General features: G+C 64.0%; 41 protein-coding genes and 1 tRNA gene (1 of these 42 only partly in view). 33 read left to right on the forward strand and 9 right to left on the reverse strand.

The genetic code is table 11. From position 1 onward, the window contains the following. From recJ to J1C49_RS09680, 22 genes are all read left to right on the forward strand, one after another. Positions 1-786 carry the final stretch of a single-stranded-DNA-specific exonuclease RecJ gene (recJ, locus tag J1C49_RS09575; RefSeq protein WP_227445597.1) on the forward strand. 960 nt of this gene lie to the left of the window's left edge, so only the last 786 of its 1,746 coding nucleotides appear in the window; its start codon lies off the left edge, out of view; it ends in the stop codon at positions 784-786. 163 nt (positions 787-949) lie between these two features. Continuing rightward, positions 950-1,024, forward strand: a tRNA-Glu gene (locus J1C49_RS09580). Positions 1,025-1,525: 501 nt separating this feature from the next. Beyond that, complete coding sequence (locus J1C49_RS09585; protein WP_227445598.1) at positions 1,526-4,555, forward strand: hypothetical protein; 3,030 nt, start codon at positions 1,526-1,528, stop codon at positions 4,553-4,555. Positions 4,556-5,085: 530 nt separating this feature from the next. Beyond that, positions 5,086-5,784, forward strand: coding sequence for a GntR family transcriptional regulator (locus J1C49_RS09590; RefSeq protein WP_227445599.1), 699 nt, complete (start codon positions 5,086-5,088; stop codon positions 5,782-5,784). Further along, positions 5,774-6,682, forward strand: coding sequence for a dihydrodipicolinate synthase family protein (locus tag J1C49_RS09595; RefSeq protein WP_227445600.1), 909 nt, complete (start codon positions 5,774-5,776; stop codon positions 6,680-6,682). The genes J1C49_RS09590 and J1C49_RS09595 overlap by 11 nt, the downstream gene beginning before the upstream one ends. Positions 6,683-6,822: 140 nt before the next feature. Next, a complete protein-coding gene (locus J1C49_RS09600) occupies positions 6,823-8,313 on the forward strand; it encodes an aldehyde dehydrogenase (protein ID WP_227445601.1) in 1,491 nt (496 codons plus the stop codon). Beyond that, positions 8,310-9,068, forward strand: coding sequence for an NAD(P)-binding domain-containing protein (locus tag J1C49_RS09605; protein ID WP_227445602.1), 759 nt, complete (start codon positions 8,310-8,312; stop codon positions 9,066-9,068). The genes J1C49_RS09600 and J1C49_RS09605 overlap by 4 nt, the downstream gene beginning before the upstream one ends. Then, positions 9,065-10,615, forward strand: coding sequence for a trimethylamine methyltransferase family protein (locus J1C49_RS09610; RefSeq protein ID WP_227445603.1), 1,551 nt, complete (start codon positions 9,065-9,067; stop codon positions 10,613-10,615). Before J1C49_RS09605 ends, J1C49_RS09610 begins: the two co-directional genes overlap by 4 nt. A 3-nt stretch (positions 10,616-10,618) precedes the next feature. Continuing rightward, a complete protein-coding gene (locus J1C49_RS09615) occupies positions 10,619-11,953 on the forward strand; it encodes an FAD-binding oxidoreductase (RefSeq protein WP_227445604.1) in 1,335 nt (444 codons plus the stop codon). 236 nt (positions 11,954-12,189) lie between these two features. Then, on the forward strand, positions 12,190-13,218 hold the full coding sequence (locus tag J1C49_RS09620; protein ID WP_227445605.1) for an ABC transporter ATP-binding protein: 1,029 nt from the start codon (positions 12,190-12,192) through the stop codon (positions 13,216-13,218). Further along, positions 13,215-14,324, forward strand: coding sequence for an ABC transporter ATP-binding protein (locus J1C49_RS09625; RefSeq protein ID WP_227445606.1), 1,110 nt, complete (start codon positions 13,215-13,217; stop codon positions 14,322-14,324). The genes J1C49_RS09620 and J1C49_RS09625 overlap by 4 nt, the downstream gene beginning before the upstream one ends. 32 nt (positions 14,325-14,356) lie before the next feature. After that, positions 14,357-15,880: an ABC transporter substrate-binding protein gene (locus J1C49_RS09630; RefSeq protein ID WP_227445607.1), complete on the forward strand. Its 1,524-nt coding sequence runs from the start codon at positions 14,357-14,359 to the stop codon at positions 15,878-15,880. Between the two features lie 106 nt (positions 15,881-15,986). Continuing rightward, entirely contained in the window at positions 15,987-16,931 is a 945-nt protein-coding gene (locus J1C49_RS09635; protein WP_227445608.1) for an ABC transporter permease, read from the forward strand. A gap of 1 nt (position 16,932) precedes the next feature. After that, positions 16,933-17,826 carry an ABC transporter permease gene (locus tag J1C49_RS09640; protein ID WP_227445609.1) on the forward strand — a complete coding sequence of 298 codons (894 nt, stop codon included), beginning with the start codon at positions 16,933-16,935 and terminating at the stop codon, positions 17,824-17,826. A 58-nt stretch (positions 17,827-17,884) separates the two neighbouring features. Continuing rightward, a complete protein-coding gene (locus tag J1C49_RS09645) occupies positions 17,885-19,666 on the forward strand; it encodes a gamma-glutamyltransferase family protein (RefSeq protein WP_227445610.1) in 1,782 nt (593 codons plus the stop codon). Between the two features lie 3 nt (positions 19,667-19,669). After that, positions 19,670-20,419 (forward strand): DUF1028 domain-containing protein, encoded by a 750-nt coding sequence (locus tag J1C49_RS09650; RefSeq protein ID WP_227445611.1) that lies wholly within the window; start codon positions 19,670-19,672, stop codon positions 20,417-20,419. A 22-nt stretch (positions 20,420-20,441) separates the two neighbouring features. Next, complete coding sequence (locus J1C49_RS09655) at positions 20,442-21,164, forward strand: FadR/GntR family transcriptional regulator (protein ID WP_227445612.1); 723 nt, start codon at positions 20,442-20,444, stop codon at positions 21,162-21,164. Next, a complete protein-coding gene (locus J1C49_RS09660) occupies positions 21,157-22,809 on the forward strand; it encodes an amidase (protein ID WP_227445613.1) in 1,653 nt (550 codons plus the stop codon). Before J1C49_RS09655 ends, J1C49_RS09660 begins: the two co-directional genes overlap by 8 nt. Before the next feature lie 43 nt (positions 22,810-22,852). Further along, the gene (locus J1C49_RS09665; RefSeq protein WP_227445614.1) at positions 22,853-24,019 is read left to right on the forward strand and encodes a M20 aminoacylase family protein; all 1,167 of its coding nucleotides are present in this window, start codon (positions 22,853-22,855) and stop codon (positions 24,017-24,019) included. Next, a complete protein-coding gene (locus tag J1C49_RS09670) occupies positions 24,016-24,942 on the forward strand; it encodes an acetamidase/formamidase family protein (protein ID WP_227445615.1) in 927 nt (308 codons plus the stop codon). Before J1C49_RS09665 ends, J1C49_RS09670 begins: the two co-directional genes overlap by 4 nt. Before the next feature lie 252 nt (positions 24,943-25,194). Next, positions 25,195-27,021, forward strand: coding sequence for an autotransporter assembly complex family protein (locus J1C49_RS09675; protein ID WP_227445616.1), 1,827 nt, complete (start codon positions 25,195-25,197; stop codon positions 27,019-27,021). Then, positions 27,021-31,277, forward strand: a complete 4,257-nt coding sequence (locus J1C49_RS09680) for a translocation/assembly module TamB domain-containing protein (RefSeq protein ID WP_227445617.1) — start codon at positions 27,021-27,023, stop codon at positions 31,275-31,277. The genes J1C49_RS09675 and J1C49_RS09680 overlap by 1 nt, the downstream gene beginning before the upstream one ends. 269 nt (positions 31,278-31,546) lie before the next feature. Here the strand turns inward: J1C49_RS09680 and J1C49_RS09685 are convergent, their stop codons facing one another. After that, the gene (locus J1C49_RS09685) at positions 31,547-31,942 is read right to left on the reverse strand and encodes a rhodanese-like domain-containing protein (protein ID WP_227445618.1); all 396 of its coding nucleotides are present in this window, start codon (positions 31,940-31,942) and stop codon (positions 31,547-31,549) included. A gap of 90 nt (positions 31,943-32,032) precedes the next feature. Here J1C49_RS09685 and J1C49_RS09690 point away from each other — a divergent pair, with 90 nt between their 5' ends. From J1C49_RS09690 to J1C49_RS09715, 6 genes are all read left to right on the forward strand, one after another. Further along, positions 32,033-33,304 (forward strand): FAD-binding oxidoreductase, encoded by a 1,272-nt coding sequence (locus J1C49_RS09690; RefSeq protein WP_227445619.1) that lies wholly within the window; start codon positions 32,033-32,035, stop codon positions 33,302-33,304. 270 nt (positions 33,305-33,574) lie between these two features. After that, positions 33,575-33,919 (forward strand): RidA family protein, encoded by a 345-nt coding sequence (locus J1C49_RS09695; RefSeq protein WP_227445620.1) that lies wholly within the window; start codon positions 33,575-33,577, stop codon positions 33,917-33,919. 141 nt (positions 33,920-34,060) lie between these two features. Next, positions 34,061-35,485, forward strand: coding sequence for a circularly permuted type 2 ATP-grasp protein (locus J1C49_RS09700; protein WP_227445621.1), 1,425 nt, complete (start codon positions 34,061-34,063; stop codon positions 35,483-35,485). 6 nt (positions 35,486-35,491) lie between these two features. Beyond that, positions 35,492-36,436: an alpha-E domain-containing protein gene (locus J1C49_RS09705; RefSeq protein WP_227445622.1), complete on the forward strand. Its 945-nt coding sequence runs from the start codon at positions 35,492-35,494 to the stop codon at positions 36,434-36,436. 16 nt (positions 36,437-36,452) lie between these two features. Continuing rightward, a complete protein-coding gene (locus tag J1C49_RS09710; protein ID WP_227445623.1) occupies positions 36,453-37,253 on the forward strand; it encodes a transglutaminase family protein in 801 nt (266 codons plus the stop codon). 572 nt (positions 37,254-37,825) lie between these two features. After that, entirely contained in the window at positions 37,826-38,803 is a 978-nt protein-coding gene (locus tag J1C49_RS09715) for a LysR family transcriptional regulator (protein WP_227445624.1), read from the forward strand. 189 nt (positions 38,804-38,992) lie between these two features. Here the strand turns inward: J1C49_RS09715 and J1C49_RS09720 are convergent, their stop codons facing one another. Together J1C49_RS09720 and J1C49_RS09725 are read right to left on the reverse strand one after the other, a co-directional pair. Further along, complete coding sequence (locus tag J1C49_RS09720; protein WP_227445625.1) at positions 38,993-39,955, reverse strand: acetyl-CoA carboxylase carboxyltransferase subunit alpha; 963 nt, start codon at positions 39,953-39,955, stop codon at positions 38,993-38,995. Between the two features lie 80 nt (positions 39,956-40,035). After that, positions 40,036-40,629: a LysE family translocator gene (locus tag J1C49_RS09725; protein ID WP_227445626.1), complete on the reverse strand. Its 594-nt coding sequence runs from the start codon at positions 40,627-40,629 to the stop codon at positions 40,036-40,038. Between the two features lie 73 nt (positions 40,630-40,702). Between J1C49_RS09725 and J1C49_RS09730 the strand changes: the two genes are divergently transcribed. Beyond that, positions 40,703-41,155 carry an Lrp/AsnC family transcriptional regulator gene (locus tag J1C49_RS09730; RefSeq protein WP_227445638.1) on the forward strand — a complete coding sequence of 151 codons (453 nt, stop codon included), beginning with the start codon at positions 40,703-40,705 and terminating at the stop codon, positions 41,153-41,155. 12 nt (positions 41,156-41,167) lie between these two features. Here J1C49_RS09730 and J1C49_RS09735 read toward each other — a convergent pair whose 3' ends face one another. The 6 genes from J1C49_RS09735 to J1C49_RS09760 all read right to left on the reverse strand — a co-directional run bounded on the left by J1C49_RS09735 (position 41,168) and on the right by J1C49_RS09760 (position 47,797). Continuing rightward, complete coding sequence (locus tag J1C49_RS09735; RefSeq protein ID WP_227445627.1) at positions 41,168-42,334, reverse strand: alpha-hydroxy acid oxidase; 1,167 nt, start codon at positions 42,332-42,334, stop codon at positions 41,168-41,170. Continuing rightward, positions 42,322-43,065 carry an SDR family oxidoreductase gene (locus tag J1C49_RS09740; protein ID WP_227445628.1) on the reverse strand — a complete coding sequence of 248 codons (744 nt, stop codon included), beginning with the start codon at positions 43,063-43,065 and terminating at the stop codon, positions 42,322-42,324. Before J1C49_RS09740 ends, J1C49_RS09735 begins: the two co-directional genes overlap by 13 nt. Before the next feature lie 13 nt (positions 43,066-43,078). After that, a complete protein-coding gene (locus J1C49_RS09745) occupies positions 43,079-43,843 on the reverse strand; it encodes an SDR family oxidoreductase (protein ID WP_227445629.1) in 765 nt (254 codons plus the stop codon). Positions 43,844-43,845: 2 nt separating this feature from the next. After that, positions 43,846-45,144 carry a Xaa-Pro peptidase family protein gene (locus J1C49_RS09750; protein ID WP_227445630.1) on the reverse strand — a complete coding sequence of 433 codons (1,299 nt, stop codon included), beginning with the start codon at positions 45,142-45,144 and terminating at the stop codon, positions 43,846-43,848. 75 nt (positions 45,145-45,219) lie between these two features. After that, a complete protein-coding gene (locus J1C49_RS09755) occupies positions 45,220-46,029 on the reverse strand; it encodes an SDR family NAD(P)-dependent oxidoreductase (RefSeq protein ID WP_227445631.1) in 810 nt (269 codons plus the stop codon). A 16-nt stretch (positions 46,030-46,045) separates the two neighbouring features. Further along, complete coding sequence (locus J1C49_RS09760) at positions 46,046-47,797, reverse strand: extracellular solute-binding protein (protein ID WP_227445632.1); 1,752 nt, start codon at positions 47,795-47,797, stop codon at positions 46,046-46,048. 320 nt (positions 47,798-48,117) lie between these two features. On the opposite strand from J1C49_RS09760, the gene J1C49_RS09765 reads away from it, so the two are divergent. The 4 genes from J1C49_RS09765 to J1C49_RS09780 all read left to right on the forward strand — a co-directional run bounded on the left by J1C49_RS09765 (position 48,118) and on the right by J1C49_RS09780 (position 52,049). After that, positions 48,118-49,080: a sugar ABC transporter substrate-binding protein gene (locus J1C49_RS09765; protein WP_227445633.1), complete on the forward strand. Its 963-nt coding sequence runs from the start codon at positions 48,118-48,120 to the stop codon at positions 49,078-49,080. A gap of 91 nt (positions 49,081-49,171) precedes the next feature. Next, positions 49,172-49,963: an SDR family NAD(P)-dependent oxidoreductase gene (locus J1C49_RS09770; RefSeq protein WP_227445634.1), complete on the forward strand. Its 792-nt coding sequence runs from the start codon at positions 49,172-49,174 to the stop codon at positions 49,961-49,963. 41 nt (positions 49,964-50,004) lie between these two features. Next, a complete protein-coding gene (locus J1C49_RS09775) occupies positions 50,005-50,979 on the forward strand; it encodes an ABC transporter permease (RefSeq protein WP_227445635.1) in 975 nt (324 codons plus the stop codon). 80 nt (positions 50,980-51,059) lie between these two features. Next, positions 51,060-52,049 carry an ABC transporter permease gene (locus tag J1C49_RS09780; RefSeq protein WP_227445639.1) on the forward strand — a complete coding sequence of 330 codons (990 nt, stop codon included), beginning with the start codon at positions 51,060-51,062 and terminating at the stop codon, positions 52,047-52,049. The last annotated feature ends 91 nt before the right edge of the window (positions 52,050-52,140 follow it).

Genomic DNA, 52,140 nt, shown 5'->3' on the forward strand with positions numbered 1-52,140 from the left:
GCACAGGCCATGGCGGAAAAGCTCGATCTTCTGAATACGGAACGCCGTGAGATCGAAGCATTGGTGCGGGCTGCCGCGCTCGCGCAGGCAGAAGAGCGCGGTCTCGATGCTCCGCTGGTCTGGGCCGCAGGCGAAGGATGGCATCCCGGTGTCGTCGGCATTGTTGCGGCAAGGCTGAAGGAACAGACCAACCGGCCCGCGGTGGTCATTGGCCTCGACGGTGGTGTCGGCAAGGGCTCCGGTCGCTCGGTTTCGGGCGTTGACCTTGGGGCTTGCATTCAACGGCTGGCCACGGAAGGGCTTCTGATCAAAGGGGGTGGGCACAAGATGGCGGCGGGGCTGACCGTGGCGGAGGATGCGCTTGAAGCGGCGATGGCGCGGCTCGCGGCGCTCCTCGAGAAGCAGGGCGCCGGGCTCGGCGGAGCGGCGGATCTGCGGCTGGATGCGGTGATGATGCCGGGGGCTGCAACACCGGAGCTTCTGGAGCAGATCAACCGTGCCGGGCCGTTTGGCCAGGGTGCGCCGGGGCCCCGCTTTGCCTTTCCAGATCAGCGGATTTCCTTTGCCAAACAGGTTGGCTCCGGTCATCTCAAGTTGAGCTTCGGCGATGGGCTGGGCTCCCGTCTCGATGCGATTGCGTTTGGAGCCTTTGACGGACCGCTTGGAAAAGCGCTCATGGAGCATGGTCAGGCGCGATTCCATCTTGCGGGGCGGTTGGACCTGAACGAGTGGCAGGGTCGCGTGAGCGTGCAACTCCGGCTTGACGACGCGGCGCGCGCTTCCTGAAAGCAACCGGCCATTCTGTAGTATCCTTGGGCCTTGATTTTTATAAGGAATATCGGGTTTCGCGCGTGTAGGATGGCTTTGCGTGGGAAAGCGCAAAAATACCAAAGTTTTTGCTTGCAAGCCTCGGACGGTTTCCATAAAACCCCGCTCACACCACGACAGTGGCCCGTTCGTCTATCGGTTAGGACGCCAGGTTTTCAACCTGGAAAGAGGGGTTCGATTCCCCTACGGGCTGCCACTCCTCCCCCAAACATCAAGAAGATCCGAACTCTACACGTGGGATTGCTCGCGTAGCGTCGGCACAGTTCGCACGTATTTGCGCGGCTGTTCAAACGCTCCTGCGTCGGTGTTGTGCGCGTCCCTCGCGATCAGCGCAGGCTCAAGGATCGACTGATCCTGTGAGGCAGACACAGGCCCCCGTCCTGATCGACCCGGCTTCGGATTTGGTGTTTTCATCCAAGGCTGCCTTCTCAAGCTGAAGAGGCTGTGCGACTCGCGGTTGGGTGACGGGGAAAATGTCTCCGCCTCACCCTCTTTTGGAACCCGGTGATCAGCAACGTGAATGCGAGAATCTCCGGGATATCGCAAAATAATTCACAAAAACAATGAGTTGAGAAACATCTCTCAATATTGATCTAGATCAAACATTCTCTAATTGTAATATGTAATTTATCAAATGTGTTTGGCCGGCTCGCGCCCCGCTCACAAGACAATTTCGATACTCAGGAGGGGAATATCCATGCCGTTTACATTGAATTTTTTGTCGGGTCCAAAGACCTTTACTCTCGACAGTTTGCTGGGAACTTTTGGGGGAGATACATTCCAGACCACGCCAGGGTTGCTGGATACGACGGCGAGCGTTGTTACACCGTTCATCGACAAGGATGGCAATGCGCTTTACGGCGTCGACAGCGAATTTGGCTTCAATGTGACGGATTTTGTCGGTGCGGAGCAAAAGACCCTCGACAGCGACTATGGCGAGGGCTTTGCGGGCAATATTGGCACGGATCTCGATGCGAGCGGCTTTGTGGAGTCCGATGAGGCCATCGGGCTCTCTGTGCGCAATGCCGTAACAGACCTGTTCCGAACACCGGCTCCCCTCGGCACATGGTTGCGTGGTCTGGGTGGCGAGACCGTGAAGGCGTCGACCGAGCATTACGTCACCATGCAGCAGGTCCTCTCCGATCAGGCGTTTCCAGGCGATACATCCGCCTTGTACATGCTGGATGACGATCTCAAGCTCCGCGATCTCGAAGAGACCGCGCCGGGCGTGTTCACTGAAGGGCTCACCCATGACTATTACGTAAAGGAACTGACCGAAGCACTCAACCGCGCCATTTCGGACACTGCGACAAACGCGGGAACACAGACCTACACGGATCTCGATTTTGACCGTGATGGCACCAATGACCCGTTCGATACGCTGACCGTGGTGCAGAACCTCGATCTTGACGGAGACGGTTCCGTGCTGCCGGTCAATGTTGCGGCGCTCGACCTCGATCAGGACGGCCATGCTGATGTCCATGACGTTTTGCTGAATGGTCTCGGAACAGCGGATATCACCGATTTGGTGGAGCCCAATGAATCCACCGTCCTGAGCGACATTGCCTATGGCAACGATTATTCGATCACGCTCAAGGATGACGGCAAGCTGCTCTACAGGTTTGGCACGACGGTCAAGCGTCCGAACGATATTCGTCTCGACATGAAGATCGACCTGCCGGAACTCTGGACAACCGATCTTGATGAAAACGGTATCCCGGACATCGTGGAGAATGGACCGTCCGGGATCACGATCACGCGCGCAGAGCTTATCGTGAACCACGACATCACGAATAACCCGAACGATCAGATCCGCCCCGAAGACTACGAGAATGAAGGTGCCATCGGTCGGCTGCCCTCGTATTACGTGGTCGAAGATCCCGATGATGCGCACAACACGCTCTGGGTGGCGCCGCTGGACAGCCATGACGGCACCGGCACAAAGCTTCCGAGCTACTTGCGGCTCGATCCGAACGGTGACGTGGATCTCGTGTTCCAGGCGGGCGACATCCCTGTTTATGATCCGGACGGCGCGCTTGTCGGGTTCCGCAACAAGGATTTCGAAGGCAATGTGATCGGCACGGTGCTGCGCGATTTCTCGCTTTCGGATCAGGGGACAACGCCACAGACGCAGGGGCTTGATTTCACTTCTTCCGACCTCTCGGGCGGGTTCACCGTCGCGTGGTATACCACGGTCAACCGTGAGCCGTTCCAGTGGTCCTACGACATGTTCGGCGATGATCCTTACAAGAACGTCTATGAGAGCTTTGCCACCCGTGAGGAGGCCGAGGCTGCTGGATACACCGATGATGACCTTGCTTCCGGTCCGCGGTGGCGCCTGACGCCGAACAAATTCGGCCAGGATCTGCCCGGGCTTGAAGTGCCGGTGATCGACAATTCCGCACCGCCTTACCAGCGGGACAACATCAAATACGAAACGGGTGAGTCCTACACCACCACGATCAACCTCCTCGATTGGGGTGAAGATACCAACGGCGACAACGTGGTCGATATCGACGACTCGCCGCTGCGCACGGCTGAGGGCTGGATGCTGGTCGATCCAACTCGTCTCGACGAAAACGCAGACGGTCTCATTGATGAGGGCTGGAGCCAGGTCAACAACAGCTTCGGGCACGGCGATCCCGTCCCGACCGGCCCGATCTACTTTGCGGTTTCGCCAAACGGTCAATCCCTGACGCCCGATTTCCTCGATACGGCCGTCTATGTGAAGGGCGACCGTCAGGACTCGGCCAAGCTCTATGACATTCAGTTGGTGCTGGAATATGAAACCGACCAGACCTTTGTCGAGGTCAATGAGGTGCCGCTGCCGGTGGTGACCTATGGCGGTGGTCAGGATCAGGGCACAGCGGTGAGCTACAACGGTCTCGCGGTTGAACTTCTCAACAACGCATGGAAGCAGGTGGTGGGCGACGATCCGTTCGAAATCACCGAAGAAACCGTCCTGAGCTTTGATTTCAGCAGCTCGCAAGAGGGTGAGATCCACGGCATCGGGTTCGATAACGACAATGCCCTGTCGCCGGAATGGTTGTTCCAACTGGACGGTGTCCAGAACTACGCCGCGGCCAATCAGGCGTTCAACGGAGACTACGTCACGGGCTCGGGTGCTCAGCACTACGATATCCCCGTGGGTCAGTTCTTTACCGGTGATTTCGGCAGCATCGTTCTTGCGATGGACGACGATGCCGGTCTTGGCGGGGACAGCGTGTTCAGCAACCTGCGGGTCGTGACACCGCGGCTGGAGGTGAATGGCACCTTGCTCGATGTGTCTTCGCATGGTCAGACGCAAGATGCAGGCTTTGCGCTCTCGATCGATGACACCACGTTGCAACTCAAGGAGAACGCCTGGAAGGAGCTTCTGGCGCAGGATACGTTCGAGATCACCGAGAACACCGTTCTGAGCTTTGACTTCAGCAGCGATGTCGAAGGGGAAATCCACGCCATTGGCTTTGACACCGACAGCGCCCTGTCCCCGGAATTGCTTTTCCAACTGGACGGTGTGCAGACGCATGACCAGTCCATTCAGGATTTCAACGGGGACTACACCACCGGGTCGGGCGTCCGCCATTACGACATCCCGGTGGGCGAGTTCTACACCGGGAGCTACAGCCGACTTGTTCTGACGATGGATGACGATGCGGGGCTCGGTGGCGACAGCGTGTTCAGCAATGTCACCCTGACGACCGTGGACGATGCCCTTCTCGTCTGAGGTCAGCCACACAAGCTAGGCCAAAGGTGCCGGCGTTGCAGCGATCCGTTCTGCTCCTTGACAGGGCAGCATTGGTTCGGGGCAACGCCGGCATCATCTTTGTCAGCTACCTGTCAAAGAGCGGCCGGTGCGGGGTCGGTCGCCTTGGCTCCGTGCCGCCGCGCTCCGGTCTGGAGAGCGCCGGGAGCCCGCGACGGTCTTTGCCCCTTGGGGCGATCCTTTTGGTCGGGCCGTCTGGCCGGTAACGGCTTCGGATCTGTCCCGCTTCCCTTGCGCGGCGCATCAGAGCGCGGGCGGGAATGGTTTCTGCGACGGGGCATGGCCTTCGCATTTCCGTGCGCGGTCAGAAGCACCGGTCTCACGGGCGGGTGCGGATTCCGGCTTGGCCTCATTGCTCGGGAGCGGCGGGCGACGCCGCAGCGTATCGAACGCTGATCCGTGAGGTCCATCCGAGACTGAGTGGCAAAATCAGAATTGAAATGACGTGATTTTTTGTATACAAAGAAAATACAAAATTCTGGTGAGGGTCCATGTCACGGAAAGATGCATGTTTCGACAGCCTTGTGACGCGGATCCTCGCCATGGATCTGCAGCCGGGGCTCGATTTGGACGAGGCATCGCTCGCCAGCCATTACGGGCTGTCTCGCACGCCGTTGCGCGAAGTGCTGCAACGGCTGTCCGGCGCAGGATATGTGACGATTTCCGAGAATCGGGGCGCCAAGGTTGCGTCCATGGATATCACGGTCATGCGCGTGTTCTTTCAGACCGCGCCAATGATCTATGCGAATGTGATGCAGCTTGCAGCGCGTTGCCGCACCACGGCCCAGCTCGACCGGCTCAAGGATGCGCAGCGCGCGTTCAAATCAGCCGGCCTCGAGGGGGAGGCGCAGGACATGGCGCTCGCGAACCACCGCTTTCACGCAATCACGCTGGAGATGGCCGACAATCCCTATCTGGGCGCCGCGATGAACCGCCTTCTGATCGACCATACCCGTCTGAGCCAGACGTTCTATCGCCCCTCGTCAGCGGATGATGCCGCGCTTGTCGCCACGGCCATCGAGCAGCATGATGCCATGATTGCCGCCATCGAGGCGCGCGAGGGCGCGCTTGCCATTGATCTGACCCTTCAGCACTGGGATCTGTCGCGCGACAGGATGGAGCGATTTGTTCGACCTGATCCATTGCCGGTGGACGTGCTGTCCATGAAGGGTCGTCGCCATGCGTTTTGAAGGGATCTACACGCCGCTTGTCACGCCCTATCACAGCGACTTCTCGCTCAACGAGGTGGCGCTTGCACAGACCATCGAGCTCCTGATCGGGGCTGGTGTGCATGGGCTCATCATCGCCGGCACAACCGGCGAATATTACGCCCAAACGCCGGAGGAGCGGATCGAGATAATGGCGCGCGCGGCGGCTCTCATCAAGGGGCGGGTGCCAATGATCGTCGGGACCGGTGCCATTCGGACCGAGGACAGCGTCATGTATGCCCGCGCGGCCAAAGAGGCCGGTGCAGATGCGTTGCTGGTGGCAACGCCGCCTTATGCCTGTCCGACGGGCCGCGAGATCGCGATGCATGCGCTGGCGGTGGAGCGGGCCGCGACCCTGCCGGTGATGCTCTACAATTACCCCGGCCGCATGGCCGTGAACATGGACGAGGATTGCCTGGACCGGCTTGGCCGCAACGCCAATTTCTGCGCGATCAAGGAAAGCTCCGGCGATCCCAACAGGCTGCATATGCTGGCGCGTGATTACCCACATATCGCTCTGAGTTGTGGCATGGACGATCAGGCGCTGGAGTTTTTCGCATGGGGCGCGCGCAGCTGGGTCTGCGCCGGGTCGAATTTTGCCCCCGAAGCGCATATCGCGCTTTATCAGGCCTGTGCCGTCGAGGGCGATTTCACGAAAGGGCGTGCGATCATGTCCGCGATGCTGCCGCTTATGCGGGTGCTCGAACAGGGCGGCGCGTTTGTCCAGTGCATCAAGCACGGGCTGAGCTTGCGCGGCATCGACGCGGGGCCGCCACGCAAGCCGTTGCAGCCGCTTGCCAAAGACGCGCGCCGTGAACTTGAGGCCGTGATCCGAACGATGAACAGCGCCATTTCCGCGATCGCGGGAGGGATGTCGTGACGACCCCAATCCTGAAGCCGGCCCGGTGGGGTGATGCGCTCTGGGCCCTTCGCGCCGTCTCCGCCGAGCGACTGAATGGGACACCGCAAGGCGTGCCTGAAACCCGTATCCCCTGAACGGCAACTGCCGGAGAGCCCCGTATGACCGACTTGCTGACCCGCACCGAATATGCCGCCATCGCCGCCGATCTCGATCTCCCGGCCGCCCCGTTCATCGATGGCAAATTCCGCTCGGGGTCGGGCGCTCCCATGGCAACGGTCAATCCGGCGACGGGAGAAACCCTTGCAACGCTCTCGACCGCCAGCGCCGAAGATGTGGACCTTGCCGTGCAGCGCGCGCGCAGTGCCTTCGAGCAGGGGCACTGGTCGCGCGCGCATCCATCCGAACGCAAGGACGTGCTGATCCGGCTGTGCAAGCTGATGACGCGGGCCAGACGCGAACTGGCTGTGATGGAGAGCCTCGAAGCCGGCAAGCCGATCCGCGATTGCGAAAGCGTGGATGTCCCGGAGGCAATCCACTGCATCAAATGGCACGCGGAAACCGCGGACAAGATCTATGACAAGACCGCGCCGTCCGGCGATGACGCGCTGTCGCTGATCGTGCGCGAGCCGATTGGCGTGGTCGCTGCGATCTTGCCGTGGAACTTTCCGCTCCTGATGCTGGCGTGGAAAATCGGCCCGGCGCTTGCGGCCGGGTGCTCCGTGATCGTCAAGCCCGCCGAACAGACGTCGATGACGGCTCTACGGGTTGCGGAGCTGGCCCATCTTGCCGGTGTGCCACGCGGCGTTTTGCAGGTTTTGCCGGGCGATGGCCCGTCCGTTGGCGAGCCGCTCGGTCGGCACATGGACGTTGACATGGTCACCTTCACCGGGTCGACCGAAACAGGTCGGCGGTTCTTGCGCTATGCCGCAGACAGCAATCTCAAGAAAGTGGTGCTTGAATGCGGCGGCAAGAACCCTGCGGTGGTTCTGGCGGATGCTGAAAACCTCGATCACGTGGCCGCGCATGTGGTCAATGCAGCCTTCTGGAACATGGGCGAGAACTGCTCCGCGGCGTCCCGGCTGATCGTGCATCGCGACGTCAAGGCACCGTTGCTGGAGCGCATCCTTGCGCGGCTTCGGGACTGGCGCACCGGCGATCCTCTCGATCCGGCCAACCATCTTGGTGCGTTGATTGACGCCGATCACTGCGCCAAGGTCGCCGCCTACCTCACCGGCGATGCGCTTGCGGGCGGCAAGCCGGACGGGCCATTTGTTCCGCCGACGCTCTACGAGGTTTCGAGGCACGACCCGCGCGCCCGCGAAGAGATCTTCGGCCCGGTCTTGAGCGTGATCGAGGTTGCCTCCACCGATGAGGCCATCGCCCTCGCCAACGACACGGAATACGGGCTGGCCGCCTCGGTCTTCACCGCCAATACACGCACCGCGATCCGCGCCGCGCGCGCCATCCGCGCCGGCACCGTGACCGTCAATTGCTACGGCGAAGGTGACGCGGCAACGCCCTTTGGGGGCTACAAGCAATCCGGTTTCGGCGGGCGCGACAACGGTCTGGACGCGCATGACCAATATACCGAACTCAAGACCATCTGGATCGACCTGACCGATCCTGCGGACGGAGACGTTCTGGGATGAGCGCGATCGGTTTTATCGGCACAGGCCATATCGCGGCACCCATGGCGCGGTTTCTGGCGCGTAAAGGCCATCGTGTTGTCGTGACAAAGCGCAACGCGGCAGTTTCGGAGGCTCTGAAAGCCGAGATCGGCGCGGAAATCACCGACGCCCAAGGTGTGCTGGACTGCTGCGAGACCGTGTTTCTGTGCCTGCGTCCGCATGTGGCCGACACTGTTCTCGGTGCCCTGACCTTCTCGGAGGAGCACAAGCTGGTGTCTGTCATGGCCGGGGTGGCCCGAGACCGGCTTAACGGGCTCTGCGCACCGGCACGGCAAATCGTCCAGACCATTCCTCTGGGGTTTCTCGAACAGGGCGGCTGCCCGCTCGCCGCCTTCGGCGACATCGACATGCTTGCGAGGCTGTTCGAACCGGAAAACCCGATTGTGGCAGTCGCCGATGAAGCGGCGCTCAATGCCCATTTCGCCGTTTGTGCCATGGTGCCCGGTTTGCTGGACCTGATGGCCGGGACGGCGGCCTGGCTGGAAACGCGCACGGGCGATGCGGCGGGCGCCACGCTTTTCACCACGCAGATGATGGCGGGGTTTCTGGCTGCGATGGATAAGGCACCGGGCGCCCTGGCGCGTGAACGCGATGCGCTGTCAACAGAAGGGACGCTCAGCCTCACCATGGTGGAAACGCTACGCGGGCTCGGCGCGGACCGGGCCATGATTGCCGGGCTCGACGCCGTCAACCGCCGATTGGAGCCAGACCCATGAGTGTCGCCACCGCAAGCCCCGCCCGCCGTGGTCGTGGCGCGCGCAAAGCAGCGCGGGAGACGCGGGACTTTGCAATGCTGCCCGCGCTCAGGCGCAGGCTGCCGCTGACCGAGCCGATGGACGACAGCCAGATCGCCCGGATCGACGCGGCCTCGATGGACATCCTCGAAAATGTTGGTGTTGTCTTTCGCGACCCGGTCGCCCTTGAGGACTGGCGCAATGTCGGTGCCGATGTGCGCGGAGAGACGGTGCATCTTGACCGGGGGCTGGTGCGCGCCCTGATCAAGACCATCCCGGAGAGCTTCACGATTCACGCGCGCAACCCGGCGAATTCGCTGCCCTTCGGCAAGGATCACAGCATCTTTGTCCCGATGACGGGCGCGCCATACCTGCGCGACCTTGACGACGTGCGCCGCAACCCGACGCTGGAGGATCTGGCGAATTTCCACAAGCTGAGTCACATGCTCCCGGCTCTGCATTCCTCCGCGCATCACATTGTGGAACCATACGACCACCCGATCAGCCAACGGCATCTGCGCATCACCTACTCGTCGATGAAATATTCCGACAAGACGTTCATGGGGATGACGACCAGCCCCAAGAACGCCGAAGATGTGCTGGAGATGTGTGCGCTGCTTTTCGGCGCGGCGTATATGGAAACGCACCCGGTGGTGACCGGCAACATCAACGGCAACTCGCCTCTGGTCTGGGACGAAACGATGCTCGGTGCGCTGCGCGCCTTCAGCCGCCGCAACCAGCCTGTGCTCTGCTCACCTTTCGTTCTGGGCGGTGCGAACACGCCGGCGTCCGTGGCGCCGAGCGTCGCGCAACTGAATGCCGAAGCCCTCAGCGCGCTGGCCTACACCCAGGTGATCCGCCCCGGCGCGCCTGCGATCTATGGTCATTACCTGTCGACCGTGTCGATGAAATCGGGCGCACCGATGGCGGGCACGCCGGAAATCAGCCTGATGAACTTCATGATCGGCCAGCTGGCTCGGTTCTACCGTGTGCCATGGCGCAGCTCCAACACGCTCGGCGGGGCCAAGACCTTCGATGCGCAGGCCGGTTACGAGAGCGCGATGACCCTGAACGCGGTGCTGATGGCGGGGGCCAACTATATCTGGCACTCGGCGGGGTGGAACGAAGCGGGGATGCATTGTTCCATGGCCAAGTTTGTCGTCGACGCAGAAATGTGCGCCATGGGCTACCGCATGGCGGAAGGCATCCGCTGGGACGATTTCGACGAAGCCATGAATGCCGTGCGCGACATTGGCCCGGGCGGTCACTACCTTGGGCACGCCCATACGCTGGAGAATTTTCAGCGCGCCTTCTTCATGCCCGAACTGTTCGACAATAACTCGATCGAGCAATGGCAGGCAGAAGGCAGCGTCGAGATCACCGAACGGGGTTTGCGCCATGCGCGCGCGCTGCTTCAGGATTACCAAGAGCCAAGGCTCGACGAAGGCCGTGATGAGGCTCTCAGGGATTATATCGCGCGACGTGAACGCGAAATTCCCGCTGTCGATGCGCTCAATCAGGCGCATTGAACGATGGTGCATGTCACGCGCCTGCCGAGGGACCCCGGGCCAGCGGGATGGAACCGCCTGCTGCCCGACCCACCCCCGCCGACCCCTCTTGACGGGCGGACCACGTCGGACTGGGTGATCATTGGCGCCGGGTTTGCCGGGTTGGCAGCGGCGCGGCGCTTGTCACAGCTTTGTCCGGGGGATCGGATCACGGTGCTTGAAGCGGCGCGCGTGGCCGATGGTCCCGCAGGGCGCAATTCGGGTTTCATGATCGACGTGCCACATGATCTGTCCTCCCGGAATTATTCCGGCGCATCGACAGCTGATCGTTTGCAGATCGCCGACAACCGTCATGCAATCGCCTTCGCTGCCGCAATGGCCCGCGACTTCGGGCTGAGCGAAGAGGTGTTTCGCCAATGCGGCAAGATCAATGGCGCAGCCACAGCACGGGGCACAGCGCATAACGCTTCGTTTGCGCGCCATCTTGACGCGCTGGGCGAACCGAGCACGTGGCTCGATGCGGGCCAGATGCGCGCGATCACCGGCTCGGATTATTACGAAAGCGGGCTGTTCACGCCGGGGTGCGCCATGCTCCAGCCGGCGGCTTTTGTACGCGGCGTCGCTTATGGCATGCAATCCAACCGGTTGGTGTTGCACGAAAACTCTCCTGTGATCCGGCTTTATCGCGAAGGTGACTGGATCGCGGAGACGCCGCAAGGACGGGTCACGGCGCCCCGCGTCATTCTGGCGGTCAACGGCCATCTTGAGAGCTTTGGTCACGCGCGCGGCCGGCTGATGCATGTCTTTACCTATGCATCCATGACCCGCCGGTTGCGACAGGACGACCTGCGCCCGCTTGGTGGCGAGGCCACGTGGGGGCTGACACCAGCGGATCCGATGGGCACCACGGTGCGCCGGGTGTCGGGAACCGGAGGGGACCGCCTTGTTGTGCGCAACCGGTTTACCTTCAATCCGTCGCTCGCGATCAGCGAGGCGGAGTTGGCCCGCGCCGTGCGTGACCACGACCGCAGCTTCGCCAACCGCTTCCCGCAGCTGGCCGGGATCGAGATGGAGTATCGTTGGGGCGGGCGGCTTTGTCTGTCGCGCAACGGTGTGCAGGTGATCGCGGAACTGGAGGAAAACCTCTGGTCGGCCTGCTGTCAGCAGGGGTTGGGGACGGCCAAGGGAACCCTTGCCGGAATGCTTGCTGCCGAAGCGGCTACCAACACGCCGTCCGAGCGGTTGACCCGCGCACTGGCTGCGGACCGTCCGGCGCGCCTGCCGCCGGCCCCGATCGCCCGGTTGGGCGCGCGCATGCGAATCGCTTGGGATGAACGCCGCGCCGGGCGCGAATTGTAGACCTGTCCAGCCCCGCGAAACCCGGTGCGCGACGCCGGGCGGCCGGATTTTGTGCCGACACCAGAGAGGCGCGGCGTGTCTCAGCCGGTGCTTTGCCTTCAAAACAGGCGTTCGCAAAGCAATATTCAGAAAACTGACGGCTGTGTATTGACAGAAGTGGCATTGGAACCATTCTTACATTGGTTCGCGAAGGGTTCTGCTTCGCGGCGGCTTGTCCTTGTTTGATCGGTGCCTTCATGGCTGCAACCCAAAGTTCAGACGTCACACCTTCCCGCCCGGATGAGGCGCCGCTGCTGCGCGTCGCGGGGTTATCGCTGCGCTTTCGGGGGCAATCCAACGATGTGGTCGATGGCGTCGATCTCGCCGTGCGGCGCGGCGAAGTCCTGTGCATCGTCGGCGAATCCGGATGTGGGAAAAGTGTGACCGCGATGGCCATGATGGGGCTGCTTCCCCAGGATTCCACGAATATATCGAGCGGAATCATGGATTTGGAGGATCGGGTCACTGATCTGTCAACGGATCGCATTCCGGGTGCTGTGCGGGGCAATGAACTGGCGATGATTTTTCAGGAGCCGATGACCTCGCTCAATCCTGCGTTCCGGATCGGTGATCAGATTGCCGAAACGGTGTTGCGCCACCAGGGTGGAACCCGTGCCGAAGCAATGGCACGGGCGCAGGACATGCTGGAACGAGTGGGGATCGCAAACCCGGCGCAGCGCCTGCACGAATATCCGCACCAATTGTCCGGTGGTATGCGACAACGGGTGATGATCGCCATGGCCTTGGCCAATGACCCCAAGCTCTTGATCGCCGATGAGCCGACCACGGCGCTCGATGTGACGATCCAGGCGCAGATCCTCGATCTGATCCGCGACCTGCGGGATGCGACCGGGATGGGCACCGTCATGATCACCCATGATCTCGGCGTTGTCGCGGAAATCGCCGACAGCGTGGCTGTGATGTATGGCGGTCAGGTCGTCGAGCAGGGCCCCGTGGCCGAGATCTTCGACAATCCACAGCACCCCTACACGATCGGCCTGATGAGCGCGATGCCGCGGCTGGACCGCCCGGGCGGGCGGCTTGCCATCGTCCCGGGGACGGTGCCGACCATCGCACAGATGCCGCAGGGCTGCCGTTTCCGCACCCGCTGTGCCTTTGCCTCCGCGATCTGCGCGACACGCCCGCCGCTGGCAGAGCGCGCGCCGGGCCATGGGGTCGCGTGTCACCATGCGCCGCTCGAACTGAACGTGGCGGTGACCGCATGAGCGACGACATCATTCTCGAGGCGGTCAACGTCAAGAAGCATTTCGGCACGGGCGGGGGCTGGCTTTCCAAAACCCCCGTTGTGCAGGCCGTCGATGGTGTCAGCCTGCGCATTCGACGGGGTGAAACCTTTGCCATTGTGGGCGAATCCGGTTGTGGAAAGTCCACGCTTGCCCGCGTTCTCATGCGCCTGCTGACCCCCACCGAAGGCGAAGTATTGTTCGACGGGCGCGAGATCAGCGGGGCGCAGGGTGCCGCGCTCAAGCAACTGCGCGGCGAGATGCAGTTCATCTTTCAGGATCCGTTTGCCTCCCTCAACCCGCGCATGACCGTCGGAAACCTGGTTGGCGAGCCGCTTGAGGTGCACGCGCCGGGCATGACCGCGCAGGAGCGCCGTGATCGGGTGGCCGAACTCTTGCGCAAGGTCGGCCTGCGCCCGGAACATGCCGGTCGCTATCCGCACGAGTTCAGCGGTGGCCAGCGTCAGAGGATCGGGATCGCCCGCGCCTTGGCGTCTGACCCGAAACTGATCATTGGTGACGAGCCAGTCTCGGCGCTCGATGTTTCTGTGCAGGCACAGGTGATCAACCTTCTGGGGGATCTCAGCCGCGATCTTGGTTTGACGCTCGTAGTGATCGCACATGACCTTGGCGTGATCCGCCACATGAGCGACCGCGTGGCGGTGATGTATCTTGGCCGGGTCGTCGAAACCGGCACTGCCGCGGATGTCTTCGCCCGACCGCGCCACCCCTATACGCAGGCGCTTCTCGCCTCAATTCCGGCAACCGGAACAACCGATCACACCGCGACGATGATCGGCGAGATGCCGAGCCCGTCCGATCCACCGTCTGGATGCCGGTTTCACACGCGCTGCCCGCACGCACAGGAGACCTGCCGCAGCCAGACGCCCGTGCTGGCCGAGACCGGGCACCCCGATCATAGCGTTGCCTGTCACTTCTGGCAGACGCTGGCCGATACCGTCCCGCCACCCGCCCCCCCCGAGCGGTCCGACGCTGCCGAGGCGCGTTTTGCGTTGTATCGCGCAGCGACCGAAGGCGGGACGGTGACCCATCTCAACGAAGCCGGAAAACCGGCCGAGCAGACCTGAGTCCTGACGACAACCGACAGAGAGGAAGACCCATGACCTATATCAAGACCGCAATGGTGACGGCCCTGATGGGGGCGACCGCCCTCACCGCCGCCGCTCCGGCCTTTGCCAAGGATCTGCGCATCGCGCTCCAATCGGATGCGGACGTGCTCGATCCGGACCAGTCGCGCACCTTTGTGGGGCGCATTGTCTATGCGTCTCTCTGCGACAAGCTGGTGGACATCACGCCGGACCTTGAAATCATTCCGCAGCTTGCGACCGGATGGGAAACCTCCGAGGACGGCACCGAGATCACCATGACCCTGCGTGAAGGCGTGGTGTTCCACGACGGCACACCCTTCAATGCCGAGGCCGTCGCCGCCAATATCGAGCGGTCCCAGACGCTTGACGAAAGCCGCCGCAAGTCCGAGCTGTCCTCCATCACCGGAACAGAGGTGACGGGCGAGTACGAGATCAAGCTGATGCTGGCCGGGCCCGACGCCACGCTCATGGCGCAGCTTGCGGACCGCGCAGGCATGATGGTGTCTCCCACCGCAGCGGCCGCAGCCGGTGCCGATTTTGGCCTCAACCCGGTCTGCTCCGGCCCCTTCAGCTTCACCGAGCGCGTGGCGCAGGACAAGATCGTGCTCACGAAGTTCGACGATTACTGGAACGCGGACGCGATCAACTTCGACAGCGTCACCTTCCTGCCGATCCCGGATACGACCGTGCGTCTGGCAAACTTGCAGTCGGGCGATATCGACATGCTCGAACGGCTTGCCGCGACGGATCTGGCACAGGCGGAAGCGGATGAGAACATCGTCGTCGACCGCGCCGTGTCGCTGGGTTACCAGGGCATCACCTTCAACATCAACAATGGTGAGCGGGGCGATAATCCGTGGGGCAATGACAAGCGTCTGCGCCAGGCGCTGAGCTATGCCATCGACCGTGAAGCGCTCAATCAGGTTGTGTTCGAAGGTGCGTTTGCCGCCGGCAACCAGCCCTTCCCGTCAACCTCGCCTTGGTACAACGCCAGCCTTCCCGTCGAAGGGCAGGACATCGAGAAAGCCAAGGCGCTTTTGGCTGAAGCGGGCTTCCCGGATGGCATCGACCTCGAAGTGCAGGTGCCGAATTCGACCGTTCCGCTGGCGGTGATGCAGGTTGTGCAAGCCATGGCCGGTCAGGCAGGCATCAACATTTCGCTGACGTCGAAAGAGTTCGCGACGCTGCTCTCCGATCAATCAGCAGGCGACTATCAGGCGAGCCAGATCGGCTGGTCGGGCCGGATCGACCCCGATGGCAACAACCACCAGTTCGCGACGACGGACGGCGGGATCAACGACTCCAAGTATTCCAACCCGAAGATGGACGAGTTGCTGAACGCTGCGCGTGTCGGCTCCACGACGGAAGAACGCAAGGCGCTCTACGATGAGGCCATCGCGATCATGTTGGAGGATCTCAACCGCCTGTTCCTGTATCACGTGACCTGGATCTGGGCCTATAACGACAGCATCAAGGGGTTCACCCCGTATCCGGACGGGATGATCCGCCTCGAGGGCGTCACCTGGGAGGAATAACCTTCCCTGTTCCCGCGCCGTTTCCCAAGAGCGGCGCGGGAGTTTCAATCCGCCGGTCGCCCCTTCCAAGACCGTTCCGGGCATCCTGACCCATAAGGGCACACCCATGCTGCGTTTTCTGAGCCGTCGCGTGCTGATCGCGCTGCCGACTATCGTTCTGATCTCGATCTTCGTCTTTGCGCTGCAAAAGCTTTTGCCGGGTGATCCGCTGCTCGTGATGGCAGGCGAGGAACGCGACCCGGCCGTGCTGGAGGCGCTCCGCGAGAAATACCGTTTGAACGATCCGATCCCGGTCCAGTATTTCGCGTGGATCGGCAATGCGCTTCAGGGCGACCTCGGCGTTTCGCTGCGCACCGGACAACCGGTCACCGAACTGATGGCCGAAAAGCTTCCCGTCACCATACAGCTGGCGGTCATGTCGATGATCTTTGCGCTGGTGATCGGCATTCCCGCGGGTATCCTCTCCGCCTACAAGAAGGGCACGGTCACCGATTACGTCGCCAATGTCATCGCGCTTTCCGGGCTGTCGATCCCGAATTTCTGGCTGGGTATCATGCTCATCCTGCTGGTGTCTGTGAAGTGGCAACTGCTGCCCGCCTCCGGATACGTGCCGCTGTCGGAGGATTTCTGGCAATCCATCCGCACCATGCTCATGCCATCCTTTGTCCTTGGCACAGCCCTTGCCGCAACGCTGATGCGCCACACCCGCTCGTCGATGCTTGGGGTGCTGAGCGCCGATTATGTGCGCACGGCCCGCGCCAAGGGGCTTTCGGAGCGCGTCGTGGTGCTCAAGCACGGTTTGCGCAATGCGCTCACCCCGATCGTGACGCTGACCGCGCTCCTTTTCGGAGAGCTGGTGGCGGGGGCGGTGCTGACCGAGCAGATCTTTACCATTCCCGGCTTTGGCAAACTCGTGGTCGATGCGGTGTTCAATCGTGACTACGCCGTGGTGCAGGGGATCGTGCTGGTCACGGCCGTTGGCTTCATCTTCATGAACCTCGTCGCCGACGCGCTCTATTTTGTGCTCAACCCCCGTCTGAGGGAGCAGTGACATGACCGATGCCGCCACCCCGTCGACCATCACCGCCGCCACCGACCCGGTTCTTGCCGCCAAGCCGGAAAACCGCGTCTGGAAAAAGTTCCGCAGCCACAAATCCGCGCTGTTTGGCGGAATTCTCGTGACGTTCTTCGTTGCCATCGCGGTGCTTGCCCCGATCCTGCCGATCGCTGATCCGGCCGCGACCGACTGGGGGGCCGTGCGCAAGGCGCCAAGCTGGGATCACTGGATGGGCACGGACGAGATCGGTCGCGATGTCATGGCCCGGATGATCTGGGGCGCGCAGGCGTCCTTGCTCGCGGGGGTCGTCTCTGTCGGAATCGCGCTGATGCTGGGCGTGCCGCTCGGGATCATGGCCGGCTATTTCGGGGGCTGGACCGATGCGGTGATCTCGCGCTGCACCGAAGCGTTGCTCGCCGCGCCGTTCCTGATCCTCGCCATTGCGCTGGCTGCATTTCTTGGCCCGTCTCTGACCAATGCCATGATCGCCATCGGTATCTCGGCGACGCCGATCTTCATCCGCCTGACGCGCGGACAGGTGATCAACATCAAGTCAGAGGATTACGTCGAGAGCGCCCACGCGATCGGCCTGCCGACGCCGCGGATCCTGACGCGCTACATCCTTCCCAACGTGCTGCCGCCGATCCTCGTGCAGGCAACGCTGACCATCGCGACGGCGATTATCGCCGAAGCCTCGCTGAGCTTTCTCGGTCTCGGGCAGCAACCGCCCGAACCAAGCTGGGGCTCCATGCTCAACACCGCCAAGAACTTCCTCAATCAGGCGCCATGGATGGCGATGTGGCCGGGGATCTCGATCTTTCTCGTGGTGCTTGGCTTCAACCTTCTGGGCGACGGGCTGCGCGACGCGCTTGACCCGCGCGAACACTGACGCGTCGCCTGCATCACCATTGTCGCGCAACCCCGCGCTCAAACTACAAGAGGCATCCATGTCCGATTTTACCACCCGTCCCGAGATCCGCGGAACCTTCGGCGTCGCCACATCCACCCACTGGATTGCCTCCGCAGTGGGCATGGCCATCCTCGAAAAGGGCGGCAACGCCTTTGACGCGGCGGTTGCGACGGCCCTGACCCTGCAAGTGGTCGAGCCGCATCTCAACGGGCCGGCGGGTGACATGCCCGCGATCTTCCACAAGGCCGAGACCGGCGAGACGCAGGTGTTGTGCGCCCAAGGCGTGGCACCCAAGGCGGCCACGATCGACCATTACAAGGCCGAGGGGCTGACCCTGATCCCCGGCTCCGGTCTGCTCGCGACGGTGGTGCCGGGCGCGTTTGACGGCTGGATGCTGATGCTTCGCGATCATGGCACGATGACCCTGCGCGAGGTCATGCAACCCGCGATCGATTACGCGCGCGACGGGCATCCGGTGCTCCCGCGCGTGGCCAACACAATCGCGGGGCTTAAAGACTATTTTGCCGAGGAATGGCCGACGTCCGCCGCCGTATGGACCCCGGGTGGCGAGGCCCCGGAGCCCAACAGCCTGTTCAAGAACCCGGATCTCGCCGCCACCTATGATCGGCTCGCCGGCGCAGAAGGGGAGACCCGGGAGGCGCAAATCGACGCTGCCCGCGCCATGTGGCGTGAAGGCTTCGTCGCCGATGCGATCTTTGATTATCTCAAGGATGCCAAGGTGCATGACGTGTCCGAGGCCAAGCATGCGGCCGTGCTCGCCCCCGAGGACCTGACGGACTGGCAAGCGAGTTACGAGGCCCCCCTCAGCTACGAATACCACGGTTGGACGGTGCACAAGACCCAGGCCTGGTCACAGGGACCGGTGTTGTTGCAGACGCTGGCGATCCTCAAGGGGTTCGACCTTGGCGCGATGGACCCCAGCGGCGCCGAATTCGTGCACACGGTGATCGAGGCGATGAAGCTCGCCTATGCGGATCGTGAAGCCTATTACGGCGATCCGGACTTCTCCGAAATCCCGATGGATCACTTGCTGAGCGACGCCTACAACGCCGAACGCCGAAAGCTGATCACCGACATGGCGAGCCTTGAGCACCGCCCCGGCGTGGTGCCCGGCTTCGAAGAGCAGGCGAGCCGCTACATCGAGCGCGCTGCGCGTGATTTCAACGTGGGCGGTGTCGCCGCGCAAGAGCCGACCATGGCGCATCTGACCGAAAAGCGCGGCGATACGGTGCATCTCGACATCATCGACCGCTGGGGCAACATGGTTGCCGCGACACCGTCGGGCGGGTGGTTGCAAAGCTCGCCGGTCATTCCCGGGCTTGGTTTCCCGCTGAACTCCCGCGCCCAGATGTACTGGCTCGAAGATGGGTTGCCGACATCGCTCGCGCCGGGGCGCCGCCCGCGCACGACCCTCACGCCCTCGCTGGCCGAAAAAGAGGGCGTGCGCATGGTGTTTGGCACCCCCGGTGGCGACCAGCAGGATCAGTGGCAGCTGATCTGGTTCCTGCGTTTCGTGCATTTCGGGATGGGCCTTCAGGAATGCATGGACCAGCCGCTCTTCCACTCGATGCATTTCCAGGGTTCGTTCTTCCCGCGCGAAGCCCGTCCCGGCGAGATGATGATCGAGCCGAATGTGGGCGATGCCTGCATCGCCGATCTGCGCGCGCGGGGCCACAAGGTCACCGTTGCGGATCCGTGGACGGTGGGCCGTTTGACCGCGGCGCTGCGCGAGACCGATGGCACGATGCGCGCCGCTGCCACGCCGCGCCTGATGCAGGCCTACGCGGTTGGGCGCTGAGCCATGACCTGGTCGCTGATCGCGCGGGATACGGATGGCAGCGTCGGTCTGATCGTGGCCTCGAAGTTCTTTGCCTGCGGAGCAATTGTTCCGCAGGTCGGCGCAGAGGTTGCGGTGGCGAGCCAGGCGTTCTGCAACCCGATCTGGGGCACGGAGGGACGCCGTCGCCTCGACGCGGGCGAGACCGCGACGGATGTCCTCGCCGATCTGGTTGGGCGTGACGAGGGGCATGCGATCCGGCAGGCCCACATGATGGACCGTGCGGGCGGGTTCGCGGCCCATACCGGTGCAGATTGCGTCGGTTGGGCGGGCCACCTCATTGCGGACACGCATTCCGTTGCGGGCAACATGCTCAGCGGGGAAGACGTGCTTGAGGCCACGTCCGAGGCGTTTACCGCCCACGCCGCGCGTCCGTTTGCAGACCGGCTCATCGCGGCCATGCAAGCCGGTGAGGCGGCCGGTGGCGACAAGCGCGGCCGCCAGGCCGCAGGGCTGATCATCCACCGTGGCGAAGACCACGCCTGGCTCGATATCCGCGCCGACGATCACGCGGATCCCTTGGCTGAGCTTGCCCGCTTGTGGGACGTGGCACAGGAACGCTATGTCCATTTCGCCGAAGGCCTCCCGACGCGGGAGCGGTTCTCAGGCACACCGCGACGCGACGGGATCGATCGGGCCATCGCGGAAGCCGAAGCGCGCCGCAAGGCGGCCGGTCTGCCAAGTCGGAGCTTTGCGGTGGAAACCGGGTTGTGACACATAACGGAGCCAACAGACCATGAGCATCGCCTTTGGCACCGGGACAACGCGCGCCGTGAAAGAGAAGGTGCTGGCGCTGATCCGTTCGGGCGATCTTGGCCCCGATGGGAAATTGCCGACAGAGCGTGACCTGGCAGAACGATTCGCGGTGGGGCGTCGCTACATCCGGCAAGCGCTTGACGCGCTCGAAGAAGAAGGGTTGGTCTGGCGCAAACAGGGCAAAGGCACCTTTGCGGGCCAGCCCGTGGACCCGATGGGCGATCTGGCCGCCAAGATCACGGGACAGACCACGGCGCTTGAGGTGATGGAAGCGCGGCTCTGCATCGAGCCGGAACTGGCCGCACTCTGCGCGGACCGCATGACCGAAGAGGAAATTGCCCGGCTGCGCCATCTGGCGCAGCGCCAGTTCGAGGCAACCGATCCGCAGGCAACCGAGCTGTGGGACGGGTCGCTGCACCGGCTCATTGCGCAATGCGCGCGCAACCGCCCGCTTCTGACCGCCTATTCGCTGCTTGACCGGATCAGGTCCAATCCCGACTGGGTCACGTTGCGCGCGAAGGGCCGCAGCGCCGCATCGCTTGCGGTCACCCATAACGAGCATCTCGCGATCATCGAGGCCATCGCCGCTCGGCACGCGGACAGCGCGCGTATCGCGATGCGCGATCACTTGCAGACGCGGTTCGACGCGCTGCGGGATGCGCCCGATGTGGATCTTCAGGCGACGGAGGCGCGGCATGGCTGAGCCGATCAATCAAGACGATATCGCTGCAGCCGAGCGGGTCATGGGGGTCACCTATACGCAAGCCGAGCGCGCGCAGAGCCTCGAAACGCTGGAAGCGCAGATCCTTGCGGCCAAGGCGCGCCGCGCGGTTCCGCTGACGCACGCAACCCCGATGGCGAGCCGTTTTGACCCGCGCTTGCCCGGCTTTGTCATGCCGGTCTCGCGCTCTGGCCTTCGCCTGTCGACCCGGAACGCGCCACTTCCGGATGACGAAACTGCGATCGCCTTTGCGCCGGTGACCGATCTGGCGCACTGGATCGCAACCGGTCAACTGACCGCGCGTCGTCTGACGGAGCTGTATCTCGCCCGGATTGCCGCGCAGAACCCGGTGCTGAACTGCTTTGCCACCGTCACGCCCGAGCGCGCCCTGGCGGAGGCCGACGCGATGGACAGCCTGACCTGCGCGGGTGTCTCGCTCGGCCCGCTGCATGGTATCCCTTACGGGCTCAAGGATCTCTTCGATACCCGGGGCATCGTGACGGGCTGGGGGGCTGAGCCATACCGCGACCGCGTGCCCGAGAGCGACGCCGCCGTGACGCGCCGGATGCGCGAAGCAGGCGCGGTGCTTCTGGGCAAGACAACGCTCGGGGCTCTGGCCTATGGCGATCTGTGGTATGGCGGGCGCACGCGCAATCCGTGGAACCCGCAGGAAGGCGCGTCGGGCTCGTCGGCGGGGTCTGCCTCCGCCACGGCGGCGGGGCTTTGCGCCTTTGCGATCGGAACCGAAACGCTGGGGTCCATCACCTCGCCATCCGATCGCTGCGGGACAACCGGTCTGCGCCCGACATTCGGCCGGGTTTCGCGGGCCGGGGCCATGACATTGTGCTGGTCGCTGGACAAGGTCGGCCCGATCTGCCGCTCGGTCGAGGATACGGGCATCGTGCTCGCGGCGCTGAACGGCGGCGACGGAGCGGATCGCGGCTCGATCGATGCCGCCTTTGCCTTTGACGCTACTGCTTCTGTCGAGGGCATGGTTCTGGGCTACTTGCCCGAAGCGTTCGGTGACGGGGCCACCGCCATCGACCATGCCGCGCTTGAGGCCGCCCGTGGCCTTGGGATGGAGCTGCGCGCGGTCACGCTTGAAGATCTGCCCTATGCCAGCCTGATCAACATCCTGTATGCCGAGGCCGCTGCCGCTTTCGAGGAATTGACGCTGAGCGACCGTGACGACGCGCTATGCTGGCAGGACGCGGCCGCATGGCCTAACAAGATGCGAACCGCCCGCTTCCTCTCTGCTGTCGATCACGTGCAACTCGACCGGCTCCGCTACCGCGTATGCGAGGCGCTAGAATCCATGATGACCGGTATCGACGTGCTTATCGGGCCGTTCCGCACCGGGCCGATGCTTGTCGCCTCCAACTTCACCGGTCACCCCTGCCTGCATTTGCGCGCCGGCTTTCACGAGCAGCCGACCCGCATGCCCGGCGTGCTGGGTGCCGGCGCACCCGGTGCGGCACCGGATGCGGCCGAGGAGACCTTCCGCGTGCCGCAGGGCATCTCTCTTTGGGGGCCGCTCTTTGACGAGGGGCGGCTGCTTTCGGTCGGCATGGCGCTCGAAGCCGCGCTGGGTGTCGCAGACCAGCGCCCGCCACCCGCGGCTCCCTGATACGCCATCGCTTACACGCCCCTATCCATCCCGGAGGTTCTCTATGCCCATCCGCAACCGTTTTGCAGAGCTGCATCCCGATATCACCGCGTGGCGGCGCGACCTGCACGCTCATCCCGAACTGCAATATGATTTGCCACGCACCGCCGGGATCGTGGCCGACAAACTGCGCGCTTTCGGGTGCGATTCCGTGATCGAGGGGATCGGCCGCACCGGTGTGGTGGCGCTGATCAAGGGCAAGTCAGACACATCCCGCAGGACCATCGCCTTTCGTGCCGACATGGACGCGCTGCCCATCTTCGAGGCGACAGGTGCACCCCACGCCTCCAAAACTCCCGGCAAGATGCATGCCTGCGGCCATGACGGACATACCGCGATGCTGCTCGGGGCCGCGCAATACCTTGCAGAGACCCGGAATTTCGACGGCACCGTCGCCGTCGTCTTCCAGCCCGCAGAAGAGGGCGGCGCCGGGGCGGAGGCCATGGTGCAGGATGGGTTGATCGAGACATTCGGCATCTCCGAGATCTACGGGCTGCACAATTCGCCGCTCTTGCCGCTTGGGCAATTCGCGATCCGGCCGGGGGCGTTCTATGCCGCGGTCGACAGCTTCCACATCGAGGTCCGAGGCAAGGGCGGCCACGCCGCCCGGCCAAACAACACGGTCGACACCACGCTTGCGGCCTCCGCCATCGTCATGGCGCTGCAATCCGTGGTCTCGCGCAATACCGATCCGCAACAGCCCCTCGTCGTCTCCGTGACGTCCTTCCGCACCGAAAGCGAGGCGTTCAACGTTATCCCGGAACAGGTGATGCTGCGCGGCACCGTGCGCAGCTTTGACATGGAGGTGCGCAACGCGACCATCGCCCGGATCGAGCGCATCGCCGCGCTCACCGCCGAAAGCTACGGCGCAACGGCGACGTTCGGCTTCGACGAGGAGCCCTATCCCGTCATGGCCAATCACGAGGTCGAAACCGCGCATTGTGTTGCCGCCGCAGAAGCCGTCTCCGGCACCTGCATCACCGATGCGCCGCGCACCACGGGCGGCGAAGACTTCGCCTATATGCTTCAGGCCTGTCCCGGCGCCTATATCCAGCTTGGGATCGGGGAGGGGCCGGGCCTGCATCACCCGTCTTATGACTTCAACGACGAGGTCATTCCCACAGGGTGCTCCTACTGGGTGAGCCTTGCCGAACAGCGGTTGCCGCTATGATCCTCTCCGCTTCGCCCGAAACCTGCCATTGGGCGTTCTTCGACGCCGCGCTGGCACCGGTCGCCACCGTCGAAAGCGGCGATGACATCACCATCGACACCGTGTCCGGCGGTCCGCAGGTGCTGCCCGGTGACGGGTTCCACGTCCCGCCGGAACTGCTGGAGATCCACGCCGCCGGCGTGCCGAAAGTGCCGGGGCATCTTCTGACCGGACCCGTCGCAGTGGCCGGAGCGATGCCGGGCGACGTTTTGCAGGTCGATATCCTCGATGTTCAGCTGCGGCAGGATTGGGGCTGGACCGTCATCCGTCCGCTTGTCGGCACGCTGCCCGAAGACTTCCCCGACACCCATCACATCACCGTCGCGCTCGATACCGAGGCAAAGATCGGGCGTCTGCCCTGGGGGCTGGATCTGCCTCTGGCACCGTTCTTCGGCGTCATGGCCGTTGCCCCGCCGCCGGGCTGGGGCCGCATCTCCACCATCGAGCCGCGCGCCCATGGGGGCAATCTCGACAACAAGGAACTGGTCGCGGGCACCACGCTCTATCTGCCTGTTCACACCGAGGGCGCGCTGTTTTCCTGCGGCGATGGACATGGTGCACAGGGCGATGGGGAGGTCTGCGTGACCGCCATCGAGACCGCCTTGCGCGGGCGTTTCCGCCTCACCGTGCGGCGCGATCTCGACATGACCTATCCCGAGGCTGAAACACCGACGCATCTCATCACCATGGGCTTTCACGCCGATCTGGACCGCTGCGTCGAACTGGCCCTGCGCCGCATGATCGAGGTCGTCACCGCGCGCACGGGGATCGCCCGGCACGAGGCTTATATGCTCTGTTCTCTTGCTGCAGACCTGCGCATCACCCAGACCGTCAACCGCGAAAAAGGCGTTCATATGATGATGTCCAAATCGCTTCTGGCCTGAGGCGCTGTCGTGGGCCGGTCGCGTGCTTGCGGCGCGGGTGATTCCACCGTGCCCCATGGTGCCCCATGTAGCCGGCCAACACATGGCGCCGCATGTCAAAATACGTGCTCTGCCACAACAGGTGGCGTCCAATAAGCGGAGTCCCGCGATAAATTGTGCGCCGGTGGCCGCGACAGACGCATTCTTGAATGGTCGTTTCTGACCTTATGGCCTAAAGTAGAGGCGAGATTTGGCGGGGAAACGATGTCTAGTTTGTTCAGAATTGCAGCTGTCCTGAAATCGGCGGCCTGTTTCGCGGTGATCGCGAGCCCTCTTGCGGCTTTGGATGACGTGTCGTTCCGTTTGCCGGGTCAGGGAGAGGAGCATGACACGCTCAAGGCGCTGCTCAAATCCGCCTCTCTGATCGAACAGCTCGACCAGGAAGGGCGGGACGACCCACAGGAAGTCATCGCCGCAGCGCGGGCCGACTATGCGCGCATGGTCGAGGTTCTGTATGCCAAGGGGTATTATTCTCCCGTGGTCCGGATCCGTGTTGACGGGGTTGAGGCGGCGGCGATCGAGCCGTTTTCCGCACCGGCGCGGATCTCCAAAGTGGTGGTGAGCGTCGATCCGGGGAGCGCATTCCGTTTTGGCCGCGCCCGGGTTGCGCCCCTTGCCGAAGATACCGCAATTCCGGAAGGCTTTGCCAGCGGGGCGCCTGCGCTGGCACTCGTCGTGCGCGACGCCGCGCAAGCGGCGATCACCGGCTGGCGCGAAGCGGGCTATGCCAAGGCCAGTGTCGCCGATCAGGACATCATCGTCCGTCATGCGGAGTCAGAGCTTGACGTGACCCTGGCCATGGCGCCCGGTCGCGCCGTGCGGTTCGGCGACGTCATCGTCCGCGGCGAAAGCGCCGTGCGTCCGGCCCGCGTGCGTCAGATCGCCGGTATCCCCCGCGGCGCGCAGTTCGATCCCGACGATGTTGAGAAGGCCGGCAATCGCCTGCGCGGCACGGGCACCTTCCGTTCCGTTCAGGTCAGCGAGGCCGACACGGTCGAGGCGGATGGCAGCATGGATATCGTCATCGACGTGGTGGATCGCGCCCCGCGCCGGATTGGCGGCGGAATTGAATTATCGACCTTCGACGGGTTGACCCTGTCCGGCTTCTGGCTGCATCGAAACCTGCTTGGCGGTGCAGAGCGCTTCCGGGTCGAAGGCGAGGTAAGCCAGCTTGGTGGCCAAGGTGCGGGAATTGACTACACCCTGTCCGGGCGTTTCGAGAAACCCGCCGTCTATGGCGCAGACACGCTGTTCTACGCCCAGGCCGGGCTGTCGCATTTTGATGAGCCCGACTACATCGAAACCAAGGCAGAGCTCGAATTCGGTGTCAATCAGGAGTTTTCCGACACGCTGACCGGCGAACTCGGTCTCTCCCTCTCTTATTCGGAAGTGACCGATATCTATGCCGGCCGCGGGGCCGACGGAGCCTATCCGGTGCGCGAACTGACCCTGTTCAGCATGCCGGCGGCGCTGACCTGGGACAAGCGGGACAACACGCTCAACCCGACCAGCGGGTTCTATATCCGGGCGGAGGCCGATCCGTTCTACGAATTTGACGACGGTCTCACCGGGATGCGCACGGCAGTTGATGCGCGCGCCTATCGCGGATTTGGCGCAGAGGATCGCGTCGTGATGGCCGGGCGGTTGCAGTTCGGATCGCTCGTCGGGGTCGAGGCTGACAAAGCGCCGCCGGGATTTCTGTTCTACTCCGGGGGCGGTGGCACCGTGCGCGGCCAGCCCTACCAATCGCTTGACGTGGATTACGGCACCGACAAACTTGGCGGGCGGAGCTTTGTCGGGCTGTCCGGCGAAATGCGCATCGGTGTGACCGACAAGGCGTCCGTCGTGCTCTTTGGCGATGCTGGCTATGTCGGCCCGGAAAGCTTCTATGACGGCAGTGGTGACTGGCATTCCGGGGCTGGCCTTGGCGTGCGGTACGACACACCTGTCGGGCCAATCCGGTTCGATCTCGCGGGTCCCGTTTCCGGCAGAACCGGTGATGGCGCACAAATATACATCGGTATCGGGCAGGCCTTTTGATGAAGCGTTTCGCATCTTTCTTCTTTATTTTCATGCTTTTGCTCCCGATGAGCCTTTCGGCACAATCGCGCGAAGAGGAAGACCGCGGGTTCATCCAGGGCCTGCTTGAGGACGCGCTCTCGGGCGCCGGGCGGCAGGTGCTGGTCGAAGGGTTTGAAGGCGCCCTGTCGTCCCGCGCCACGATCAGCCGCATCACCATTGCGGATTCGCAGGGCGTCTGGCTGACCGCCGAAGACATCGCGATGGTCTGGACCCGTCGGGCGCTTCTCGCTGGCCGGATCGAGATCGATGAAATCTCGATCGATACCATCACCATGACCCGGGCACCGGTGGCCGAAGAGCCCGAAATCAGCTACGAGGCCAGCGGCGCCTTCTCGCTGCCCGAGCTGCCGGTCTCGGTGCAGATCGCGCGCATGGCGATCAACCGTGTCGAGCTTGACGAGACCGTGATCGGTCAGCCGGTGGCGTTCTCCATCAGCGGCAATGCCGCGCTTGAGGATGGCGAAGGCGACGCCCGGCTTGAGATTGACCGGCTCGATGCCGGGGGCGGCTTGCGCCTTGCGGGCTCCTACAGCAACGGCACGCGCGTCTTGTCCCTGGATCTTGGTCTTGAAGAGCCGCAAGGCGGTATTGCCGCCACGCTGCTGAACTTGCCCGGCGCACCGTCGGTGGCGCTGAGTGTGCAGGGCGAAGATCCGATTGCCGATTTTGTCGCGGATATCCGGTTGGCAACCGATGGGCAGGATCGCGTGACCGGAACGGTCGAACTGATCACCGAACCCACTGACGCGGGCAATCGCGAACGCTTCCGCGTGGCGCTGAACGGGGATGTGGCGCCGGTTGTCGCGCCGCAATACAGCCCCTTCCTCGGTGATGCCGTGCGCCTTCTGGCGGAAGGCCAGCGCAATGCCGATGGCTCCATGGAACTGACCCTGCTCGATATCGGCGCGCAGGCGCTCGAACTGAGCGGGTCGGCGGCGCTCGAACCCGGAGGCTGGCCACGCGCCTTTGATCTGTCCGCCACGATCGTGCCGCCCTCGGGCGACAGGGTCGTGCTGCCAATTCCGGGTGACGCGCCCGTATCGGTGCGCCGCGCAGAGCTCACCGCCCGGTTTGATGCCGCGACAGGGGACCGTTGGGCGCTCGACGGCCGGCTTCAGGGCCTCGACGCCCAGGACGTGCGTCTTGGCGACCTGACGCTGGACGGCTCGGGTTCGATCGCCCGGGCCACCCAGGTGGTCTCCGGCGTGATCGACATCGTGGCCGACCAGATTGCAACCGCCGATGTCGCGCTGTCGCAGACCATCGGCGACCGGCTGACCGGCCAGATCGACTTCGGATGGCAGGAAGGCGGGCAATTGCGGATCCACAAGCTGGACCTCGCGGGTGCCGATTACGGCTTGACCGGTGCGGTGTCGTTGACGGCGCCGGGGGAGGGTGCGGGCATCCGGGTTCGCCCCGACCTGACGCTTTTTGCGCAGCGTCTGGACCGGTTCGCGCCCCTGATCCCGGTTGCGCTGGGCGGCTCTGCCGAGCTTGCGATTGCCGGGGAGATCCTTCCGCTGACCGGCGCATTCGATGTGTCACTCTCCGGTGGAACAGTGGATCTGTCGACCGGCATCGCGCAGGTCGACCCCCTGCTCGAAGGGGCTGGCACACTTGTCGTGCAGGCCGTGCGCGATACTGCTGGCATCAGGGTCACTCAACTGGAAATCGGCACCGATGCCGCCGAAATCACCGGCCGCGCCGACATTTCTACCGGCGAAAGCAGCGCGCGCCTGACCGCGCAGGTTGCCAATATTTCCGTGCTTCTGCCGAGCCTCTCGGGTCAGGCCAATCTCGTGCTCGAAGCCGATCAGGCCGCGGATCGCTGGAACGTTCGGCTCGATGGCGGCATCCCGCGGGCGCTGGACCTTGGTTTCGAGGGCGTCGTCGCCGGCGATGGCACGCAGCAGCTTATCGCCGATGGTCGTTTGAGCCTGTCCGTGGCCGAACTCTCCGCGTTTTCCGATCTGGTCGGGCGGCCTCTGGGCGGCGCGTTTGCGCTCACGGCCGATGCGGATGTCGATCTTCTGGCCCTCGCCGGGAGCATGACGGCAAACGGCTCGACCCGTGATCTGCGCGTTGACATCCCGCAAGTGGACGGCCTTCTGCGCGGCAACACGCAATTCTCCACCGTGGTATCGCGCAATGCTGACGGGGTGATCCGGATCGGCTCGCTCGATATCAACGGGGACGGGGTCGTGGCCAGCGCCGCAGGCGCCAGCGATCTGAGCGTTCTGCGCGCTGACATCTCCCTTCCGGAAACCCAACGGGTGGTGCCGGGCCTGACTGGTCCCTCGCGGTTCACCCTGCGCGCCGACGAGGACGGGGCCGAGCGGTGGATCGTGCGCGCGGATGGCCAGTTTCCGGGCGATGCGCGGCTGACCTATGATGGCACGCTTGTGGGCGATCTGGAAAACACCCTCCGGGCGCAGGGTAACCTGAGCGCGCGGATCGACACGCTCTCTCGATACTCCTCGCTCGCCGGGCGCAACCTCTCCGGATCGGCGCAGCTTTCCGGCACGATCGACGCCGATGTTCTGGCACAGACCGGCCGCATCACCGTAGACGGCGAAACGCAGGCGTTGCGCTTTGCCGTGCCGGCGGTCGAACCGCTGATTCGAGGCACCACCCGCATTGCGCTGGACGCGGCGCGCGATGCGCAAGGCGTGCTGAGTGTCGACCGTCTGATCCTTGACGGACCGGGGATCGAAGCGGGCCTTACCGGAACCATTGGCGAAAACAGTGGTGATCTGGATTTCCGCGTGGCGCTGCCCAATCTCGGCGCCGTTGTGCCGCAATTGCCCGGCGCGGCTTCGATGCGCGGCACGGCGCGCAAATCCGGTGCAAACTGGCAGATCGCCGTAGACGGACAAGGCCCGGCCGGCATTACGCTGAACGTGGCCGGAACCGCGTCCGAAGATGCCCAGCGGCTCAACCTCGATGTGACCGGCGGGTTGCCGCTTTCTGTCGTGAGCGCGCAATTGCCGGAACAAGCCATCGACGGGCAAGTCCGGTTCGATCTCGATGTTGTCGGCCCGCCGCAGCTCAATTCTGTCAGCGGCCAGATCACGCTGGCAGATGTGCGCGCCTTTGCACCTGCGCTTGATCTTGGCATTGAAGGGGGCGCGGGCGCGATCCGCCTTGCGGGAGGGCAGGCGCAGGTGGACCTTTCCGCAGGGATCAGTAGCGGCGGCACGCTGCGCATCAGTGGCCCGATCGCTCTTGACGCACCGTTCTCGGCCGACCTTGTCGCGGCGTTCCAGAACGCGCGGCTGCGCGACGACTCGCTCTATGACACCACCGCGAACGGGCGCGTCACCGTCACCGGGCCTTTGACCGGAGGCGCCCGCATTGGCGGGACGGTTTCGCTTGAAACGCTTGAGTTGCGTATTCCCCAGGGCGGCCCCAACTTCGCCATTCTCGAAGGGGTGGAGCATCGCAGCATGCCCGAAGATGTGCGCCTGACGCTGGTCTTTGCCGGTCTCAGGGAACAGGGCACACAGGCACCGGCGCCCGATTTCCCGATCGACGTCCTGGTGAATGCTCCCAACCGGATATTCGTTCGGGGGCGCGGGCTCGATGCGGAGCTTGGCGGTCAGCTGCGCCTGACCGGATCAACCAATGACCTCGTTCCGGTCGGACAGTTCAACCTCATCCGCGGCCGCATCGACCTGCTCGGTCGGCGCGTGGTGCTGACCGAAGGCGGCGTGTCCCTGCGCGGCAGCTTCGACCCATACATTACCTTCACCGCCGCGACCGATGTGGACGAAACCGAGATCTCGATCCGGCTGGAAGGCTTTGCCTCCGAACCCGACCTCATCGTGACCTCGAGCCCAGAATTGCCCGAAGACGAGGTGATCTCCCTGTTTCTGTTCGGCCGGTCCATTCAGGAAATTTCGGCGCTGCAGGCGGTGCAACTTGCGGCGGCCGTCAACACATTGTCGGGCCGTGGCGGGCTGGGCATCACCGGCCAGCTGCGCGAGGGGCTGGGCGTGGATGATCTCGACATCGGCACCGATGCCGACGGCAATATCCAGGCCCGCGCCGGCGCTTACATCTCGGAGAATATCTACACCGATCTGACGGTCAATTCGAAGGGCGAAAGCCAGATCAACCTCAACCTCGATTTGACCGAAGACGTGACCGTGCGGGGCCGCCTCGGCTCCGACGGGGACAGCGGGATCGGCATCTTCTTCGAGCGGGATTACTGACCGCCGGGACAGACCGGCCCGCCAGTGGGGGGCCGGAAGCCCAACCGTTCCGGGTTCGGGGCAAGCCCGGGTGCGGCGTGAAACCCGGTCCTGTCCCGGTGGGGCCGGGCATGAAGACCGGGATCTCCGGTGGACGCTCTGTCGATGCGGGCCTTGCGCACCCGAGTGATGCCGACATCGCTCCCCCCGATCAGGCCTGCACCGTGCACCCGGTGATCGAGGCACCGCTCAACCCGGTCACGGGGGCGATGACGCGCTTGCGGACGGGCTCACGCCTCCCGTTCGACCGGACCGCCCTGCGCCTCCCACGTGGAGAACCCCTCGCGCAGATGCGCCGCCGGGAACCCCATATCCTGCAAGGTCGCCACGGTGAGCGCGGAGCGCCACCCCGACGCACAGTGAAACACAAAGCGCTTGCCCGGTTCCGAGAAGATCGGCTTGTGATACGGGCTGTCCGGATCGACCCAGAACTCGATCATGCCGCGCGGTGCGTGAAAGGCACCGGGGATATACCCGGTCCGGGCGCGTTCGCGCGGGTCCCGGATATCCACCACGACAAGATCGGGGTCATCCAGCATCGCGATCAGATCCGCGGTCTCGATTTCGTCGATCCGCGCGCGGGCTTCCGCAACCATCTGGGCGGCGCTGGTCTTGAGGGGCGTCATCGGCTTTCTCCGCTTTGCAACATCCAGCCAAATTGACCTCCCCCGCCGCGCGGTGCAAGTCTGCCATGACGCGCATTCTGGGGACAGGGCATGACCAACAGCCATCCGATCTGGGCAAGCACCTCGGCTGAGCCTGATCCTTCCGCGCCCATCCGCGGTGCCTTGCCGGACAATCCCGTGGACGTCGCCATTGTTGGCGGCGGCTATACCGGGCTTTCGACGGCGCTGCATGCCGCCGAGGCGGGGCTTTCGGTGCAGCTTTTCGAAGCGCAGGATGTCGGCCATGGCGGGTCCGGGCGCAATGTCGGGCTGGTCAATGCGGCGGCCTGGCTGCCCCCGGCGCAATTGCGCGCGCGGTTGGGGGACGCGGCGGGGGCGCGCTTCCTGTCTCGCTTTGCCGATGCGCCCAACGCGGTCTTTGCGCTCATCGAGCGCCACCAGATCCGCTGCGAAGCCACCCGGAACGGCACGATCCATGCGGCAACCTCTGCCTCGGGCGTCGCGGATCTGCGCGCGCGCCACGCCGAATGGGCGCGGCTCGGTGCGCCGGTGACGCTACTCGATGCGACCGAGATGCAGGCGCGCACGGGAAGCGCGCGATTTGCCGCGGGATTGCTCGACGCCCGCGCAGGCACGCTGCAACCGATGGCCTATTGCCGCGGCCTCGCGCGGGCCGCCGCCGCGGCAGGCGCGGCGTTGGCGACACACACGCCCGTCACCGGATTGACCCGCGCGGGGTCGCACTGGCGACTGACAAGCGCGGCCGGGCCTGTGCTGGCGCGGTCCGTGGTGCTGGCCACCAATGCCTATGCGGGACCGCTCTGGCCGGGTCTGGACAAGAGCTTCCTTGCGATGCGCTATTTTCAGATCGCCTCCGAACCGCTGGGTGATCGTGCTGCGCGCGTGTTGCCCGAAGGGCAGGGGCTCTGGACGAACGCTCGCGTCATGGTGAGCCTGCGGCGGGATCGGGAGGGTCGGCTGGTGCTTGGTGGCATGGGTCCAGCCGGGGCGCCGGATGCCGCGCGCGCCTGGGCGGGGCGGTTGCTGGATCGTCTCTACCCCGATATCGGCCCGGTCTCCTGGTCGGCGCCTTGGGACGGCAAAATCGCCCTGACCCCGGACCATATTCCGCGCATATGCCAGATTGCGGACGGGCTTTACGCACCCATCGGCTATAACGGGCGCGGCATCACCACCGGCACCGTGTTTGGACAATCCATCGCCGGTCTCCTCACCGGGGACGATCCGGACGCCCTGCCGCTCCCGCTCAGCACGCAACCCCGACGGCTGGTCCTGCCGGGGCTGCAAAGCCGGCTGCTCAATAGCGGATTGGCGCTGGCACAACGCTTCGCATTGCGCTGAGTGGCATGCGGCCGGGTGAGGATGACGGGCACCGGTTTATCCCGCCCGCGGCGCGTTTCTGGACCGGTGTTCCCTCGCCGCCCGCCCCGCGTCGGAGCGCCTTGGGGCATGACGGCATGATTGGGGCAAGAGGGCGCGTTGCAGCGCGCGGACAGCGTCAAATGCGCCGGCGCGCAAGCGCAGGCTCTTGCATCCGATCGGGCAAGAGTGTTCACCTGATATACCTGTTCCGTGCGCGCCACCCGCACAGCCAAGCAAGGAGCCGCCCCCATGACCGAACGCCTCGAAACCAGCCGGCGGATGAGCAAGATCGTCAAACACAACGGCACGATCTACCTGTGTGGACAGGTCGGTGCCGGGGACAGTGTCGCCGATCAGACCCGAGATTGCCTGTCGCGCATCGACGCTCTTCTGGAACAGGCCGGGTCGGATCGCGAACACATTCTTCAAGCGGTGATCTGGCTGCGCGACATGGCCGATTTCGCGGAGATGAACGCGGTCTGGGACGCCTGGGTGCCGGAGGGCCATGCCCCCGCGCGCGCATGCGGCGAGGCGCGTCTGGCACGCGATGTCCTCAAGGTCGAAATCATCGTGACCGCGGCAGAAAAGGCATGAGCCCGTCCGCTCTCGGCGTGCGGTTGGCCAGCGTTCCCGCGATGCTCGAAAAATGGGCAAACCAGTCTGTTTGTTTGCGGGCACATGGGCTTGCAGGGCCAGTGATTGGACTCTCCCTCTCCGGCTGGATAGGGTCGGGACATGAGTGACAAACCAATCTACGACGAAATGTGGGGCACCGAAGAGAGTCTTCGTGGCCCCTATCAGGGGTTTCATCAGTGGTGGGAAGGCGAGGACGTCAAAGGGCTGCGCGCCAAACAACGCGAGGCGGATGAGCTTTTTCGCCTGACCGGCATCACCTTCAACGTCTATGGCCGTGCCGAGGCCGAAGAACGTCTGATCCCTTTCGACATCATCCCACGCATCATTTCCGGCTATGAATGGCAAAAGCTGTCACGCGGCATCGAACAGCGCGTGCGGGCGATCAATGCCTTTCTCTATGACATCTATCACCGTCAGGAGATCGTGAAGGCCGGGCGTATCCCGGCGGAGATGATATCGCGGAACGCGGCCTTCCTGCCGCATATGATCGGGGTGGAGCCGCCCGCAGGGGTCTATACCCATATCGTCGGCATCGATCTGGTGCGCACCGGCGACAACGAGTTCTATGTGCTCGAAGACAACGCTCGCACCCCGTCGGGCGTCAGCTACATGCTCGAAAACCGCGAAACCATGCTCCAGATGTTCCCGGAGCTGTTTTCCCGCAATCGCGTGCGCGAGGTGGAAACCTACCCCGCCGACCTGCGGCGGTCATTGGCCGCCTGTGCGCCAAAGACGGCCGGATCAAGCCCGTGCGTGGCGGTGCTGACACCGGGGATCTACAATTCGGCGTATTTCGAACATGCATTCCTGGCCGACAAGATGGGTGTCGAGCTGGTGGAGGGCCATGATCTCCAGATCGTCGATGGTCGTGTCGCCATGCGCACGACGGAGGGCTACAAGCCGATTGACGTGCTGTATCGGCGCGTGGATGACGATTTCCTCGACCCGCTCAACCTCAATCCGGAAAGCCAGCTTGGGGTGCCGGGCATCCTCGATGTCTATCGCGCGGGCCGGGTGACAATCGCCAATGCGCCGGGCACCGGCATCGCCGATGATAAGGCGATCTACAGCTACATGCCCGAGATCGTGGAATTCTATACGGGTGAGCGGCCCTTGCTCGAAAACGTGCCGACATGGCGCTGTTCCGATCCCGAAAGCCTCGCCTATGTGCTCGACAACCTGCCCGAGCTCGTGGTCAAGGAGGTGCATGGCTCCGGCGGCTACGGCATGCTGATCGGCCCCACCGCGACCAAGAAGGATCTGGCGGCGTTCCGGCGCAAGCTGAAGGCGCGGCCCTCCAACTATATCGCACAGCCGACATTGGCCCTCTCCACCTGCCCGATATTCACCCGCGCCGGGCTGAGCCCACGCCACGTGGACCTGCGCCCCTTCGTGCTGGTGAGCCCCGAGGGGATCAAGATTACCCCCGGAGGCTTGACACGGGTCGCGCTCAAGAAAGGGTCGCTTGTGGTCAATTCAAGCCAGGGCGGCGGAACCAAGGACACCTGGGTCTTGGAGGACTGACGCGCCATGCTTGGAAGAACCGCCAACGGCCTGTTCTGGATGTATCGTTATCTCGAACGGGCAGAAAACACCGCGCGCCTGATTGAAACCGGTCAGCGGATCGCGCTCACCCGGCTCGACTCCACCGATGACGAATGGCGCTCCGTGCTCAAGACAGCCGGAGTCTTCGACGGATTTGGCCAGCTGCATGACAATGTGACCAAGGACGCGGCCATCGACTGGCTCCTGCGCGCGCGCGACAACCCGTCTTCGGTCTATTCCTGCATCTGCGCCGCACGCCAGAATGCCCGCTCCGTGCGGACCGCGCTCACCGGCGAAGTCTGGGAAGCGGTCAACCGCATTTACATGAGCGCGCAGGATGTTCTGGCGCGCAAGGTCAGCGAACGCGACCTGCCCAAGGTGCTGGGGCAAATCCGGCAGGGCACGGCCCTCGTGCGCGGCTCCACGCTGGGCACGATGCTGCGGAATGACTTTTTCGACTTCGCCCGCATCGGCACCTTTCTCGAACGTGCGGACCAGACCGCGCGCATCCTCGATGTGAAATACTACGTGCTGCTGCCCTCGGTGCGGTCCGTCGGCTCCAGCATCGACAATGTGCAATGGGAGATCATCCTGCGGTCGGTCTCCGCGCGGGGCGGCTTTCGCGTCGCTTATGACAATGCCTACGATCCCAAGGACATTGCGCGGTTCCTGATCCTCGACGGGCGCATGCCGCGCTCCTTGCAGTTCTGCCTCAGCAAGCTTGACAGCAACCTGACCTTCCTCGCCAACACCTACGGCACGGAGCCGGCGCCGGCGCTGCTGAAGGTGCGCGACATGCGGCGCGGCTATCTCGACCAGGATATCGAGCACATCTTCGAATTGGGCCTGCACGAATTCCTGCAGACGGTGCTGAATGATCTCGCGGGGCTCGGGCGCCAGATCGAAGTCGATTACCGGTTTTACGAATAGGCGGGTGGAAACAGATATGAAGCTGACCATTTCTCACGTGACCCGCTACCGCTTCGAAGCGCCAGTGCCCTACGGGCTGCAACAGCTTCGAAAGACGCCCAAGGCAACCCGGCATCAGACCATCGAGGAGTGGAAGACGGTGGTCGAGGGAGGGCGGATAGACCTCGAATATGACGATCATCACAACAACCATGTCCATCTTGTCCGCTTCGAGAAAGGCACGCAGGAGCTGCTGATCCGCTGTGAAGGGCTGGTCAGCATGGTCGAAGGCCACGGCGTTGTAGGACCGCATCGCGGCCCCGCGCCTCTGTGGCTCTACAGTCATGAAACCGAGCGCACCAAGCCCGGACCGGGCGTGCGTGCGCTGCTCAAGGATCTGGAGCCTGCGGAGAATGATCTCGCCCGGTTGCACGGGCTGATGGCGGCGATCCACGCGGCGGTGGCCTATGAGGTTGGCGCGTCCGAGTCGGACTGGACCGCCGAAGACGCGCTGTCCGCCGGGCGCGGCGTATGTCAGGACCACACCCATGTCTTTCTCGCCGCCGCGCGGCGTCTCGGCTATCCTGCGCGCTATGTTTCGGGCTACCTCATGCTGGATGATCGGGTCGAGCAGGACGCGATGCATGCCTGGGCCGAGGCGCATGTGGACGGGTTGGGATGGGTCGGCTTTGACGTCTCCAACGGCATGTCCCCCGACCAACGCTATGTCCGGGTCGCCACGGGTCTGGACTATCGCGACGCCGCCCCGGTGACCGGCGCGGTGTTTGGCGGCGCCGCCGAAGCGCTTGACGTGCAAATCGCCGTGGCACAGCAGTAGCATATCGAAACCGCACCCCAACCGGGCCCCGCTGCCGGTTGGCACCCAAAGCAGGCAATGCGACCGGAACGGATCGTCGGCAGGATGCCCATGCCGCGCCTCTGCGCCTTTCCGACGGCGGTGCCGAAGCGGAGCGTGGCATCATCCCGCGCGCCGGTCGATTGCGCGTGGGAAGCCGTCGCTCTGGCATCGGCCCGCGCGAATGCGCGGGGCGGGCGTTGAAACCCCGACGAAGCTGGGGGAGGGCCTCCAGACCGCGCAAAACCACCGCGCCACAGCCGGGGGATACCCCCGTGGAACCGGCGTATGCTTGCGGCGGGGGTAGGCCCCGGTCGGTCCGATGTTTGAAGCACACGCGAGGGCCGCGCGCGCCGTGTCGTTTTGTGTTGCGTTGCTCGTTTCGAGGGATGTTGCGAGCCATGCCGGGGGCTCTGCGCGCAGGTTGCCGCGGTCGGCCTGCAACCGGGCGCGGCGGCCCCGGTCCGCCCGGCACGCGGTAATCTGCGATCCTCTCTGGCGCGCGCGCGCCAGATGCGCTCAGATGCCGTCATGGTTTCATCAATGGCGCATACATGATCCAGCCGGACGATCTGAGCTTGAAATGGCTCGCATCCTTCCGGGCCGTGCTGCGCTGTGGCTCGATCCGGGGCGCGGCGGATCGGCTTGGCCTTGTGCCCAGCACTGTGTCCTATCACATCGCCCGGCTCGAAGCGGTGACTGGCGTTGCGCTGCTGACAGAGGAGCGTCCCGTCACGCCCACTTTCGAGGGCGAAGCGCTGCTGGCCTGCGCCGACGAGGCTTTCGCGGCGTTGGAGCGCGGTCTTTTCCGGCTGTCTGCGCCGCGCCTGTCCGGCTACGCCCAAACGATCCAGATTGCCGCCATCGAGGATCTCGATGCCGATGTGGTGCCAGCCCTGTCACACGCTCTGAAGGCCCGGCTTCCGGCTTGCGGATTGGTGTTTACCACCCGCCCGAGTCACGAGATCCGGCGCATGGTGGCCAATGGCGAGGCCCATATCGGGATAGCGGCCGAAACCGGAGAGCAACAGGCCTTTGCCGGCGAGGTCCGGCTGTTGCACGATCCCTTCATCCTCGTGGCGCCGGCGGAGGCGGGGCTGGACGCGCAAACCCTGCTCGCGGGCGGCTCGGGTCTGCGTTTCTTGCGCTACGGGGCCGGGCAATACATGCGCCGCCGTATCGACGCGGAACTGGCGCGCCGCCGTATCGCGCTTGCTCCGGCCGAAGAATATGACAGCAGCGCCGCCATTCTTGGCACCATCGCAACCGGCGGGGCCTGGACCATCACGACGGCGTTGAACTATGCGCGCCTGTCCCGGCTGCACGGGGCTTTGCGCCCGATGGCCTTGCCCAAAGGGGCGTTTTCGCGCCGGATCGCGCTGTTTCATACACCATCCTTCCCGCAGGAACTGGCGATATTGGTGCGCGGCCTGATGGTGCCCATGCTGATCGAGCGGGTCATCACCCCGACCCGGAAACAGGCACCATGGTTGGGTGACAGCTTTGCCATCGACTCCGCGGCCATGCTCTGATCGGGGGCCTTGGTGGCTGGCGGTCAGCCGCTGCCAAGGCGCGGGTCGACGGTGCCCATGCCGATTGCGCGCACCCCGACCCCGACCCGGAAACAGGCACTATGGTTGGGTCACAGACTGGCCATCGACGCGGCGGTCGTGCCCTCCGTGCGCGCGCGGACGGGCTTGCTCTGCCGGTGCCGGAGCGGGCTAGGCGGCGAGACCCTTGGAGCCAATGTTGAGGTATTTCCGCCGCCGGTCCGCGATCAGCTGGGCCGCATCGCGCTCGTCGAATTCCGACAGCATGGTGTTCAACATTGACTTGACCGCCGCCATGGTCGCAGCGGGGTCGCGATGCGCGCCGCCGAGCGGCTCCGGGATGATCCGGTCCGCCACACCGAGCTTGAGCAGGTCCTGTGCCGTCAGGCGCAGCGCTTCGGCGGCTTCGCGCATTTTCTCCGCGTCCTTCCAAAGGATCGATGCGCAGCCTTCGGGCGAGATCACCGAATAGACGGAATGCTCCAGCATCGCGACCCGGTTCGCCGTCGCGAAGGCTACCGCGCCGCCGGACCCGCCCTCGCCGATCACAACCGACACCAGCGGCACGCCGATGCGCAGGCAGGCCTCTGTCGAGCGGGCGATCGCCTCGGACTGCCCGCGTTCCTCGGCGCCCTTGCCCGGATAGGCCCCGGGCGTGTCGATCAGCGTAACCACCGGCAGGCCGAACCGGCCTGCCATCTCCATCAGGCGGATCGCCTTGCGATAGCCTTCGGGTCGCGCCATGCCGAAATTCCGGGACAGCCGCGATTGCGTGTCATGCCCCTTTTCATGGCCGATCACCATGACCGGCCGGTCATCGAGCCGTGCAAGCCCGCCCATCACCGCCTGATCGTCGGCAAAGCCGCGGTCGCCGGCCAGCGGTGTATATTCGGTGAACAGCGCTTCGATATAGTCTTTGCAATGCGGGCGCTGCGGATGCCGCGCCACCTGGCATTTGCGCCACGGGGTCAGCTTGCCGTAAAGCTCCGCAAGAAGCGTCGCCGCCTTGGCATCGAGCGCGGCGGCTTCCTCTTCCACATCCATCTCGTCATTGCCCCGCGCCATGGCGCGCAGCTCTTCTGCCTTGCCTTCAATCTCGGCCAGCGGTCTCTCGAAATCGAGGTAATGGGTCATGGGAAGCCTTTCGAACGCAGCGTATCGACGCAACTCTTACCCGGTATATGGCGTGGCGGGGCGGCGGATGCAATCGTCCCTCACAGCGCAAAGACCAACAGCATCGAGGCCACAAGCAGTCCCGCCATCGACCAGTTGAACAGCTGCAAGCGCCGTGGCGTGGTCAGAAACCGCCGGATCTGCCGGCCCAACGTGACCCATGTGGTTGTCGAGATGCACCCCATGGCCGCATAGGTTCCCGCCACCCAGAGCACGGCCCCGAACTCCCGGCCGGGAGCAAAGAGCGTGATTGCGCTCAAGGCCATGGACCACGCCTTCGGGTTGACCCACTGGAACGCACAGGCTTCCACAAAGCGCAACGGGCGCGCGCCCGCCGCCGCTTCCCCCGGTGCCGCGGCATGGGCAATCCTCCAGGCCAGCCAAAGCAGATACGCCACCGACAGCACCGTCAGCAGCGTGCGCGCCAGCGGAACCGCGTCGAAGAGAGCCATCACCCCCAGCCCGACCGGCAGGATCATCAGCGGGAACCCGAGGCCCACACCGAACATGTGCGGCACCGACCGCACGAAACCGAAATTGGCTCCCGATGCCATCAGCATCAGGTTGTTGGGCCCCGGCGTGATGACCGAAGACAGGGCAAAGAGTGCCAGCGCAGTGAAGATTTCCGGTGTCATGCCGCACAATTTGGCGGAGAAGTGCCGGTGAAGGCTTGCGAAAACGCCTTATTGCGCGGCATCCTTGCAACTAATGATCGATCTTGACGATATTGACCGCAAGATATTGCGCGTCCTCTCCCGCGATGGCCGGATCAGCAACCTCGCGCTGGCCGAAACCGTGGGCCTGTCGCCCTCCGCTTGCCTGCGCCGGGTGGCCGCGCTCGAAAAGTCAGGGGTCATCGCGGGCTACCGGGCGGTGCTGTCGCCCGACAAGATGGGCATCGGCTTTGTCGCCTACATCACCGTTGGGCTGAACACCCACACGAAATCCGCACAGGAAGCCTTTGAACGCGCCATTTCCCGCGCCTCGGAGGTCCGCGAATGCCACAATATCACCGGAACCGTCGAATACCTGCTGCGGGTCGAGGCCCGGGACCTCGCGGCCTACAAGCATTTCCATACCGAAGTGCTCGGCACCTTGCCGCAGGTGAACGCGATCACCTCCTATGTGGTGATGGGCAGCCCGAAGGATGACCGCGCCTGAGCGCGGCGGTGCTCAGGGCGCGGCCTGCGCCACAGCCGTTGAGAGCATGTCCGGCCCGACATCGGCAAAGCGCGCGGCCCCAAGCTGGCCAAGCGCGCGGACAAGCTCCAGTTCGAGGATCTCGAAGGCACGCGCCGCGCCCGCCGCCCCGCCTGCGCCCACGCCAAAGGCGAGCGCCCGCCCGGCGAGGGTAAAATCCGCGCCCAACGCCTTGGCGCGCAACAGATCGGCGCCGCGCCGGATGCCACTGTCGAGCAGCACCGTCATCTGTCCGCCAAGCGCGCGCACAATCGGCGGCAACGCCTCGATCGTCGGCGGGCCGAAGGCCACCTGCCGCCCGCCATGGTTCGACACGACGATCCCGTCGCACCCGATTTCGGCGCAGCGCAGCGCATCCTGCGGGTGCAGGATCCCCTTCACCAGAAGCCGGCCTTTCCAGCGGTCCCGCAGGCGCGCGAGATCGTCCCAGGTGAACCCGGGCGTGATCAGCGTCTTTTGCACCTCCGCATAGGAGGTCGCGCTCTGAAGCAGATCGGCGTAATTGGCCACGTTCGGCGTGCCATGGCGGAGGCTGGTGAGCGACCAGCGTGGTTTGAGCGCGCATTGCAGGACGACGTCGGGCGTAAACCGGAACGGCACGGCCAGACGGTTGCGAATGTCGCGGTCCCGCTTGCCCGCGGCGGGCACATCGGCCGTCACCATCATCACCGGATAGCCCGCGGTCTCGGCCCGGACGACCAGCCCTTCGGTGACATCGGCATCGCTGGACACGTAAAGCTGGAACCAGCCGTTGCCATCGGCGGCTTCCGCCAGCGTCTCAAGCGGGGTCGATGCGGCGGAAGAGGCCGTGTAGGGGATGTTACGGGCCTTGCACAAGCGCGCCAGCATCACATCCGCTCCGGGCCAGAAGGCGTTGAGCATCCCGATGGGGGCCATGCCGAAGGGCGCGGCAAACGCCTGCCCGAAAAGCCGCAGCCCCGTGTCGATCTGCCCGACATCACGCATGTAGCGCGGGGTCAGTTCCACCTCTTCAAAGGCGGCGCTGTTGCGGCGCAGGTTGCGTTCGCTTTCCGCGCCGCCATCCACCAGATCAAAGGCAAAGCGCGGAATGCGCCGCCGGGCCATGGCGCGAAGATCGTCGATGGAGGCCGCGCGGTCCAGCCGCATCAGATCGACCACCCGCCATCGACCGCAATCGCCTGCCCGGTGGTGAAGCCCGCCAGATCACCGGCGAGGTAACACACCATCTCGGCGATCTCTTCCGGCTGGCCAAGCCGCCCCATGGGTTGACGATCCTTGAAGGCGGCAAGCGCAGCCTCGAAATCGCCGGTCGCCGCAAGCCTGTCATTCAGCGACGGGCTCTGCACCGTGCCGGGGCAGATCGCGTTGCAGCGGATGCCCTGTTTGACGAAATCCGCGGCGATCGACTTGGTCATGCCGATGATCGCGGCCTTGGAGGCGCCATAGGCAAAGCGCCGCGGCGCGCCTTTCTCGCTCGACACGATGGACGCGATATTGACGATCGACCCGCCGCCCTTTTCCAGCATCCCCGGCAAGACCGTGCGTGTCACCTGGAACAGCGCCTTGGCATTGAGGTCGAAGGACCTGTCCCAAACCGTGTCGTCGCAATCGAGAATCGTGCCATCATGCACCCAGCCTGCGCAATTCACGAGGATGTCGAGCGGCGGCAGCGACGCGACGAGCGCCTGCACGGCGGCGTTGTCCATCACGTCGAGCCGCCTGCCGGTGATTGCCGGGTGGCTCGCGTCCAGCGTGGCGAGCGGCTCTTCGGCGATGTCGGTGGCGATCACCGTCGCCCCGCGCGCGGCCAGCGCCTCGGCAGAGGCGCGCCCGATCCCGTTTGCCGCGGCCGTCACCAGCGCGGTCTTTCCTGTCAAACTCTGTTCCATCATGTCTGTCCTTTCAGCGCGCCATCCAGCCGCCATCCACGGTCACGGTGCTGCCATGGCAATAGGCCGCCGCATCGGAGGCGAGAAACACCGCCGCGCCCGCGATTTCGGAGGGTTCGGCAAACCGGCCCGCGGGAATGCGCTCCAGAAGCGCTTTCGAGCGGTCCGGATCGTCGCGCAGCGCTTGCGTGTTGTCCGTCGCCGTGTAGCCCGGAGCAATGGCGTTGACGTTGACGCCATGCCCCGCCCATTCGTTGCACAGCGCCTTGGTCAGGCCCAGAACGGCATGTTTGCTCGACGCATATGCTGGCACGCGCAGGCCGCCCTGCGACCCGAGCACGGACGAGACGATGACGATCTTCCCGCCGCCCTGCGCCAGCATGTGCCGTCCCGCCGCCTGACTCAGAAGCCAGACCGAGTCGAGGTTGACCGACAGCACCTGCCGCCAGTCCTTCAGCGGCATCTCCGCACTGTCTTCGCGGTGGATGATCCCGGCATTGTTGACCAAGATGTCGAGCCCGCCAAGCGCGTCGCGGGCAAAGCCCACGACCGCTTCGGCCCCGGCTTGGTCCATATCGGTGAAATCCGCCCGCACCGCGGCGCAGCTGCGCCCCATAGCCTCGATCCAGGCCTGTGTCTCCTGCGGCGCATGGCTGCGATAGGTCAGCGCCACATCCGCCCCGGCCTCGGCAAGGGCAAGGGCAATGCCCTCGCCAATGCCCGTGGCCCCACCGGTGACAAGCGCGCGGCGCCCGCTCAGGTCAAAGGGATTGGCCATGGTCAATACCGGTTCGCGATGGGCAGGTCTTCGGCCGGGAAGAGGCTGATCACCTCGCAGCCGGTTTCCGTCACCACGACCTCTTCCTCGATCCGCGCGGCCGAATACCCGTCCGTCGCCGGACAATAGGTCTCCAGCGCAAAGACCATCCCGGTCTGGATCTCCATCGGGTGATCGAGGCTGACCGCGCGGCTGATGATGGGCCGCTCATGCAGAGCCAGACCCAGCCCGTGCCCGAATTGCAGACCGAAAGCCGCGTCCTCGTTCGGAAAGCCGAGGCTTTCGGCGGTTGGCCAGACTTCGGCCACCTTGTCCGTGCTCACACCGGGCTTGATCATCTCGATGGACGCGTCGATCCATTCGCGGGCCTTCACATAGGCGTCGTTCTGCGCCGGCGTTGCGCGCCCGACATTGAAGGTCCGGTAGTAGCACGTCCGATATCCCTGGTAACTCTGGAGTATATCGAAAAACGCCTGGTCCCCCGGCCGGATCAGCCGGTCGGTGAAATTATGCGGATGCGGGTTGCAGCGCTCGCCGGAAATGGCGTTGATCGCCTCCACATCGTCCGACCCCATCTCGTAGAGCATCTTGTTCGACAGCGCGACGATATCGCTCTCGCGCACGCCGGGTTTCAGCTCCTCGTAGATCATGTGATAGACGCCATCGACCATCGAGGCCGCCTGCGTCAAAAGCTGGATCTCGTCCCAGTTCTTGATCTCGCGGGCCGCCAGCATGATCTGCTGGCCGTCCACGACATTGATGCCCTCCTCGCGCAGCGCGTGGAACATCGCCGTTTCGGCGTAATCCACGCCCACCGGCATGTTGGCCATGCCCGCATCCTTGATCAGCTGCGCGATCATCTTGGCATATTTGCGCATCAGGCCGAATTCCGGCGGAATGGTGCCGCGCATGCCAACCACCCCGGCGAGGCAGTGATCGGGTTCGAGCCAGTCCGAGTAGCGCTGATGGTGCACCGCGGCGGAACCGAAGTCCCAGACATAGGGGCTGTCATCGCCGGTCAGCAGACAGAAGCGGCACATCTTGTCGCGCTCCCATTCGCCGATCTTGGTGGCGGAAACGTAGCGGATGTTGTTCACGTCGAAGAGCAACAGCGACCCGGCATTGGAGTTCTGCAGGGACTGGCGCGTGCGGGCGAGGCGATACCGGCGCAGCCGGTCATGGTCGATCCGGCGTTCGAAATCGACGGAGCTGTGCCCCCAGGCGGGGATCTTCTCCCGCCATTCCCAATTGGGCTCAAGATCCTGCGGGGTGAGCATGTTCGGCATCAAGGCGCGTGACATGAATATCTCCTCCGGGCCGCAATCGCGACCCGTGTTCAAGGGTGATTGTTTAGTATTGAACGAAAAGCGGGCGGCTTACTTCGTGACCCAGCCGCCATCGATCGAAATCATCTGGCCGGTCATGTAGTCGCTGTCATCGCTGGCCAGGAACGACGCGGTGCCGATGATGTCCTTGGGATAGGACACCCGCTTGATCACAAGGTTGTTCGCGACGATGTCGTCATAGGCCTGACCCTCGCGTTCCTTGAACCCGATTTCGACCAGATCCTTGTCGAGCTGTTCCCAAAGCGGGGTCACCACCACGCCGGGCGCATAGCCGTTCACGGTGATGTTGTGCTCGGCCAGACCAAGCGCGCCGCATTCGGTCAGCGCGAGACAGCCGTATTTCGAGGTGCAATAGACCGTCACATCCACCAGTGGCTTGCGCGACGCGATGCTGCCCACGTTGATGAGCTTGTAGGGATGATCCTCCATCGGCCCCTGCGCGATCATCTGGCGCGCGGTCTCCTGCATCCCGAGCCACATCGCCTTGGTGTTGACGTTCATGATCATGTCCCAGTTGTCCTCATCGATATCCATGAAGAACCGGGGCTTGTTGAGACCCGCGTTGAACAGACCCACGTTGATCGAGCCAAAGGCCTCGACCGTGGCGGCGACCGCGGCGGCATTGTCCTCGCGCTTGGTCACGTCCATCCGGATCGCGATCGCCTTGCCGTTCCCGGCGGCGTTGATGGTGTCGGCGACCTTCTGGGCCTCGTCGCCATCCAGATCGCCGATGCACACATTGGCGCCCTGCGCGGCGAAGGCTTCGGCATTGGCCGCCCCCATGCCACGCGCGGCACCGGTAATCAGGATGTTCTTTCCCTTCAGGCGATTGGGGTCCATGGTCTCTCCTCCTCTGTCACGGTGTCCCGTTTGTTGGTCGTATCAGCGCGTCGGCGCGCTGCTGCGCACGGCGCAGCGTGTCCTGCGGGGTGTTGATCCCGCGCAGCATGTCGTGAAATTCCTCGCCGCAGATCTGGATGATGCCGGCAATCTCGGGCACTGGCGGGCGCGGCCAGAACTGCAACTCATCGCGCCAGGACATGCCGTCGATCGCTTCGAAAATGGCCGAGGCGCGGCGCACCTCCGGGTCTGCACCCACGGAATAGCGCGGGTTGGTGCGGCTTCCGTTCTGCACGTAGAGCTTCTGCGCCTCGGGCGATGTGAACACCTTCAGCGCCTCGACCGCAGCATCGATCCGCTCCTCCGGCAGGTTCGCGGGGATGCCCATGGCGTATCCGCCAACCGGTGCGACCGGGCTGGCCCCCGGTCCGGGCGGGTGCGGCAGGTAGCCGGTCTGCTCATAGGCGGGCGAGCTTTCGTCCAGCTCGAAATACGGCGCCAGAAGCGTGTAACCATAGGCCATCGCCACGCGCCCCGCCGCATAGGGACGGATCCGCTCATACCACGACATCGACAGGATATCGGGCGGCGAGTATTTCAGGATCTCCAGAAGGAATTCCGCCGCCTGAAGCCCGGCATCCGTGTCTATGGTCGGCCGATACCCCCCTGCGGCAAGCGCTTCGGTGTCAAACCCGCCGGCGGTTTCGGCCAGGTCAAAGACCGGCTGACCGAAATCCGCCATGGTCATCAGCACCGTGTGGCCAAGCGCCGTGCCGCGCGAGGCGTTCCACGCAATGCCATAGCGACCGCGCGTCGGTTCGTGCAACAGCTCTGCGGCCTCAAGGAGTTTCTCGGTCGTGCTGGGCGGCTCAAGCCCGGCCTTGGCAAACAGGTCCCGGCGATAAAACAGCAGTTCCGGCGTCGTCTGAGCCGGCACGCCATAGGCCCGACCGCCCCAATGGGTTGCGCGCCAGCCCGCGGTATGGAAATCCGCCGGATCGAGATCCTCGAGCGGCATCGCCGCATCCAGCGGCATCAGCACGCCTTTCTGGGCAAACTCGCCGATCCACGGCAGATCGACAGCGATGATGTCATAGCGGCTCGCGGGGCGGTCGGCATTGCGCAGCGCCTCTTCGCGCAGCCGGTCGATGGAGAAGGCGCGCTGATTGATCGGGGCGCCAAGCACCTGCTCGAACTGGCGTTTGAGATTGTCCATGACCATGAAGGTCGGGTCGCCATGCACCAGCACGCGCAAGCCGCCCGGCACCTTGAGAGGCTCGGGACGCACGCTCAGCGGCGGGATCGACCGCGCCGCGGCGTAGCTGCCGCCAAAGTAGTAATCCTGCGTGTCCTGGGCCTTTTCCGCACCGCCAAAGCGATCTTCGGCGAGGCGGCGCACGCGGTCGGAAAGCTGCATCCACTGGGTCAGAAGCTTGTCGCTGGGATGCAGTGAAAAGCTTTTGCCGGTCCGGGTGCGCGGGCGCTGCTCTATGAGGCCCGCCTCCTGCATCTCGCGCAGGCGTCGGTTCGCCGTGGCGTAGGGGACCCGGCTTGCGGCGATGAGCGCGGTGGGCGTGACAACCTTGGCGCTGAAATGGCCCTGCATCAGGTGCAGCGCCATGCGCAGATGCGGGTTGGGCGCCACAAGGTCGATCGTATCCTCCATCTCGTCGCTGAATGCTTCGAGGAACTGCACCATGTCCAGCAGCTCGGGCATCGCGCCGGGCGATGTCGGGCCGGAATGGCTGTGTCCTGAAAACGCGTTCATCGTTGGGGGCGTGTCCTTGCGTGCGGGCCGGGTGCGTGGAATATCCGGTCTGGTCGGGTGATCTGTCTGCGGGTCTGTCTGCGAGCGGGTCACGGATGCGCCTTTCGAAAATGTTCAAAGTGACATCCGAAACGTATCCCGATATTGTCCAATTTGGATATTTAATTATCCGATATGGATATTTTTGTTGGCGGAATAGGTTTGTCTAACCTGCACATTTGGCGCAGCCGGCCACAGCAGCGAGGGCATGGGGCAGGGAGCCCACGGCCCGGCATCCAAGGTTGCAAGGACGGCACCAGTTCAACGGGAGGAATACGACCATGACACTTCGCAGCACGCTTGCCATGACCACCGCGGCCACGCTGGCGCTGACAGGCGCCGCCTTTGCCGACGGCCACGGCACCATGAAGATCGGCATCACGCAAAACAACGTGGGCGTCGACAGCTACCAGACCACCTACGAGAAGGCGTTCATTGCCGCGGCCGAGGCCAATGACAAGGTCGAGACCGTCGTGCTCGACGCCGGCGGCGACGTCGCCCGCCAGATCGCCCAGATGGAGGACCTGATCCAGCAGGAGGTCGATGCCATCATCATCTGGCCAACCAATGGCGAGGCCGTGATCCCGGCCGTCCGCAAGGCGCATCAGGCCGGCATTCCGGTCATCGTGACCAACTCCAACATCGCCGAGCCGGGCTTCGACTTCGTGAAATCCTTCTCCGGTCCCGACAATATCACGCAGGGCGCGCGCTCCGCGGAGATCATGTGCGACAAGTTCAAGGACATGGGCATCGAGGACGAGGCGCAGGTGGTGCACATCACCGGCCAGCCCGGCTACACCACCGCCATCGAGCGGGCCAAGGGCTTCGAGGATCGCCTGCCCGAGGTCTGCCCGAACGTGACCGTGGTCGACACGCAGCCCGGCGACTGGAACCGCGAGAAATCCCAGCAGGTCATGGAGGCCTTCCTCGTCAAGTATGACGACATCGACGGCGTCTATGCCGGTGACGACAACATGGGCGTTGGCGCGCTCAACGCGGCCAAGGCTGCGGGGCGCGACGGCATCATCTTTGTTGGCGCAACCAACTTCGCGGTTGGCTACGAGGCCATGGCGGCCGGTGAATACTGGGGATCGATCTACCAGTCTCCGGTGGACGATGCCGAAGCCGCGCTGAAAACCGCGATTGACGTGTTGAACGGCGAAGACATTCCGTTCCTGAACTACTTCGACACGCCGAAGATCACCCAGGACAACATGGGCGACTTCACCAAGCCGGTCTTCTAAGACCGCCCTCCCCGGTGCGGGGCATGGGGGCCAGGTTCTCATGTCCCGCCACCCGCCGGACAAGATCTGCAACAGTTTGAGGGAGGCACGCATGGGACGGGTGTCTGACCGCGTCTGCATCGTGACGGGCGCCGCACGCGGCATCGGCCGCGCCATTGGCGAGGCGCTTCTGGACGAAGGCGCAAGTGTCTGTTTCGCCGATATCACCGGCGACGCGGTGTCCGAAGTGGCCGAGGCAAACCGAAGCCGGACAGATGCCGCGCGCGTGACATCGGCGCAGGTGGACGTGACCGACCGCGCCCAGGTCCGCGCCATGATCGCCCATACGGTCGAAACCTTCGGGCGGCTCGACGTGAACTTCAACAATGCCGGCGTCAACAAGCCGATGAATTTCATGGACGTGACCGAGGATAACTGGAATTTCATCATGGGCGTGAACGGGCTTGGCTGCATGATCGGCATGCAGGAAGCCGCCCGCCAGATGATCGCGCAGGGCACCGGCGGCAAGATCGTCAACACCGCCTCCATTGCCAGCCGGCAGGGCTTTGACAATGTCGCGCCCTATTGCGCCTCGAAATTCGCCGTCGTGTCGCTCACCCAGTCCGGCGCGCGCGACCTGGCAAAACACGGCATCACGGTCACCGGCTTCGCGCCGGGCGTGGTGGCCACCGAAATGTGGGATCAGGTCGATCAGGACCTTCTGGAGATTGGTGCCGCCGAGCGCCCCGGACAGGCGATGGAGGAATTCTCCTCCGAAATCCTCAAGGGCCGCGTGGCGCTGCCACAGGATATCACCGGAACGACAACCTTTCTTGCATCGCGCGACAGCGATTACATGACGGGACAGATCGTCATGATCGACGGGGGAATGACCCTGGTCTGATCGCGCAGAGACGAGACGCCAGCGACCTTTGGGAGGAGATCATGGCCACAATGACAAGACAACAGCTCGGAAGCGTTCTGGCCAAGCAGGGCATCCTGATCGCCTTTGTGGTCTTCATGATCGCCTTCACAATTGCCAACCCGAAATTCCTGACACCCGACAACCTGTTCAGCGTGGTGCGCTCTTCGGCCATCCTCGGTGTCATGGCTCTGGGCGTCACCTTTGTCGTGATCAGCGGTAATCTCGATCTGTCCGTCGGCTCGATGATGTCCTTTTCCACCATCGTCGTGCTCGACCTGCATGACCAGATCGGGCCGTTCCTTGCGATTCCGGCGATGTTTGCCATGACGCTCTGCCTTGGGGCCTTCATCGGCTTTCTGGTGGGCTACCTCCGGCTCAACTCGCTGATTGTTACGCTCGGGATGCTTTCTGCGATCCACGGCCTCACCCTGACCTATTCGGGCGGTCAGAACATGGACATCGCCGACAAGGAGGGCACGTGGTTCTCGGTCTTCGGGCAGGGTGCCGCTCTTGGCATCCCGGTTCCGATCCTGATCTTTGTCGCGCTTGCGGCGCTGCTCGGCATCGTGCTGTCCCGCACGCCCTTCGGGCGCAAGGTCTATGCCGTGGGCGGCAACGGCACGGCGGCGACCTTTTCGGGCATCCGCCGGGCGCGCACTGTGTTCACCTGTTACCTGATCTCGGCCTTCTGCGTCGCCACCGCCGGGCTCATACAGGCCAGCCGCTCGCTCGGCTCGCAGAACACCGTGGGGCAGGGGCTCGAGCTTGAGGTTCTCGCCGCCGTGATCCTTGGCGGGGCATCGCTTCTGGGCGGGTCGGGCACGATCTTCAAGACGGTGATCGGTGTGCTGATCCTTGGCTTCATCCAGAACGGTCTGCTGCTGATCGGCCTGCCCTTCTATGTCCAGTTCGTCGTGACCTGGATCATCATCATCCTTGCGGTCTGGCTCGATATCGCTGCCAAGCGCGGCAAGCTCTGGTCCCCGATCGCATAAGACAGGAGAGACGCGCCATGCAACAGGACGTCCAACAAACGGTCCAGCCGGCCCCCGTCGCGGCACAGCCCCGCAAGGGGATGCTCTCCAAGGCGCTGGCCGGGGGAGCCATCTGGGGCTTCATCGTGCTGGAGTTGATCTTCTTCTCCATCGCCGGCGAATACCTTTCGCTGTCCGACAAGGCCTTCATGGACTGGGAGAACATGCTGCTCCTGCTCAAGCAATCGGCCCCCATCGGCATCATCGCGATGGGCATGACGCTGGTGATGGTGAACGGCAATATCGACCTCTCCGTCGGGGCCACCTTTGCCATCGCGGCCATCGTGTTGCTGGACAGCATGACATGGCCGATCTTCGCCGGTCTGGGCGACTGGGTGATCCCGGTTGCGTGGCTTCTGGCGCTGGTGACCGGTGCCCTGCTCGGGGCGCTCAACGGGCTGATCGTGTGGAAAACCGGGGTCGATGCCTTCATCGTCACGCTGGGCTCCATGCTTGGCTTTCGCGGCATCGTGTTCATGTTCAATGGCGAAAACCCCACCTCGCATCTCAACTGGACCCTGGTCGATTTTGCCGAGGCCGAGTTTCTGGGCCTTGCCACCGCTTCCTGGTTCCTGCTGGCGGTCACGCTGGCGGTCTGGTTCCTGATGGCGCGCACCGTGCATGGTCGCAACGCCTATGCGATCGGTGACAACCGCGAAGCGGCGGTCAATGCCGGCATCCGGGTTGGGCCGCACATGATGATCAACTTTGCGATCATCGGCTTTCTCGCGGCGCTCTCGGCGGTGGTGTTCTACTCCGAAAGCGGCTCGGTCAATCCCAATGACGGACAGCTTTACGAGCTTTGGGTCATCACGGCCGTGGTGCTTGGCGGCACCAAGATCACCGGTGGCGCGGGCAACGTGATCGGCACCTTTGGCGGCGTGATCGCGATCCAGCTCCTGCGCAAGGGCCTTGGCCATATCGGCGCGGATACATCGACGGTCAACCTGGTCATCGGGCTGATCCTGATCGCGGTGCTGATCCTCGACCGACAGTTGAACGTCAAAGGCAAGGAGGAGCTGAAGGTATGACCGATCCGGTGCTGCATCTCGATGATATCGTCAAGACCTTCCCCGGCGTGCGGGCGCTGGACGGGGTGTCCTTCTCCGTCATGCCCGGCGA

The organism is Cognatishimia sp. F0-27 (assembly GCF_020667845.1).
Taxonomy (GTDB): domain Bacteria; phylum Pseudomonadota; class Alphaproteobacteria; order Rhodobacterales; family Rhodobacteraceae; genus JAFMPQ01.

Excerpts from the sequence above, each read along its gene's own strand:
- J1C49_RS09710 (WP_227445623.1), top strand. The coding sequence starts at position 36,453 with ATGAAGCTGACCATTTCTCACGTGACCCGCTACCGCTTCGAAGCGCCA.
- J1C49_RS09655 (WP_227445612.1), top strand. The coding sequence starts at position 20,442 with ATGAGCATCGCCTTTGGCACCGGGACAACGCGCGCCGTGAAAGAGAAG.
- J1C49_RS09740 (WP_227445628.1), bottom strand. The coding sequence starts at position 43,065 with ATGGAACAGAGTTTGACAGGAAAGACCGCGCTGGTGACGGCCGCGGCA.
- J1C49_RS09670 (WP_227445615.1), top strand. The coding sequence starts at position 24,016 with ATGATCCTCTCCGCTTCGCCCGAAACCTGCCATTGGGCGTTCTTCGAC.
- J1C49_RS09765 (WP_227445633.1), top strand. The coding sequence starts at position 48,118 with ATGACACTTCGCAGCACGCTTGCCATGACCACCGCGGCCACGCTGGCG.
- J1C49_RS09680 (WP_227445617.1), top strand. The coding sequence starts at position 27,021 with ATGAAGCGTTTCGCATCTTTCTTCTTTATTTTCATGCTTTTGCTCCCG.
- J1C49_RS09640 (WP_227445609.1), top strand. The coding sequence starts at position 16,933 with ATGACCGATGCCGCCACCCCGTCGACCATCACCGCCGCCACCGACCCG.
- J1C49_RS09660 (WP_227445613.1), top strand. The coding sequence starts at position 21,157 with ATGGCTGAGCCGATCAATCAAGACGATATCGCTGCAGCCGAGCGGGTC.
- J1C49_RS09665 (WP_227445614.1), top strand. The coding sequence starts at position 22,853 with ATGCCCATCCGCAACCGTTTTGCAGAGCTGCATCCCGATATCACCGCG.
- J1C49_RS09645 (WP_227445610.1), top strand. The coding sequence starts at position 17,885 with ATGTCCGATTTTACCACCCGTCCCGAGATCCGCGGAACCTTCGGCGTC.
- J1C49_RS09600 (WP_227445601.1), top strand. The coding sequence starts at position 6,823 with ATGACCGACTTGCTGACCCGCACCGAATATGCCGCCATCGCCGCCGAT.
- J1C49_RS09685 (WP_227445618.1), bottom strand. The coding sequence starts at position 31,942 with ATGACGCCCCTCAAGACCAGCGCCGCCCAGATGGTTGCGGAAGCCCGC.
- J1C49_RS09635 (WP_227445608.1), top strand. The coding sequence starts at position 15,987 with ATGCTGCGTTTTCTGAGCCGTCGCGTGCTGATCGCGCTGCCGACTATC.
- J1C49_RS09695 (WP_227445620.1), top strand. The coding sequence starts at position 33,575 with ATGACCGAACGCCTCGAAACCAGCCGGCGGATGAGCAAGATCGTCAAA.
- J1C49_RS09615 (WP_227445604.1), top strand. The coding sequence starts at position 10,619 with ATGGTGCATGTCACGCGCCTGCCGAGGGACCCCGGGCCAGCGGGATGG.
- J1C49_RS09630 (WP_227445607.1), top strand. The coding sequence starts at position 14,357 with ATGACCTATATCAAGACCGCAATGGTGACGGCCCTGATGGGGGCGACC.
- J1C49_RS09750 (WP_227445630.1), bottom strand. The coding sequence starts at position 45,144 with ATGTCACGCGCCTTGATGCCGAACATGCTCACCCCGCAGGATCTTGAG.
- J1C49_RS09590 (WP_227445599.1), top strand. The coding sequence starts at position 5,086 with ATGTCACGGAAAGATGCATGTTTCGACAGCCTTGTGACGCGGATCCTC.
- J1C49_RS09700 (WP_227445621.1), top strand. The coding sequence starts at position 34,061 with ATGAGTGACAAACCAATCTACGACGAAATGTGGGGCACCGAAGAGAGT.
- J1C49_RS09720 (WP_227445625.1), bottom strand. The coding sequence starts at position 39,955 with ATGACCCATTACCTCGATTTCGAGAGACCGCTGGCCGAGATTGAAGGC.
- J1C49_RS09585 (WP_227445598.1), top strand. The coding sequence starts at position 1,526 with ATGCCGTTTACATTGAATTTTTTGTCGGGTCCAAAGACCTTTACTCTC.
- J1C49_RS09725 (WP_227445626.1), bottom strand. The coding sequence starts at position 40,629 with ATGACACCGGAAATCTTCACTGCGCTGGCACTCTTTGCCCTGTCTTCG.
- J1C49_RS09605 (WP_227445602.1), top strand. The coding sequence starts at position 8,310 with ATGAGCGCGATCGGTTTTATCGGCACAGGCCATATCGCGGCACCCATG.
- J1C49_RS09780 (WP_227445639.1), top strand. The coding sequence starts at position 51,060 with ATGCTCTCCAAGGCGCTGGCCGGGGGAGCCATCTGGGGCTTCATCGTG.
- J1C49_RS09610 (WP_227445603.1), top strand. The coding sequence starts at position 9,065 with ATGAGTGTCGCCACCGCAAGCCCCGCCCGCCGTGGTCGTGGCGCGCGC.
- J1C49_RS09745 (WP_227445629.1), bottom strand. The coding sequence starts at position 43,843 with ATGGCCAATCCCTTTGACCTGAGCGGGCGCCGCGCGCTTGTCACCGGT.
- J1C49_RS09625 (WP_227445606.1), top strand. The coding sequence starts at position 13,215 with ATGAGCGACGACATCATTCTCGAGGCGGTCAACGTCAAGAAGCATTTC.
- J1C49_RS09730 (WP_227445638.1), top strand. The coding sequence starts at position 40,703 with ATGATCGATCTTGACGATATTGACCGCAAGATATTGCGCGTCCTCTCC.
- J1C49_RS09775 (WP_227445635.1), top strand. The coding sequence starts at position 50,005 with ATGGCCACAATGACAAGACAACAGCTCGGAAGCGTTCTGGCCAAGCAG.
- J1C49_RS09715 (WP_227445624.1), top strand. The coding sequence starts at position 37,826 with ATGATCCAGCCGGACGATCTGAGCTTGAAATGGCTCGCATCCTTCCGG.
- J1C49_RS09620 (WP_227445605.1), top strand. The coding sequence starts at position 12,190 with ATGGCTGCAACCCAAAGTTCAGACGTCACACCTTCCCGCCCGGATGAG.
- J1C49_RS09755 (WP_227445631.1), bottom strand. The coding sequence starts at position 46,029 with ATGGACCCCAATCGCCTGAAGGGAAAGAACATCCTGATTACCGGTGCC.
- J1C49_RS09770 (WP_227445634.1), top strand. The coding sequence starts at position 49,172 with ATGGGACGGGTGTCTGACCGCGTCTGCATCGTGACGGGCGCCGCACGC.
- J1C49_RS09650 (WP_227445611.1), top strand. The coding sequence starts at position 19,670 with ATGACCTGGTCGCTGATCGCGCGGGATACGGATGGCAGCGTCGGTCTG.
- J1C49_RS09690 (WP_227445619.1), top strand. The coding sequence starts at position 32,033 with ATGACCAACAGCCATCCGATCTGGGCAAGCACCTCGGCTGAGCCTGAT.
- J1C49_RS09760 (WP_227445632.1), bottom strand. The coding sequence starts at position 47,797 with ATGAACGCGTTTTCAGGACACAGCCATTCCGGCCCGACATCGCCCGGC.
- J1C49_RS09595 (WP_227445600.1), top strand. The coding sequence starts at position 5,774 with ATGCGTTTTGAAGGGATCTACACGCCGCTTGTCACGCCCTATCACAGC.
- J1C49_RS09705 (WP_227445622.1), top strand. The coding sequence starts at position 35,492 with ATGCTTGGAAGAACCGCCAACGGCCTGTTCTGGATGTATCGTTATCTC.